This window comes from Pseudomonas citronellolis (assembly GCF_900112375.1).
Taxonomy (GTDB): domain Bacteria; phylum Pseudomonadota; class Gammaproteobacteria; order Pseudomonadales; family Pseudomonadaceae; genus Pseudomonas; species Pseudomonas citronellolis.
Window position 1 is genome coordinate 304043 of the sequence record NZ_FOLS01000002.1, and the last position, 55321, is coordinate 359363.

51 protein-coding genes and 1 pseudogene (2 of these 52 cut by a window edge) are annotated in these 55321 nt (G+C 68.6%); 24 read left to right on the plus strand and 28 right to left on the minus strand.

Annotation, left to right across the window (positions count from 1 at the left end):
• Nucleotides 1-41: the 5' end (the start) of a ribonuclease D gene (gene rnd, locus BM060_RS03190; RefSeq protein WP_074977230.1), read on the minus strand. 1099 nt of this gene lie to the left of the window's left edge; the window shows 41 of its 1140 coding nt (coding positions 1-41); it begins with the start codon at nucleotides 39-41; the stop codon falls past the left edge of the window.
• A gap of 135 nt (nucleotides 42-176) precedes the next feature.
• Between rnd and BM060_RS03195 the strand changes: the two genes are divergently transcribed.
• The gene (locus BM060_RS03195; protein WP_083426719.1) at nucleotides 177-1235 is read left to right on the plus strand and encodes an SMP-30/gluconolactonase/LRE family protein; all 1059 of its coding nucleotides are present in this window, start codon (nucleotides 177-179) and stop codon (nucleotides 1233-1235) included.
• Nucleotides 1236-1241: 6 nt separating this feature from the next.
• On the opposite strand, the gene BM060_RS03200 is transcribed toward BM060_RS03195, so the two are convergent.
• On the minus strand, nucleotides 1242-2039 hold the full coding sequence (locus BM060_RS03200; RefSeq protein WP_074977234.1) for a lysophospholipid acyltransferase family protein: 798 nt from the start codon (nucleotides 2037-2039) through the stop codon (nucleotides 1242-1244).
• 106 nt (nucleotides 2040-2145) lie between these two features.
• Here BM060_RS03200 and BM060_RS03205 point away from each other — a divergent pair, with 106 nt between their 5' ends.
• The 3 genes from BM060_RS03205 (at nucleotide 2146) to BM060_RS03215 (ending at nucleotide 5183) form a co-directional block, all read left to right on the plus strand.
• Nucleotides 2146-3000 (plus strand): sulfurtransferase, encoded by an 855-nt coding sequence (locus tag BM060_RS03205; protein WP_043270950.1) that lies wholly within the window; start codon nucleotides 2146-2148, stop codon nucleotides 2998-3000.
• Nucleotides 3001-3250: 250 nt separating this feature from the next.
• On the plus strand, nucleotides 3251-3730 hold the full coding sequence (locus BM060_RS03210) for a hypothetical protein (protein WP_074977236.1): 480 nt from the start codon (nucleotides 3251-3253) through the stop codon (nucleotides 3728-3730).
• A 175-nt stretch (nucleotides 3731-3905) separates the two neighbouring features.
• A complete protein-coding gene (locus BM060_RS03215; protein WP_074977238.1) occupies nucleotides 3906-5183 on the plus strand; it encodes an outer membrane protein transport protein in 1278 nt (425 codons plus the stop codon).
• A gap of 802 nt (nucleotides 5184-5985) precedes the next feature.
• Here the strand turns inward: BM060_RS03215 and BM060_RS03220 are convergent.
• The 4 genes from BM060_RS03220 to BM060_RS03230 all read right to left on the minus strand — a co-directional run bounded on the left by BM060_RS03220 (nucleotide 5986) and on the right by BM060_RS03230 (nucleotide 8406).
• A complete protein-coding gene (locus BM060_RS03220; RefSeq protein ID WP_009623611.1) occupies nucleotides 5986-6540 on the minus strand; it encodes a glutathione peroxidase in 555 nt (184 codons plus the stop codon).
• A gap of 58 nt (nucleotides 6541-6598) precedes the next feature.
• A complete protein-coding gene (locus BM060_RS33210) occupies nucleotides 6599-6721 on the minus strand; it encodes a hypothetical protein (protein WP_024128567.1) in 123 nt (40 codons plus the stop codon).
• Nucleotides 6718-7914 carry an MFS transporter gene (locus BM060_RS03225; protein WP_135499919.1) on the minus strand — a complete coding sequence of 399 codons (1197 nt, stop codon included), beginning with the start codon at nucleotides 7912-7914 and terminating at the stop codon, nucleotides 6718-6720. The genes BM060_RS33210 and BM060_RS03225 overlap by 4 nt, the downstream gene beginning before the upstream one ends.
• 75 nt (nucleotides 7915-7989) lie before the next feature.
• Nucleotides 7990-8406: a MarR family winged helix-turn-helix transcriptional regulator gene (locus tag BM060_RS03230; protein ID WP_074977243.1), complete on the minus strand. Its 417-nt coding sequence runs from the start codon at nucleotides 8404-8406 to the stop codon at nucleotides 7990-7992.
• A gap of 144 nt (nucleotides 8407-8550) precedes the next feature.
• Between BM060_RS03230 and BM060_RS03235 the strand changes: the two genes are divergently transcribed.
• Nucleotides 8551-10371, plus strand: a complete 1821-nt coding sequence (locus BM060_RS03235; RefSeq protein ID WP_074977245.1) for an acyl-CoA dehydrogenase C-terminal domain-containing protein — start codon at nucleotides 8551-8553, stop codon at nucleotides 10369-10371.
• Nucleotides 10372-10721: 350 nt separating this feature from the next.
• Here BM060_RS03235 and BM060_RS03240 read toward each other — a convergent pair whose 3' ends face one another.
• Nucleotides 10722-12086 carry a DEAD/DEAH box helicase gene (locus BM060_RS03240; protein ID WP_135499908.1) on the minus strand — a complete coding sequence of 455 codons (1365 nt, stop codon included), beginning with the start codon at nucleotides 12084-12086 and terminating at the stop codon, nucleotides 10722-10724.
• Nucleotides 12087-12220: 134 nt separating this feature from the next.
• Between BM060_RS03240 and BM060_RS03245 the strand changes: the two genes are divergently transcribed.
• From BM060_RS03245 to BM060_RS03265, 5 genes are all read left to right on the plus strand, one after another.
• Nucleotides 12221-13585, plus strand: a complete 1365-nt coding sequence (locus tag BM060_RS03245) for an MFS transporter (RefSeq protein ID WP_074977247.1) — start codon at nucleotides 12221-12223, stop codon at nucleotides 13583-13585.
• A 162-nt stretch (nucleotides 13586-13747) separates the two neighbouring features.
• Entirely contained in the window at nucleotides 13748-15058 is a 1311-nt protein-coding gene (locus tag BM060_RS03250; RefSeq protein ID WP_074977249.1) for a mechanosensitive ion channel family protein, read from the plus strand.
• Between the two features lie 117 nt (nucleotides 15059-15175).
• Nucleotides 15176-15706, plus strand: coding sequence for a dihydrofolate reductase family protein (locus BM060_RS03255; protein ID WP_074977251.1), 531 nt, complete (start codon nucleotides 15176-15178; stop codon nucleotides 15704-15706).
• Nucleotides 15707-15714: 8 nt separating this feature from the next.
• A complete protein-coding gene (locus BM060_RS03260) occupies nucleotides 15715-16122 on the plus strand; it encodes an NUDIX hydrolase (RefSeq protein ID WP_074977253.1) in 408 nt (135 codons plus the stop codon).
• Nucleotides 16123-16491: 369 nt separating this feature from the next.
• Complete coding sequence (locus BM060_RS03265) at nucleotides 16492-17094, plus strand: C40 family peptidase (protein WP_074977254.1); 603 nt, start codon at nucleotides 16492-16494, stop codon at nucleotides 17092-17094.
• A 198-nt stretch (nucleotides 17095-17292) separates the two neighbouring features.
• Here the strand turns inward: BM060_RS03265 and rarD are convergent, their stop codons facing one another.
• From rarD to BM060_RS03285, 4 genes are all read right to left on the minus strand, one after another.
• On the minus strand, nucleotides 17293-18204 hold the full coding sequence (gene rarD / locus BM060_RS03270; protein WP_074977256.1) for an EamA family transporter RarD: 912 nt from the start codon (nucleotides 18202-18204) through the stop codon (nucleotides 17293-17295).
• Entirely contained in the window at nucleotides 18201-19064 is an 864-nt protein-coding gene (locus BM060_RS03275; RefSeq protein ID WP_074977258.1) for a carboxylate/amino acid/amine transporter, read from the minus strand. Before BM060_RS03275 ends, rarD begins: the two co-directional genes overlap by 4 nt.
• 397 nt (nucleotides 19065-19461) lie before the next feature.
• On the minus strand, nucleotides 19462-20061 hold the full coding sequence (locus BM060_RS03280) for an FMN-dependent NADH-azoreductase (protein ID WP_074977260.1): 600 nt from the start codon (nucleotides 20059-20061) through the stop codon (nucleotides 19462-19464).
• A 149-nt stretch (nucleotides 20062-20210) separates the two neighbouring features.
• Nucleotides 20211-20525 carry a hypothetical protein gene (locus BM060_RS03285; protein WP_009623635.1) on the minus strand — a complete coding sequence of 105 codons (315 nt, stop codon included), beginning with the start codon at nucleotides 20523-20525 and terminating at the stop codon, nucleotides 20211-20213.
• 55 nt (nucleotides 20526-20580) lie between these two features.
• On the opposite strand from BM060_RS03285, the gene BM060_RS03290 reads away from it, so the two are divergent.
• The 6 genes from BM060_RS03290 (at nucleotide 20581) to BM060_RS03315 (ending at nucleotide 26205) form a co-directional block, all read left to right on the plus strand.
• Nucleotides 20581-21504, plus strand: a complete 924-nt coding sequence (locus BM060_RS03290) for a PA3225 family LysR-type transcriptional regulator (RefSeq protein WP_009623637.1) — start codon at nucleotides 20581-20583, stop codon at nucleotides 21502-21504.
• 15 nt (nucleotides 21505-21519) lie between these two features.
• The gene (locus BM060_RS03295) at nucleotides 21520-22311 is read left to right on the plus strand and encodes an alpha/beta fold hydrolase (protein WP_074977261.1); all 792 of its coding nucleotides are present in this window, start codon (nucleotides 21520-21522) and stop codon (nucleotides 22309-22311) included.
• A gap of 30 nt (nucleotides 22312-22341) precedes the next feature.
• Entirely contained in the window at nucleotides 22342-22902 is a 561-nt protein-coding gene (locus tag BM060_RS03300) for a peptidylprolyl isomerase (protein ID WP_024128564.1), read from the plus strand.
• 75 nt (nucleotides 22903-22977) lie between these two features.
• Complete coding sequence (locus tag BM060_RS03305; protein ID WP_074977264.1) at nucleotides 22978-24810, plus strand: ABC transporter ATP-binding protein; 1833 nt, start codon at nucleotides 22978-22980, stop codon at nucleotides 24808-24810.
• 149 nt (nucleotides 24811-24959) lie between these two features.
• The gene (locus tag BM060_RS03310) at nucleotides 24960-25424 is read left to right on the plus strand and encodes an REP-associated tyrosine transposase (RefSeq protein WP_074977265.1); all 465 of its coding nucleotides are present in this window, start codon (nucleotides 24960-24962) and stop codon (nucleotides 25422-25424) included.
• A 514-nt stretch (nucleotides 25425-25938) separates the two neighbouring features.
• A complete protein-coding gene (locus BM060_RS03315) occupies nucleotides 25939-26205 on the plus strand; it encodes a DUF2790 domain-containing protein (protein WP_043270980.1) in 267 nt (88 codons plus the stop codon).
• A gap of 89 nt (nucleotides 26206-26294) precedes the next feature.
• On the opposite strand, the gene BM060_RS03320 is transcribed toward BM060_RS03315, so the two are convergent.
• Entirely contained in the window at nucleotides 26295-27422 is a 1128-nt protein-coding gene (locus BM060_RS03320; RefSeq protein ID WP_074977267.1) for a GNAT family N-acetyltransferase, read from the minus strand.
• Between the two features lie 211 nt (nucleotides 27423-27633).
• Between BM060_RS03320 and BM060_RS03325 the strand changes: the two genes are divergently transcribed.
• On the plus strand, nucleotides 27634-27885 hold the full coding sequence (locus tag BM060_RS03325) for a hypothetical protein (protein WP_009620418.1): 252 nt from the start codon (nucleotides 27634-27636) through the stop codon (nucleotides 27883-27885).
• Nucleotides 27886-27888: 3 nt separating this feature from the next.
• Here BM060_RS03325 and BM060_RS03330 read toward each other — a convergent pair whose 3' ends face one another.
• Together BM060_RS03330 and BM060_RS03335 are read right to left on the minus strand one after the other, a co-directional pair.
• On the minus strand, nucleotides 27889-28917 hold the full coding sequence (locus tag BM060_RS03330) for a glycosyltransferase family 4 protein (RefSeq protein ID WP_074977269.1): 1029 nt from the start codon (nucleotides 28915-28917) through the stop codon (nucleotides 27889-27891).
• Nucleotides 28914-29726, minus strand: a pseudogene (locus tag BM060_RS03335) (UDP-2,3-diacylglucosamine diphosphatase). The gene BM060_RS03330 and the pseudogene BM060_RS03335 overlap by 4 nt, the downstream one beginning before the upstream one ends.
• A gap of 124 nt (nucleotides 29727-29850) precedes the next feature.
• Here BM060_RS03335 and BM060_RS03340 point away from each other — a divergent pair.
• From BM060_RS03340 to BM060_RS03350, 3 genes are all read left to right on the plus strand, one after another.
• Nucleotides 29851-30612 (plus strand): helix-turn-helix transcriptional regulator, encoded by a 762-nt coding sequence (locus BM060_RS03340; RefSeq protein WP_074977271.1) that lies wholly within the window; start codon nucleotides 29851-29853, stop codon nucleotides 30610-30612.
• A gap of 77 nt (nucleotides 30613-30689) precedes the next feature.
• Nucleotides 30690-31031: a tRNA-binding protein gene (locus tag BM060_RS03345; protein ID WP_009620426.1), complete on the plus strand. Its 342-nt coding sequence runs from the start codon at nucleotides 30690-30692 to the stop codon at nucleotides 31029-31031.
• A 64-nt stretch (nucleotides 31032-31095) separates the two neighbouring features.
• The gene (locus BM060_RS03350; RefSeq protein ID WP_083426718.1) at nucleotides 31096-31959 is read left to right on the plus strand and encodes a DMT family transporter; all 864 of its coding nucleotides are present in this window, start codon (nucleotides 31096-31098) and stop codon (nucleotides 31957-31959) included.
• Between the two features lie 478 nt (nucleotides 31960-32437).
• Here BM060_RS03350 and BM060_RS03355 read toward each other — a convergent pair whose 3' ends face one another.
• The 5 genes from BM060_RS03355 to araD1 form a co-directional block, all read right to left on the minus strand.
• The gene (locus tag BM060_RS03355) at nucleotides 32438-32923 is read right to left on the minus strand and encodes a hypothetical protein (protein ID WP_074977273.1); all 486 of its coding nucleotides are present in this window, start codon (nucleotides 32921-32923) and stop codon (nucleotides 32438-32440) included.
• A gap of 160 nt (nucleotides 32924-33083) precedes the next feature.
• Nucleotides 33084-34655, minus strand: a complete 1572-nt coding sequence (locus BM060_RS03360) for an aldehyde dehydrogenase (NADP(+)) (RefSeq protein ID WP_074977275.1) — start codon at nucleotides 34653-34655, stop codon at nucleotides 33084-33086.
• Between the two features lie 130 nt (nucleotides 34656-34785).
• Nucleotides 34786-36342: a UxaA family hydrolase gene (locus tag BM060_RS03365; RefSeq protein WP_074977277.1), complete on the minus strand. Its 1557-nt coding sequence runs from the start codon at nucleotides 36340-36342 to the stop codon at nucleotides 34786-34788.
• A 28-nt stretch (nucleotides 36343-36370) separates the two neighbouring features.
• The gene (locus tag BM060_RS03370) at nucleotides 36371-37690 is read right to left on the minus strand and encodes an MFS transporter (RefSeq protein WP_074977279.1); all 1320 of its coding nucleotides are present in this window, start codon (nucleotides 37688-37690) and stop codon (nucleotides 36371-36373) included.
• Nucleotides 37691-37791: 101 nt separating this feature from the next.
• Nucleotides 37792-38790: an AraD1 family protein gene (gene araD1 / locus BM060_RS03375; RefSeq protein ID WP_074977281.1), complete on the minus strand. Its 999-nt coding sequence runs from the start codon at nucleotides 38788-38790 to the stop codon at nucleotides 37792-37794.
• Nucleotides 38791-38916: 126 nt separating this feature from the next.
• Between araD1 and BM060_RS03380 the strand changes: the two genes are divergently transcribed.
• The gene (locus BM060_RS03380; RefSeq protein WP_074977283.1) at nucleotides 38917-39831 is read left to right on the plus strand and encodes a LysR family transcriptional regulator; all 915 of its coding nucleotides are present in this window, start codon (nucleotides 38917-38919) and stop codon (nucleotides 39829-39831) included.
• Nucleotide 39832: 1 nt separating this feature from the next.
• Here the strand turns inward: BM060_RS03380 and rfaD are convergent, their stop codons facing one another.
• Complete coding sequence (rfaD, locus tag BM060_RS03385; protein ID WP_074977285.1) at nucleotides 39833-40825, minus strand: ADP-glyceromanno-heptose 6-epimerase; 993 nt, start codon at nucleotides 40823-40825, stop codon at nucleotides 39833-39835.
• Nucleotides 40826-40934: 109 nt separating this feature from the next.
• Nucleotides 40935-41219 carry an Rdx family protein gene (locus tag BM060_RS03390; protein WP_074977287.1) on the minus strand — a complete coding sequence of 95 codons (285 nt, stop codon included), beginning with the start codon at nucleotides 41217-41219 and terminating at the stop codon, nucleotides 40935-40937.
• A gap of 66 nt (nucleotides 41220-41285) precedes the next feature.
• Here BM060_RS03390 and BM060_RS03395 point away from each other — a divergent pair, with 66 nt between their 5' ends.
• Complete coding sequence (locus BM060_RS03395; RefSeq protein ID WP_074977289.1) at nucleotides 41286-43472, plus strand: patatin-like phospholipase family protein; 2187 nt, start codon at nucleotides 41286-41288, stop codon at nucleotides 43470-43472.
• Between the two features lie 711 nt (nucleotides 43473-44183).
• Here the strand turns inward: BM060_RS03395 and BM060_RS03400 are convergent.
• The 5 genes from BM060_RS03400 to recQ all read right to left on the minus strand — a co-directional run bounded on the left by BM060_RS03400 (nucleotide 44184) and on the right by recQ (nucleotide 51598).
• A complete protein-coding gene (locus BM060_RS03400; RefSeq protein WP_074977291.1) occupies nucleotides 44184-46250 on the minus strand; it encodes a motility hub landmark protein FimV in 2067 nt (688 codons plus the stop codon).
• A gap of 281 nt (nucleotides 46251-46531) precedes the next feature.
• Nucleotides 46532-46966 carry a transcriptional regulator SlyA gene (slyA, locus tag BM060_RS03405; RefSeq protein ID WP_009620445.1) on the minus strand — a complete coding sequence of 145 codons (435 nt, stop codon included), beginning with the start codon at nucleotides 46964-46966 and terminating at the stop codon, nucleotides 46532-46534.
• 94 nt (nucleotides 46967-47060) lie between these two features.
• Nucleotides 47061-48077: a DUF2804 domain-containing protein gene (locus BM060_RS03410; protein WP_074977293.1), complete on the minus strand. Its 1017-nt coding sequence runs from the start codon at nucleotides 48075-48077 to the stop codon at nucleotides 47061-47063.
• Between the two features lie 93 nt (nucleotides 48078-48170).
• Nucleotides 48171-49328, minus strand: coding sequence for a GGDEF domain-containing protein (locus tag BM060_RS03415; protein ID WP_074977294.1), 1158 nt, complete (start codon nucleotides 49326-49328; stop codon nucleotides 48171-48173).
• A gap of 125 nt (nucleotides 49329-49453) precedes the next feature.
• The gene (recQ, locus tag BM060_RS03420; RefSeq protein ID WP_074977296.1) at nucleotides 49454-51598 is read right to left on the minus strand and encodes a DNA helicase RecQ; all 2145 of its coding nucleotides are present in this window, start codon (nucleotides 51596-51598) and stop codon (nucleotides 49454-49456) included.
• Between the two features lie 889 nt (nucleotides 51599-52487).
• On the opposite strand from recQ, the gene BM060_RS03425 reads away from it, so the two are divergent.
• Together BM060_RS03425 and BM060_RS03430 are read left to right on the plus strand one after the other, a co-directional pair.
• Entirely contained in the window at nucleotides 52488-53075 is a 588-nt protein-coding gene (locus tag BM060_RS03425; protein ID WP_043271008.1) for a UPF0149 family protein, read from the plus strand.
• Nucleotides 53076-53085: 10 nt separating this feature from the next.
• Entirely contained in the window at nucleotides 53086-53487 is a 402-nt protein-coding gene (locus BM060_RS03430) for a YbaN family protein (RefSeq protein WP_074977298.1), read from the plus strand.
• 3 nt (nucleotides 53488-53490) lie between these two features.
• On the opposite strand, the gene BM060_RS03435 is transcribed toward BM060_RS03430, so the two are convergent.
• On the minus strand, nucleotides 53491-54909 hold the full coding sequence (locus tag BM060_RS03435; RefSeq protein ID WP_074977300.1) for a heavy metal sensor histidine kinase: 1419 nt from the start codon (nucleotides 54907-54909) through the stop codon (nucleotides 53491-53493).
• A protein-coding gene (locus tag BM060_RS03440) for a heavy metal response regulator transcription factor (protein WP_074977303.1) crosses the window boundary here: on the minus strand, nucleotides 54906-55321 show its 3' portion. It continues 277 nt past the right edge of the window; the window shows 416 of its 693 coding nt (coding positions 278-693); the start codon falls outside the window, past its right edge; the stop codon is at nucleotides 54906-54908. The genes BM060_RS03435 and BM060_RS03440 overlap by 4 nt, the downstream gene beginning before the upstream one ends.

Here is a 55321-nt window from a genome sequence, read left to right on the forward strand (position 1 = left end):
TCGTCGCGGATCCACCGGATATCGAGGGCGCTCACGAACATCTCCTTGCTTCACGTGGAGCGCAGTATATCGGGCTGGATGATGTCCGAGCATTCCGCTTTTGCTTGCAAGGCTGTACAGATGCGAACGAAGGCTTATCTTTCCTGCCCCAGGAACCCCGACAAGAAGCCTTCATGATGAAGAAACTCGCAAGCCTGCTGGTACTGCTGATCGCCGCCGCCGCGGTCTACCTCGCCATCACCCCCAGCCCCATCGACCCCGTGGCCTGGAACCCGCCGCCGGCGCCGCCGATGACCGGCGTGCTGGAACCCAACGACACCCTGATGAAGGCCGAACTGCTCGGCCTGGGCCAGGTGAAGGGCCCGGAAGACACCGCGGTGGACGCCCAGGGCCGCGTCTACGCCGGCCTGGACGACGGCCGCGTGGTGCGCCTGGACAACGGCCAGGTCAGCACCTTCGCCGAGACCGGCGGCCGCCCGCTGGGCATGGACTTCGACGCCCAGGGCAACCTGATCGTCGCCGACGCCTGGAAGGGCCTGCTGAAGATCGACGCGCAGGGCAAGATCACGGTGCTCAGCACCGAGGCCGACGGCCTGCCCTTCGCCTTCGCCGACGACCTGGACATCGCCAGCGACGGGCGCATCTACTTCAGCGACGCCTCCAGCCGCTTCCACCAGCCCGACTACATCCTCGACTACCTGGAGACCCGCCCCCACGGCCGCCTGCTGCGCTACGACCCGGCGAGCGGCAAGACCGAGGTGCTGCTCAAGGACCTGTACTTCGCCAACGGCGTGACGCTGTCGGCCAACGAGGACTTCGTGCTGGTCAACGAGACCTACCGCTACCGTATCGCCCGCTACTGGCTGAAAGGCCCGAAGGCCGGGCAGCAGGACATCTTCATCGACAACCTGCCGGGGCTGCCGGACAACCTCCAGGGCGACCGCAAGGGCACCTTCTGGGTGGCCCTGCCGACGCCGCGCAAGGCCGACGCCGACTTCATCCTCGGCCAGCCCTGGCTCAAGCGCCAGTTGACCAAGCTGCCGCGCGCGCTGCTGCCCAAGCCGGTGCCCTACGGCCTGGTCATCGCCGTGGACGAGAACGGCCAGATCGTGCGCAGCCTGCACGACACCAGCGGCCAGCACCTGCGCATGATCACCTCGGCCAAGCCGGTGGGCGACTACCTCTACTTCGGCAGCCTGGAAAACGACCGCATCGGCCGCCTGAAGATTCGCTGAAGCGCCTCAACCCAGCGCCAGCGGCTCCTCGCGGGCCGCTTCGGCGCATTTCGCGGCGCCCGGCTCCAGCAGTTCCTGCATGCGCCCGCGCACCTCGCCCATCAGGGCATCCAGGCTCTGCCCGTGGAAGGCCGCGGCGTCCACCGGGCGGCCCACCAGCAGGTCCACCGGCTGGCCCAGGTTGAGGTCGAAGGTGCGCGCCGGCAGCACCCGGTGGATGCCGCGGATGGCCACCGGGATGATCACCGCATCGGTGTCCAGCGCCAGGCGGAAGCAGCCCTTCTTGAACGGCAGCAGGCGCCCGTCGTCCGAGCGGGTGCCTTCCGGCGCCGCCCACAGCACTATGCCGCTCTCCATCATTTGCCGCGCGCGCTGCAGGTCGGCGCGGGCGCGCTGGCTGTTGTGCCGGTCGATGGAGGGGAACTCGGCGGCGCGCATGGCCCGGCCGAGCACCGGGATGCGGTACAGCTCACTCTTGGCCAGCATGCGGATCGAGCCGGGCAGCGCGGCGAAGCTGGCCGGGATGTCGTAGTGGCTGGAGTGGTTGCAGAGGATCATGTAGCGCCGCCCGTCGCCGAAGTCCGGCAGGGCCCCGTGCACGCTCAGGCGCATGCGCACCAGGCGCAGCAGCAGGCCCGACCACTGGCGGGTGTAGCGGTCCACGCGCTCGCGGCGCAGGCGGCCGATGGTGGCCAGGGACAGCACCAGTAGGCTGTAGTAGAGGGTGATCAGGCCGGTCGCCAGGGCGATGGCGCAGACGCGCGCCCGCGAGGCCGCCTGGGTCGCCGGTTGCAGACTGAACATGGGCGAAAACTCCATCGGATCGAAGAAAGCCGCCGCGAACCGGCGTTTTCCATTGCACAAGCCTTATGATGCGCGAGGAAACCGTCACGACACAGGAACCCGAACGATGTCACTCGCCCGCCTGCTCAGCCCGCAACAACTGGCAGCCCGCCTGGACGAACCCGGCCTGCTGATCCTCGACTGCCGCTTCGCCCTGGACGACCCGGGCTACGGCGCCCGCGTGTTCGCCGAGAACCACATTCCCGGCGCCCAGTACGCCGACCTCGAACGCGACCTCTCGGCCCCGGTGGTCAAGGGCGTGACCGGCCGCCACCCGCTGCCCGACGCCGACGCGCTGATCCAGCGCCTGCGCGCCTGGGGCCTGGACAACAGCGACGAGGTGGTGCTCTACGACGACGGCCCCGGCGCCTTCGCCGCCCGCGCCTGGTGGCTGCTGCTGTGGCTGGGCAAGCGCGACGGCGTGTACCTGCTCGACGGCGGCATGAACGCCTGGCGCGCCGCCGGCCTGCCGCTGACCACCGCCGAGCCGGCGGTGCCGACGGGCGCCTTCCACGGCGAGCCGGACAACGGCCTGCTGATCGACGCCGGCGAACTCTCGGCGCTGCTGGCCGACCCGCAGCTGCCGCTGATCGACGCCCGCGCCGAGCCGCGCTTCCGCGGCGAGGTGGAGCCCATCGACCCGGTCGCCGGGCACATCCCCGGCGCGCAGTGCGCGGCCTTCACCGACAACCTCGGCAGCGACGGCCGCTTCCTGCCGCCGGCGCAGTTGCACCAGCGCTTCGCCCACCTGCTGCGCGGCCGTCCGGCCCAGGAGCTGGTGGCCTACTGCGGTTCCGGCGTCACCGCTTGCCACAACCTGTTCGCCCTGAGCCTGGCCGGCTATCCCCTGGGCCGCCTCTATGCCGGCTCCTGGAGCGAGTGGATCACCGACCCGCGGCACCCGGTGGCCACCGGCGCCTGACGCCCCCGCCCAGGCCGCGGCTGACGCGGCCTGGGGTTCCTTCCCCGGCACAGTAACCCGCTATCGATTAATCACATCGAGGAATATGCCTGGGCCACAGAAAGTCAAAACAATTTAAAAACAGTCCTTTACAGCGGGTTTATCGCACTACACTTCAAATCGAGCGGCTAAGTCCGCTTACGGCGGGGCCCAGGAGAACATCAGAAGCTGCCAAGACGCCCAGCCCCGCCGTTCATTGAGGGACAAGACCATGGGAATCGCCGCCTGCGACCTGCGACAGCACGTCATCCGGCCCACCCTGCTGTACCTGGAACGTCACAGCGGGGAGGCCGAGGCGCTGTTGCTGGGAGCGGCGGCCTGTCAATCGGCGCTTGGCAGCAGCCTGGACAATGGCCGCGGACACGGCCTGTTCCGCATCGACGAATACCGCCACCAGCAGCTCTGGGACCGCTACCTGGCCCTGGACCCGAACCTCGCCAGCCGCGTACGCGGCCTGGCCAGCCAGCACGCCTTCCTCGACGCCCCGCACCTGGAACTGACCGTGAACCTGCGCTACAGCACCGCCATCGCCTGGATGCTGGTGGAGGCCGAACGCCTGCCACTGCCCGCCCCCACCGATCACCTCGGCCAGGCCAGGGTCTGGCGGCGGGTGTTCCAGCCCCACGGCCACCTGCGTGATTTCCTCGACGCCTGGCAGGCGTACATAGGCGATCCACTGCTCGCCGCCTGATCGCGATCAATGACCGATCAGTCAACTTTCATTTACATACATTAACGAAGGGAAAACCTCGCACAAGGACGGCACTTTACGCGCAAATGCCCGATATAGAGCCCCCAGAGGTACTACCAAAGGCCTGGGAATCTTGGTAGCTTGCGCGCCGTTGACCACAGGAGTTGCTCTTACAATGAAAACAACATGGCTCAAAACCACTCTCGCACTGACGATTAGCGCTGCCTCTGCCCAGGCCCTGGCCAACGGCATCGCCATCAACGAACAAAGCGCCAGCGGCGCCGGCACCGCCTACGCGGGCCGTGCCTCCTCCGCGCTCGACGCCAGCACCATCTACGGCAACCCGGCCGGCCTGTCCAAGCTCAAGCGCACCGAAGTCAGCGGCGGTCTGGCCGTCGTCGACGCCAAGGACGACATCAGCCAGGCCCACGGTGGCGGCACCGGCACCAACAAGGGCGACTCCGTGCCCCTGGCCGCCGTTCCGTTCGGCTACTTCTCCACGCCGATCAACGAAGACTTCACCTTCGGCCTGGGCATCTACGTGCCCTACGGCATCATCAACGACTACGAAAGCAGCTTCCAGGGCCGCGCCCACGGCTCCTACAGCAAGGTCCAGGTGATCACCGTCCAGCCGACCATCGCCTACAAGTTCAACGATGTCGTGTCGGTCGGCTTCGGCCCCACCTTCAACCGCATCGACGGCAAGCTGGAGAACTACCTGGCCACCGCCGGCCTGGCCGGCGCCGCCAACGACACCAAGATCAGCATCAAGGGCGACGACACCGCCATCGGCTACAACGTCGGCGTGCTGGTCACCCCGACCGACAGCACCAGCCTGGGCCTGACCTACCACTCCAAGGTCGACTACCACCTGGGCGGCCACACCACCGTGTCCGGCTCGCCGCTGGGCCTGTTCGACTCGCGCATGGACGCCAAGCTGGACATCACCCTGCCGGAATCGGTGGACATGTCCATCACCCAGAAGCTGGACGACAAGTGGACCGTGTACGGCGGCACCACCTGGACGCGCTGGAGCCGCCTGAAGGAAATCAGCGTGCGCAACCAGGGCGCCCCGGTCGCCCAGTTCAACACCATCGGCGAAGAGCTGAACTGGCAGGACACCTGGTCGGTGGCCGTCGGCACCTCCTACCAGCTGACCCCGGAATGGGTGCTGCGTACCGGCTTCGCCTACGATCCGTCGCCGACCAGCAACGCGGACCGCAACGTGCGTATCCCGGTGGGCGATCGCAAGATCTTCACCCTGGGCGCCGGCTGGTCGCCGAACGCCGACCTGACCGTCGACGTGGCCTACGCCTACCTGTGGGAAAACACCGCGAGCGTGAACCAGCCTGACGGCCCGAGCGTCCTCGGCCTGAACGTGCAGCCGGCCTACAGTGCCAAGTACGACAACAGCGCCCACGGCCTGACTGCGCAGGTGACCTATCGCTTCTGACAGTTAGTCGCCAGCGCATGGGGAAAGCCGGGTAGATGTCCTGATGCTGTTCCCTTAAAAAGAATGCCGTTTCTCTCCATGGGGGAAACGGCATTTTTTCATTTGGGATGGGGCTGTGGCTTCGCTTGCGAATCCTGATCCCTCGCTCCGATCCTCACCCCCCTCATTCCCGCGAACGCGGGAACCCAGAGACGTCTTGTTTGGGTGTGTTTGCGCCGCTTCGGCGTGCTCGGATGTTTTTTGTTTCGCCCCCTCGGGCGAGTCCCTTTTGTCAAACGGTGGAAGGCCACCCCCGCAAAAAGGAACCAAAAAGGCTTGCCCCGCATACGGGCCCGACGGAGTCGGGCTACCCTCACGAACTCCCCCGCCACGGAGGCCCGCCCCGAGGGTACGTCCCTGTAGCCCGCGAGGCTCTCGCGACATCCATGTCGCATGACCTCCTGAGCGCCGGTTTCGCTCGGCCTTCTGAAGGGGCACTCCGGTGCGCTCGGATGTTTCTCTGGAAATCCGTAGGGCGCATAACGCCTACGGCGTTATCCGCCGAATCGCGGACGGAGTCCGCTCCTACGGTTCCAGGAAGCACGGGCGTAGGAGCAACTGTCTTGCCGGCTGCGCCAAGGCGCTTTTCGTAGGATGGGTTGAGCCTTGGCGAAACCCATGCGGCCGGGGTGATGGGTATCGCTTCGCTCAACGCCATCCTACGGGTCTGGTGTTTGCCGGAGGGCGTAGGAGCGGACTTTGTCCGCGATTGGATTCACCGAGCGCGCCAGACGCCCCGGTGGCACGAACGGCCTTTCCATCTTCACGGCTGGCTAGCGATCGCCTTCTCGATAGCCGCCTGCAAGGCCGGATCATCCGGCTTGGTCAGGCTGGGAAACTGCGCCACCACCTTGCCCTGGCGGTCCACCACGTACTTGTAGAAGTTCCAGCGCGGCGCCTGGTCGGCCTGGCGCGCCAGCTCGCGGAACAGCGGGATGGCGTCGTCGCCGCGCACCGGCTGCACCTGGGTCATGTTGAAGGTCACGCCGTAGTTGCCGTAGCAGACCTGGGCGGTCTCGGCGGCGTCATCGGCCTCCTGCTTGAAGTCGTCCGAGGGCACGCCCAGCACTTCCAGGCCCTGGCCCTTGTAGCGCTGGTAGATCGCCTCCAGGCCCTTGAACTGTGGGGTGAAGCCGCAGTGGCTGGCGGTGTTGACCACCAGCAGCGGCTTGCCGGCGTAGAGCCCGCAGAGGTCGAGGTCGACCTTCGAGCGCAGCTTCTGCAGGTGCCCCTGCTGCGCCAGCAGCGGCGGGCAGTCGGCAGCCTGGGCGGCCAGGGGCAGGCAGCACAGCAGGCCGAGGAACAGGTAGCGGGACATGGCGATTCTCCTTCTTCGATCGAAGGACGCTACTCCCCTGCCCCGCCCGCGGCAATCCTCAGAAGCAATGGCCCAGGCCGGCCTGCAACAACGCCAGGCCACCATGCCGCCAGCCCCACCAGGCCAGGCCCAGCAGCGCCGCGGCCAGCACGGCCGCGCCCAGGCGCAATAGCGGCCTCACGCTACCTCCGCGACGCCCAGGCGCGCCACCGGGCGCTCGCGCACCGGCCAGTTGAGCAGGCCGGCGAGCAGCGAGAGGAGAATGGCGATCCGCCAGACCAGGTCGTAGTTGCCGGTGTGGTCATAGACGTAGCCGCCCAGCCAGCCGCCAAGGAAGGCGCCGATCTGGTGGAACAGGAAGGTGATGCCGCCGAGCATCGACAGGTTGCGCACGCCGAACAGGGTGGCCACGGTGCCATTGGTGAGCGGCACCGTGGACAGCCACAGCAGGCCCATGGCAATGCCAAAGGCGTAGGCCGTCCACACCGTCAGCGGCGCCCAGAGGAAGGCCAGGATCACCAGGCCGCGGATCAGGTACAGCCCGGTCAGCAGCTTCGGCTTGCTGAAGCGCCCGCCGAGCCAGCCGGCGATGTAGGTGCCGAACACATTGAACAGCCCCACCAGCGCCAGCACCGTGGTGCCGACGGTGGCCGGCAGGTGGCGGTCCACCAGGTAGGCCGGCAGGTGCACGCCGATGAACACCACCTGGAAGCCGCAGACGAAGAAGCCCAGCGACAGCAGCCAGAAACCGGAATGTCCGCAGGCCTCGCGCAGCGCTTCGCCCAGGGATTGTTCATGGGATTGCACCGGCAGCGGCTTGTCGCGCATCAGCCCGGCCAGCGGCACGATCAACGCCACCAGCAGCCCGAGCGCGAGCAGCGCCGCCGACCAGCCGAGCCAACCGATCAGGCCGAGGGTGCCGGGCAGCATGGCGAACTGGCCGAAGGAGCCGGCGGCGGCGGAAATGCCCATGGCCATGCTCCGCCGCTCCAGCGGCACGGCGCGGCCGACGGCGCCGAGGATGACCGAGAAGGAGGTACCGGACAGGCCGATGCCGATCAGCAACCCGGCGGACAGCGACAGACTGGCCGCCGAGTCCGAATAGCCCATCATGACCAGGCCCAGGGCGTACAGCAGGCCGCCCACCAATACCGCGCGCGCCGCGCCGAAGCGGTCGGCCAGGGCGCCGGTGAAGGGCTGGGCGATGCCCCAGATGAGGTTCTGCAGGGCGATGGCGAAGGCGAACACCTCGCGGCCCCAGCCGAACTCGGCGCTCATGGGAGCGAGGAACAGGCCGAAGCCGTGGCGGACGCCCAGGGACAGGGCCAGGATCAGGGCGCCGGACAGCAGTATCCAGAAACCCGCACGCGACAGCTTGGACATTGTTCTTCTCGCTCCAACAGGGGTATATACCCGCATTCATCCATACGAACGCCCTTGGCAAGGCGTTCAATCGAGGGCTTCCAGCTCCCCCAGCAACGCCATCAGTTGCTCGCGGCGCTCCACCCCGAGGCGTTCGTACATCCGCCGCTGCGCCGCTTCCCAGGGCTGCGTGCCCTGCTCCAGGCGCTCGTGCCCGGCGGCGGTGAGCAGCACCAGGCGGTTGCGCTGGTCGCCGGCGTCGCCCTGCAGCTCCACCAGGCCCTCGGCCTGCAGCGGGCGCAGGTTGCGCCCCAGGGTGCTGCGGTCCAGGCCCATGGCCTCGGCCAGTTCGGAAATGCTCGGGCGCTCCAGGCGCGCCAGGTGGCGCAGCAGGGAAAACTGCGCGACCGTCAGCCCGATGCCCTGCAGGGCATCGTCATAGACGCGGGTGACACCTCGGGCGGCGCGGCGCAACTGGGTGCAGAGGCATTGGGTGGTCAGCATGATACGTGTATATACCCGCGATACCCGTGAAGGTCAATCGCGGTCGATTGTCCGATCTGCCAGGCGCCAGCTGTTGCCGCTGCCAAGGCCAGGCCGGGTGCGCGGCCGTATAACTGCGCCCACAGTCCCTGCGAGATCACCGCGATGCCCGTCTACAAAGCCCCGCTGCGCGACACCCGCTTCCTGCTCAACGAGGTCTTCGACTTCCCCGAACACTACCGCAACCTGATCAACGGCGCCGAGGCCACGCCGGACATGGTCGACGCCATCCTCGGCGAATGCGCGAAGCTCTGCGAGGAAGTGATCGCCCCGCTCTACCACTCCGGCGACGAGGAAGGCTGCCACCTGGAGAACGGCGAGGTACGCACGCCCAAGGGCTTCAAGGAAGCCTACGACGCCTACGTGGCCGGCGGCTGGCAAGGCCTGTCGCACCCGGTGGAATACGGCGGCCAGGGCCTGCCGATGAGCCTGGGCGCGCTCAAGCAGGAAATGCTCGGCACCGCCAACTGGCCGTTCTCGATGTACCCGGGGCTGTCCCTGGGCGCCATGAACACCCTGATGCAGCACGGCACCGAAGAGCAGAAGCGCACCTACCTGACGCCCCTCACCGAAGGCCGCTGGGGCGGTACCATGTGCCTCACCGAACCGCAGTGCGGCACCGACCTCGGCCAGGTGAAGACCCGCGCCGAGCCCAACGCCGACGGCAGCTACGCCATCACCGGCACCAAGATCTTCATCTCCTCCGGCGAGCACGACCTCACCGAGAACATCGTGCACATCGTCCTCGCCCGCCTGCCCGACGCGCCCAGGGGCACCCGCGGCATCTCGCTGTTCATCGTGCCCAAGTTCCTGCCCGGCGAAGGCGGCGGCCTCGGCCCGCGCAACGGCGTGAGTTGCGGCGCGCTGGAGAAGAAGATGGGCATCAAGGCCTCGGCCACCTGCGTGATGAACTTCGACAGCGCCACGGGCTTTCTCATCGGCCCGGCGAACAAGGGCCTGGAATGCATGTTCACCTTCATGAACAGCGCGCGCATCGGCACCGCCATCCAGGGCGTGGCCACCGCCGAACTGGCCTACCAGGGCGCCCTGGCCTACGCCCGCGAGCGCCGCTCGATGCGCGCGCTGTCCGGCGCCAAGGAACCGGAACAGGTGGCCGACAGCCTGATGCACCACGGCGACGTGCGGCGCATGCTGCTGACGCAGAAGGCCGTGGCCGAGGGCGGCCGCACGCTGGTCTACCTGGCCACGCAGTACGCCGACAAGATGATCCAGGGCCTGCTGACCAGCGACAACGCCGAGTACGAACGCTGGGACGACAAGCTCGGCTTCCTCACCCCGATCCTCAAGGGCTGCCTCACCGAGCTGGGCCTGGAGAGCGCCAACCTGGGCATGCAGGTGTTCGGCGGCCACGGCTACATCCGCGAGCACGGCATGGAACAGATCGTCCGCGACGCGCGCATCGCCACGCTCTACGAAGGCACCACCGGCATCCAGGCCCTCGACCTGCTCGGGCGCAAGGTGCTGCTGATGACCCAGGGCAAGGCGGTGCGCGACTTCACCAGGGTGGTGGCGAAATTCGCCACGGGGTTGCTCAAGGAAGAACCGGCCATGCGCGGCCGCGCGCTGACGCTGCTGAAACTGTGCGCGCAGTGGAACCTGCTGACTCTGCGCATCGCCCTGAGCGCCCGCAAGCAGCGCGACCTGGTGGGCACCGCCAGCCACGACTACCTGATGTTCTCCGGCTACGTCGCCCTGGCCTACGCCTGGGCCCTGCAGGAAGCCACGGCCCGCAAGCGCCTGCGCCAGGGCGGCAGCGAGTCGAGCGACTTCTACAAGGCCAAGATCGCCACCAGCGACTTCTACTTCGCCCGCCTGCTGCCCCGCGCCAAGGGCCACGCGGCGGCCATGGCCAAGCCGGTGCGTTCGGTGATGGGGCTCAAGGCGGAGCATTTCGCCTTCGAGTGAACCGGGACGCCCGCCAGGTCCCGGCAGTTGTTGTAGGAGCGAGCTTGCTCGCGAACAAGCCCCGCTGCGGAATCCGTTCGCGAGCAAGCTCGCTCCTACGAAAAGCCCTGGCGCAAACTACGCCGAGGCGCTCTTCGTAGGATGGGTTGAGCTTGCGAAACCCATGCGGTCATGGCGATGGGTATCGCTTCGCTCAACCCATCCTACGGGGCTGAGAGCGCCCTCTCCCCAGCCCTCTCCCGCAAGCGGGAGAGGGAGCCGTCCGGAGCAAGCACAAGGGTCGGCGCAATCCTGTAGGAGCGGATTCATCCGCGAATCGCGGACAGGGTCCGCATCACAGGAGCGGAGGCTTACTCGGCAGCCGGCTTCTTGCGCTTGAGCGGCGCCATGCCGTCGTTGCTGACCACCGACGAGGGCGCCGCCTTCGGCTTGTTCGCCGGCTTGCGCTTGGCGGCGGGCTTGGCCCCGGCCTTCTTGCCGGAATCGGTCTTTTTCTTCTTGGTGCCGGCGGCCTTGCCCGAGGCCTTGACCTTCTTCGGCCCCTTGTAGCTGCCCTTGAGCTCCTTGATGGTGCGCTGTTCGAAACGCACCTTGAGGTAGCGCTCGATGCTCGACATCAGGTTCCAGTCGCTGTGCGACACCAGCGAGATGGCCAGGCCGGCCTCGCCCGCGCGGCCGGTGCGGCCGATACGGTGCACGTACTCGTCGCCGCGGCGCGGCATGTCGAAGTTCAGCACCAGGTCCAGGCCCTCGACATCCAGGCCGCGGGCGGCCACGTCGGTGGCGACGAGGATCTTCACCGCGCCCTGCTTCAGGCGCTCGATGGCCAGCTTGCGGTCCTTCTGGTCCTTCTCGCCGTGCAGGACGAAGACCTTGTGCCCGGCGGCGATCAGCCGGCCGGTCAGGCGGTCGGCCTGCACGCGGGTGTTGGTGAAGACGATGGCCTTTTCGAAGGTCTCGTTCTCCAGCAGCCAGTGCAGGATGGCTTCCTTGTGGGCGTTGTCGTCGACCAGGATGACCTGCTGCGCGATGTCCTCGTTCAGCTCGCTGACGCGGTTCAGCTGCAGGCTTTCCGGCTCGCGCAGGACCTGCTCGACCATCGCGTGCAGGCCGCTGCCGGCGGTGGCGGAGAACAACAGGGTCTGGCGCTGCGCCGGGCAGGCGCCGGCAAGCTTGAGCACGTCCTCGGCGAAGCCCATGTCGAGCATGCGGTCGGCCTCGTCCAGCACCAGCACCTCGACGTCGCCCAGCGGCAGGTTGCCGGCGTTGAACTGCTCGTTCAGCCGGCCGGGGGTGCCGATGATGATCTCCGGGTTCTTGCGCAGGCGCGCGCCCTGCACCTTGAAGTCCTCGCCACCGGTGATCAGGCAGGCCTTGATGAAGGTGAACTGGGCGAAGCGCTCGACTTCCTTGAGGGTCTGCTGGGCCAGCTCGCGGGTCGGCAGCAGGATCAGCGCGCGGGCGCCGGTCTTGGGCTTCTCCTCGCTGAGCAGGCGGTGCAGCAGCGGCAGCACGAAGGCGGCGGTCTTGCCGCTGCCGGTCTGCGCGGTCACGCGCAGGTCGCGGCCCTCCAGCGCCTTCGGGATGGCCGCGGCCTGGACGGCGGTCGGCTCGGTGAAGGACAGGGTTTCCAGCGCCTTGAGCAGGCGTTCGTGGAGGGCGAATTGGGCGAACAAGGCAAACCTCGGGAAGACGAAAAGACCAAATAGCTGCATAGCCTAACGGTTGCCGCGCCCGAAAGCAGGTTTTATTCGCCGGTCGCGATCCGCACGCCCCGTGTCGCCCTCGGGCAAGTCCACCGCGCAGGCCCGTCCCAGACTGGCCGCAGGACAGCCCGAGGAGTGTCGAGATGCCGCATCGCCCCACCGCCGCCGAGCGCCTCGAGCGCCTGCCGCTGAGCCCCTACCACCGGCTGATCTTCGTGATCATCGCCCTGGCGTTCTTCTTCGACTCCATGGACCTGGCGATGATGACCTTCCTGCTCGGCTCGATCAAAGCCGAGTTCGGCCTGTCCAGCGCCCAGGCCGGGCTGCTGGCCAGCTCCAGCTTCTTCGGCATGGTCCTGGGCGCGGCGCTGTCGGGCATGCTCGCCGACCGCTTCGGGCGCAAGCCGGTGTTCCAGTGGAGCATCGTGCTCTGGGGCCTGGCCAGCTACCTGTGCTCCACCGCCGGCGACGTGCAGAGCCTGACGCTGTACCGCGTGCTGCTGGGCATCGGCATGGGCATGGAATTCCCCATCGCCCAGTCGCTGCTCTCGGAGATGATCCCGGCCAGGGCCCGCGGCCGCTACATCGCCCTCATGGACGGCTTCTGGCCGCTGGGCTTCATCGCCGCCGGCTGCCTGTCCTACTTCGTGCTGCCGGCGGCCGGCTGGCGCAGCCTGTTCCTGCTGCTGGCCTTCCCGGCGCTGTTCGTCCTGGCCATCCGCTTCATGGTCCCGGAATCGCCACGCTGGCTGGAACAGGCCGGACTGGCGGACAAGGCCGAGCGCTCGCTGCAACGCATCGAGGCGCGGGTGATGGCCTCGCTGAAGCTCGCCAGCCTGCCCGAACCGCAGGCCCTGGCGCGCCCCGAGCCGAACCGCCCGGGCTTCTTCAGCGCCTTCGCCGAACTCTGGTCGCCGGCCTACCGCAGCCGCACCCTGACGGTCTGGAGCCTGTGGTTCTTCGCCCTGCTCGGCTTCTACGGGCTGACCTCCTGGCTCAGCGCGCTGCTGCAGCAATCCGGCTTCGCCGTGACGCAGTCGGTGTACTACACGGTGCTGATCTCCCTGGCCGGCATCCCCGGCTTCCTCTGCGCCGCCTGGCTGGTGGAGCGCTGGGGCCGCAAGCCCAGCTGCGTGCTGATGCTCCTGGGCGGCGGCGCCATGGCCTATGCCTACGGCCAGACCGCGGTGTTCGGCGGCAGCCTGGCGCTGCTGATCGGCTTCGGCCTGGCCATGCAGTTCTTCCTGTTCGGCATGTGGGCGGTGCTCTACACCTATACCCCGGAGCTGTACCCCACCTCGGCGCGCGCCACCGGCTCGGGCTTCGCCTCGGCGGTGGGGCGCGTCGGCTCGCTGCTCGGGCCCACCGTCAGCGGCCTGGTCCTGCCGGTGGCCGGCCAGGGCGGCGTGTTCACCCTCGGCGCGCTGTGCTTCCTGGTCGCCGCGGCGGTGGTCTGGGGCTTCGGCATCGAGACCCGCGGGCGCACCCTGGAGGAGCTGGCGGGCTGAGGTTACATTTCGGAAATATCCTGCTCGGCCCTGCCGCTAGCCTGCCGTTACAATGCCGCGCTCATCCCGGCCACCGCGGCCGGGCCTTCGCGGCTACCCCGTAGCCTCCGCACCACGCGCCACCCCGCACTGGCGCCCCGATCCAAAGGATGTTTCCGGCCTATGGACCTTTCCTCTCCCCTCGCCACCCTCCAGGGCTACTGGGCCCTGCTCGACCAACACCCGCTGACCAGCGCCGCCCTCGGCCTCGTCATCCTCCTCGCAGTGGCCTGGATCGTCGGCCGCCTGGCCCGCTTCCTGGTCCGCCGCGCGGCCGACCTGCTGGCGCGCCAGCCGGCTCTGAGCTGGCTCGCCGACCTGCGCGACAACCGCGTGTTCCAGCGCCTGGCGCAGACCGTGCCGTCGCTGGTGGTGCAGTTCGGCCTGGTGCTGATCCCCAACCTGGCCGGCAGGCCCGAGGCCTTCCTGCGCAACCTGGCCATGGCGGTCACCGCGCTGTTCCTGCTGCTGGCCCTGAGCGCCCTGCTCGACGCCCTGCTGGACATCTACGCGCGCACCGAACATGCCCGCACCCGCTCGATCAAGGGCTACGTGCAACTGGCCAAGCTGTTCCTCTTCGTCTTCGGCGGCATCGTGGTGGTGTCGATCCTCATCGACCGCTCGCCGATGCTGCTGCTCTCGGGCCTGGGCGCCATGTCCGCGGTCCTGCTGCTGGTCTACAAGGACACCCTGCTGAGCTTCGTCGCCAGCGTGCAGCTGACCAGCAACGACATGCTGCGCGTGGGCGACTGGATCGAGATGCCCCAGGTCGGCGCCGACGGCGACGTGGTGGACATCACCCTGCACACGGTGAAGGTGCAGAACTGGGACAAGACCATCGTCTCGGTGCCCACCTGGCGCCTGATGTCCGAGTCGTTCAAGAACTGGCGCGGCATGCAGCAGTCCGGCGGGCGGCGCATCAAGCGCAGCCTGTACCTCGACGCCAGCCAGGTGCGCTTCCTCGACGAGGCCGAGGCGCAGAAACTGTCCGGCGTGCGCCTGCTGACCGACTACCTGCGGCGCAAGCAGGACGAGCTGAGCGAGTGGAACCAGGCCAACGCCGGCAACGTGCCGCTGTCGGCCAACCGCCGGCGGCTGACCAACATCGGCACCTTCCGCGCCTACGCCGAGGCCTACCTCAAGGCCCACCCGGACATCCACCCGCACATGACCTGCATGGTCCGCCAGCTGCAGCCCGGCGCCGAAGGCGTGCCCCTGGAGATCTACTGCTTCACCCGCACCACCGCGTGGCTGGACTACGAGCGCATCCAGGGCGACATCTTCGACTACCTGATGGCGGTGCTGCCGGAGTTCGGCCTGGGCGTCTACCAGCAACCCAGCGGCCAGGACCTGCGTGGCGGGCTGCAGGGCCTGTTGCCGACGCCGGCGGCTCGTAGCGAACGCCACCCGGCGCTGGACATGGAACAGGCCTGAGAACCCGCGCCAGGCTCCGATCGGACGGGCGACAGCCCCCGGCCTGGCTGCCTCGCCAGGCCGGTGCCATGCTCAAGGCAGGCGCGCGCTTCCGCGCGCCTTTCCCGGAGAAACGCCGTGTCCGCCACCCTCATCTATTACGTGGCCAGCAGCCTGGACGGCTACATCGCCCGCCCCGACGGCAGCGTCGACTGGCTGGACGCATTCGACGGCCATGACGACGACCATGGCTATTCAGCCTTCTACGCCAGCATCGACGGCCTGCTGATGGGCCGCGGCACCTACCTGCAATGCCTGGACTTCGGCGACTGGCCCTACCCGGACAAGCCGGCCATCGTCCTCACCCGCGCCAACCGCCTGCCGCTGGCCTCGCCCCGGGTGGAGCTGCAGCACTGCCCGCCCAGCGAGGCCCTGGCCAACCTGGAGGCCCGCGGCTGCCAGCGCATCTGGCTGGTGGGCGGCGGCAGCCTGGCCGGCAACTGCCTGGCGGCGGACTTGCTCGACGAGGTGATCGTCAGCATCATTCCGCACCTGCTCGGCGCCGGCATCCCGCTGTTCGGCATCGGGCTCGAACGGCGCCTGCAGTTGCTGGAACAGCGCAGCTTCCCCAGCGGCATCGTGCAGGTGCGCTACCAGGTCCTCAAGTGAGCCCCCGCATGCCCCAGACCACCCTCGACATCGCCGCCGCCTGCCTGCTCGACGACGCCGGCCGCCTGCTGCTGGTGCGCAAGCGCGGCACCCGCGCCTTCATGCTCCCCGGCGGCAAGCGCGAGCCCGGCGAAAGCCCGTTGCAGGCGCTGCTGCGCGAACTGCAGGAAGAACTCGGCCTGAACCTGCCGGCCAGCGCCCTGCAGCCGCTGGGCAACTTCCAGGCCGCCGCGGCCAACGAGGCCGACACCCGCGTCGACGCCCACGTCTTCGTCGCCAGCCTGCCGCACCCGGTGAGCGCCGCCGCCGAACTGGAGGAACTGGCCTGGCTGGAGGACGGCCGCCACCCCGAGCCGCTGGCGCCGCTGCTGCGCGAAAAAGTCCTGCCGGCGCTGCGCGAACACCTCGCCAACTGACGAAAATCGTCAGAGGGCCTGCATTTCGTCGGTTTTTTCCCTGCGACATCAGGTCCCACTCCACGCCCTTCCCGCCCCCTTCCGGCCACCCTCGCGCGAACCTGGGCCATCTCCCGGCAACCCGCCTGGCATAGGGCTTTCGGCTATAAGGTCGGCGCCCGACCGGGCAGTCCGAACACATGTCACCGAATGCCCGCCGAGTCACACGGCGCTCCCCGGAAGCGACGGACGGTCAAAACACTGTCACGAAAAGTCGGTCAGAATGCGCGGAATTTTTTCGCGGACCAAAGGAAACCATCGCCCGCCGAAGAGCAACGGCGATCCAGCGGAGTCTGGGTTACATCCACAACCAGAAAGAAGACATGCCGAATGCGCAGTACCCTTTTGACATGCCTTTCCATAGGCTTGGCAGCCAGTTTGGCCGCCGTTGTAACCGGGGTGGAAGCTTCTCCACGGGCCACGCGTTCCTACGCGCCCGCTCCCCTCGAACTCCGTGTCCCGGTACAGGGCAAGGAGCTGCTGAGCATCGCCCCGCCGGCGAAGCAGCAGCCCAGTGACGCCCACCAGGTCACCCAGCGCGCCTTCAGCATGATCGGCACGCCCTACCGCTGGGGCGGCACCTCGCCCAAGGGTTTCGACTGCAGCGGCCTGGTCAAGTACGTGTTCCGCGACGTCGACGACGTCGAGTTGCCGCGTACCGCCCGGGCCATCTACCAGAGCAGCAACCCCAAGGTGGCGCGCCGCGACCTGCAGCCCGGCGACCTGGTGTTCTTCCGCATCCGCAGCCGCAACGTCGACCACGTGGGCATCTACGTCGGCAACGACCGCTTCGTCCACGCCCCGCGCCGCGGGCAGAAGGTGAAGGTGGCCAACCTCAACGACAAGTACTGGCAGCGCCATTACCTGGCGGCCAAGCGCGTGCTGCCGGAGACGCTGGCCAAGGCCGACCTGCCGGGCAATCGCTTCGAGTAAGGGCCCGCGCTGCAAGAAAAGACGCCGTTTTCCCGGGCAGGGAAAACGGCGTTTTTCATGGACGCGGGGCCAACGGCGGATAACCGCGAACGGTTATTCGCCCCACGGTTGGGCAGGGCTGTAGGAGCGGGCCCTGCCCGCGAATCGCGCGCAGGGCGCGCTCCTACATTGAAATGGCGTGGCTGAAAGCGTGCCTCATCACGCCCCACCACCCCGCCGCTCCCGCCGCGCCTGCTTGCGCAGCAGCCGCGCGCTGTCCCAGCCGGTAAGCAGGATCGCCAGCCAGATCGGCCCATAGGTCCACAGCTGCTGAGGCTGGAACGCCTCGCCGAGGAACAGCACCGCCAGCAGGAACAGCAGCATCGGCTCGACATAGCTGAGGATGCCGAACAACCCCATGGGCAGCAGCCGGCTGGAGGCCATCATGGCGGCGAAGGCCAGGGCGCTGATCAACCCCAGCATCGGCAGCAGCGCCCACAGCCGCGGCGTCTCGGCGAACACGTGGAGGTCGCCGAAGTGCCAGATGGTCCACAGGGCGAAGGGCAGCAGCACCAGCATCTCGAAGACGAAGCCGGACAGCGCGTCCACGCCCATGCGCCGGCGCAGCATGAAATACGGTGGATAACCCAGGGCGGTGATCAGGCTGAACCAGGAGAAGGCGCGGGTCAGCCACAGCTCGTGGAGCACGCCGACCAGCGCGCAGGCCACGGCGATGCCCTGCAACGGCGTCAAGCGCTCGCCGTAGAACAGCCGGCCGCAGAGCACCATGGTCAGCGGCAGCAGGAAGTAGCCCAGGGACAGCTGCAGGGTCTGGCCGACCATGGGCGCGTAGATGAACACGCCCCACTGCACCAGCATCATCGCCGCGCTCAGCGGGAAGCACAGCAGCAGCCAGCGCTCGCGCAGCAGGCGCCGTCCGGCATCGCGCAGCACGCCGCCCTGGCCGGTGAAGGCCACCAGCAGCAGGACCATGGGGATCGACCAGACCACCCGGTGCGCCACGATCTGGATGCTGTCCAGCGGCGCCAGCCAGCGCAGGTAGCCCGGCAGCGTGACGAAGAGCACCGAGGCGGCCAGGGAGAGGACGACGCCGCGACCGGAAATGTTCATGCCACGGCCCTCCGCGCCAGCCCCAGGCGGTTCACCCAGAGCGACGCCACTATCACCCCGCCGCCCAGGGCCAGGCGGGCCAGGTCGGCATGTTCGTTCCAGATCAGCAGGTTGATCAGCAACCCCACCGGCACGTGCAGGTTGTTCATCACCGCCAGGGTGCCGCCATCCACCAGCGTAGCCCCCTTGTTCCACCAGAACTGCCCCAGGGCGGTGGCCAGCAGGCCCATGAACAGCAGCACCAGCCACTGCACGTCGGTGGTCGGCAGCTTGGCCGGGTTGCCCAGCAGCGCCCAGCCGGGCAACGCGACCAGCAGCGCGCCGACGAAGAAGTAGCCGAAGCGGCGGTACTGCGGGATGTCCGAGGGGTAGCGCGCCACCAGGTGCTTGTACAGCACCTGGCCGGCGGCGAAGGTGGCGTTGGCCAGCTGCAGCAGCAGGAAGCCCTCGATGAAGTCGCCGCTGACGCCGTCGTAGCGGATGATCGCCGCGCCCAGCACGGCCACCGCCGCGGCCAGCAGCGCCCAGGGGTTGAAGCGGCGGTTCAGGGCGTCGTCGATCAGCGCCACGTGCAGCGGCGTGAGCACGGTGAACAGCAGCACCTCGGGCACCGTCAGCACACGGAAGCTCTGGTACAGGCAGACGTAGGTGATGCCGAACTGCAGCGCGCCGACCAGCATCACCCCACCGATGAAGCGCGGCGCCACCCCACGCCAGCGCGTCAGCGGCAGGAACACCGCGCCGGCCAGCAGCACCCGGGTGAGCACGGCGAAATAGCTGTCGACCTGGCCGGCGAGGTATTCACCGATCAGGCTGAAGGAAAACGCCCAGAGGACGGTTACGAAAAGCAGGTAAGGCATGACCGGACAGGCGCACCGAAAAGGGGCGTGGAAAATAGCGGTTTTGCCGGGGCGAAGAAAGGGCCTGGGTGCTCTCCGGCATGAACGGGAGGTTCAGCGTCAACCTGTAGGAGCGGGCCCTGCCCGCGATTCGCGCGCAAGGCGCGCTCCTACATGGGAACGACGTGGATAGGATTCATCCACGATCCCGCCGCAGGGCCGGCGCCCCATGTCATCGCGGAGAACCTCGTTCGCGAGCAAGCTCGCTCCTACGAAAAGCGTTGGGCTCCTGTAGGAGCGAGCTTGCTCGCGAACCCCGCCAAAGAAAAAGCCCGGTCGACATTCGCGGGGGAAGTGCGTCGACCGGGCGTCGCGCCCAGGAGCGACGGGCGCGCAAGTGGTAAGCCGGAATCTATGGTCAGGCCACCGCGGCCAGTTGCTCGCGGGCCTTGGCCAGGCCCTTCTCGGCGAACTCGGCGCCCATGTTCAGGCCCTCGGCGTGGACGAAGGTGACGTCGTGGATGCCGATGAAGGCCAGGGCCTGGCGCAGGTAGGGTTCCTGGTGGTCCAGCGGGCCGCCGGCGTACACGCCGCCGCGGCTGGTCAGGATGTAGGCGCGCTTGCCGCCGAGCAGGCCCTGGGGGCCGGTCTCGGTGTACTTGAAGGTGACGCCGGCGCGCAGCACGTGGTCCAGCCAGGACTTCAGGGTGCTGGGGATGGCGAAGTTGTACATGGGCGCGGCCAGCACCAGCACGTCGGCGGCCAGCAGTTCCTCGGTGAGCAGGTTGGAACGCTGCAGCGCGGCCTGCTCGGCGGCGCTGTGCTGCTCGGCCGGCTTCATCCAGCCGCCCAGCAGGTCGGCGTCCAGGTGCGGAACCTGTTCCAGCGCCAGGTCGCGGACCTGGATTTCGTCGGCGGGGTGGGCGGCGCGCCAGTTGGCGATGAATTCGGCGGTCAGCTGGCGGGAGACCGAACCTTGTTGGCGGGCGCTGCTTTCGATTACCAGAACACGGGACATGGGCTTGACCTCCAGCGGTCGTTTGCGTCGATGGAGGCCAGCTTATGGAATGACTTATCGATAAAAAAGCAGAAATAATTGCTTCAAAATATCGATTTAGTTGATTTGTACCGCATCTGCTCCTAGTCTGGAGAACATGCGCTGCCGGCTCAGGCCGGGTTGCAGGTCAGCTTGATGCGCAGCTTGATGATGGCGCGGCCGAAGCTGGCGGTGAGGTTGCTGGACTTGCCGGCGGCGAGCACCGTCTTGCGCACCTTGGGCGACTCCGGGCCGTTCTGGAACACCGCGGTGCAGGCCACGTCCTGCTTGCCGTAGTTCTGCAACAGCACGGCGCCCATGCTGTCGCCGATGTCCTGGGTCTGGACGTCGATCTCCGTGCCGTTGAGGGACTTCTCCACCTCGATCGGGTAGGCCAGGGCGGTCAACGGCAGCGACAGCAGCAACGCACAGCAGATTCTTTTCATGTGGCGGTCTCGCTCGGTTCAGGCAGAGCGCCAGATTAGACAAGAGGAGGCGAGGATGAAAGCGCCCCGCGTTACCCTGGATCAATGGCGCACGCTGCAGGCGGTGGTCGACCACGGCGGCTTCGCCCAGGCCGCCGAGGCCCTGCACCGCTCGCAGTCTTCCATCAGCTACACGGTGGCGCGCATGCAGGAGCAGCTCGGCGTGCCGCTGCTGCGCATCGACGGCCGCAAGGCGGTGCTCACCGAGGCCGGCGAGGTGCTGCTGCGGCGCTCGCGGCAACTGGTGAAGAGCGCCGGCCAACTGGAGGAACTGGCCCACCACATGGAGCAGGGCTGGGAGCCGGAAGTGCGCCTGGTGGTGGATGCCGCCTACCCCACCCTGCGCCTGGTCCGCGCGCTGTCCGCGTTCGTGCCGCAGAGTCGCGGCTGCCGCGTGCTGCTGCGCGAGGAAGTGCTGTCCGGCGTCGAGGAGGCACTGCAGCAGGGCCATGCGGACCTGGCCATCAGCGGCCTGAACATCGCCGGCTACCTGGGCGCCGACCTGTGCACCGTGGAATTCGTCGCCGTGGCCAACCCGGACCATCCGCTGCACCGCCTGCAGCGCGAACTGACACACCAGGACCTGGAAAGCCAGATGCAAGTGGTCATCCGCGACTCCGGCCGCCTGCAGCCGCGCGACGTCGGCTGGCTGGGCGCCGAGCAGCGCTGGACGGTAGGCAGCCTGGCCACCGCCGCCACCTTCGTCGGCAACGGCCTGGGCTTCGCCTGGCTGCCGCGGCACATGATCGAGCGCGAACTGCGCGACGGCTCGCTCAAGCCGCTGCCGCTGACCCAGGGCGTCACCCGCGAGAGCCGCTTCTATCTTTACCCGAACAAGGAAAAACCCCTGGGCCCGGCCACGCAGATCCTCGTCGAACTGCTGAAGACCTTCGCCAACGTGCCCCTGGACGCCCCTTTCGCCGCGCCGCCGAGCGCCTGACCCGGAGAACCGCCGATGCCCTACCTGCACCACGACGGCCAGCGCCTGTACTTCGAGGACAGCGGCCAGGGCACGCCCGTGCTGCTGGTGCACGGCCTGGGCTCGAGCAGCCGCGACTGGGAGTACCAGGTGCCGGAACTGCTCCGGCGCCACCGGGTGATCGCCCTCGACGTGCGCGGCCACGGCCAGTCCGACAAGCCCCGCGAGCGCTACAGCATTACCGGCTTCGCCGAGGACGTGGCGGCGCTGATCGAGGAACTGCGCCTGGCCCCGGTGCACCTGGTGGGCATCAGCATGGGCGGGATGATCGGCTTCGAGCTGGCCACCCGCCGGCCGGAACTGCTCAAGAGCCTGACCATCGTCAACAGCGCACCGGAAGTGAAGCCGCGCACCCTGCGCGAATACCTGGAAGTGGCGCGCCGGCTGTTCCTCGCCCACGTGCTGGGCCTGGACACCGTGGGCAAGGCCCTCGGCAAGCTGCTGTTCCCCAAGCCGGAGCAGGCCGACCTGCGGCGCAAGATCGAGCAGCGCTGGCCGCAGAACGACAAACGCGCTTACCTTTCCAGCCTGCACGCCATCATCGGCTGGGGTGTGCAGGAGCGCCTGGGGCGCATAACCTGTCCGACACTGGTGGTCAGCGCCGACCGCGACTACACCCCGGTGACGCTCAAGCAGGCCTACGTGGAGCGCCTGCCCAACGCGCGCCTGGTGGTGATCGAGGATTCGCGCCACGCCACCCCGCTGGACCAGCCGCAAGCCTTCAACAGCACCCTGCTCGACTTCCTCGAGCAGGTAGACCATTCCTAAAACATCTCAGGAAACATCCGCAAAATGACCCTGTTCAAACGCTTCCTGCTCGCCGCCTGTTCCCTCGTCCTGGCCACCTCGGCGCTCGCCGCCGACCCGGCGAAACCCCACGTGCTGCTGTCCACCACCCTGGGCGAGATCGAGGTGGAACTCGACAGCGCCAAGGCGCCGATCAGCGTGAAGAACTTCCTCGGCTACGTCGACAGCGGCTTCTACAACGGCACCATCTTCCACCGGGTGATCCCCGGCTTCATGGTGCAGACCGGCGGCTTCACCGAGAAGATGCAGGAGAAGGACACCGGCGAGCCGATCAAGAACGAGGCCGACAACGGCCTGCTCAACGCCCGCGGCACCCTGGCCATGGCCCGCACCAGCGACGTGAACTCGGCCACCAGCCAGTTCTTCGTCAACCTGACCGACAACGACTTCCTCGACCACGGCCAGCGCGACTTCGGCTACGCCGTGTTCGGCAAGGTCGTGCGCGGCATGGGCGTGGTCGACATGATCGCCAAGGTGCCCACCACCAACCGCGGCATGTACCAGAACGTGCCCGCCGAGCCGGTGGTCATACTCTCCGCCAAGCGTCTCTGAGAATCCCCGATTCCCACGCTGACGGAGGCCTGAAACGGCGGGCCCGGGACGGGCCCGCGACAACCGAGAGACATCATGCTCTACCGCCGCTTCGAAAAGCTCATCGACCCCTTCCGCGACGCCCCCGAGCACATGCCGCCGGCCGACGTCTGGCGCTTCTACACCTACTACCTGCGCCAGGTCTGGCCGGTGTTCTCGATCCTGCTGGTGGTCGGCCTGATCGTCGCCCTGATCGAGGTGGCGCTGTTCAGCTACCTGGGGCGCATCGTCGACCTCGCGCAGAACACCGCGCCCGCCGACTTCTTCCGCCTGCACGGCAACGAACTGGCCTGGATGGCCGCGGTGGCGCTGGTGCTGCGCCCACTGTTCAACGCCCTGCACGACATGCTAGTGCACCAGAGCATCAACCCCAGCATGACCAACCTGATCCGCTGGCAGAACCACCGCTACGTGCTCAAGCAGAGCCTGGGCTTCTTCCAGAACGACTTCGCCGGGCGCATCGCCCAGCGCATCATGCAGACCGGCAACTCGCTGCGCGACTCGGCGGTGCAGGTGGTGGACGCGCTCTGGCACGTGGCGATCTACACCCTCAGCGCCCTGGTGCTGTTCGCCGAGGCCGACTGGCGGCTGATGATCCCGCTGGTGCTCTGGGTGATCGCCTACGTCGGCGCCCTCGCCTACTTCGTGCCGCAGGTGAAGCGCCGCTCGGTGGCCGCCTCGGACTCGCGCTCCAAGCTGATGGGGCGCATCGTCGACGGCTACACCAACATCACCACCCTCAAGCTGTTCGCCCACACCCGCCAGGAAGAGGACTACGCCCGCGAAGCCATCGCCGAGCAGACGCACAAGGCCCAGCGCGCCGGGCGCGTGGTGACCTCCATGGACGTCAGCATCACCATCATGAACGGCATCCTCATCGCCGGCACCACGGGCCTGGCCCTGTGGCTGTGGAGCCAGGAACTGATCTCGGTGGGCGCCATCGCCCTGGCCACCAGCCTGGTGATCCGTATCAACAACATGTCCGGCTGGATCATGTGGGTGGTCGGCGGCATCTTCGAGAACATCGGCCAGGTGCAGGACGGCATGCAGACCATCGCCATCCCCCGCCAGGTGGTCGACGCGCCCGACGCCAAGCCGCTGGTGGTGGCGCGTGGCGAGGTGCGCTTCGACGAGGTGGACTTCAGCTACGGCAAGGGCAGCGGCCTGATCCAGGGCCTGGACCTGGTAGTGCGCCCGGGCGAGAAGATCGGCCTGGTCGGGCCCTCCGGCGCCGGCAAGTCGACCCTGGTCAACCTGCTGCTGCGCCTGTACGACATCGAGGGCGGGCGCATCCTGATCGACGACCAGGACATCGCCCACGTGACCCAGGAGAGCCTGCGCGCGCAGATCGGCATGGTCACCCAGGACACCTCGCTGCTGCACCGCTCGATCCGCGACAACCTGCTCTACGGCCGCCCCGGCGCCAGCGAGGAAGAACTGCAGGAGGCGGTGCGCAAGGCCCGCGCCAGCGAGTTCATCCCGCAGCTGTACGACGCCCAGGGCCGCACCGGCCTCGACGCCCACGTCGGCGAGCGCGGCGTGAAGCTCTCCGGCGGCCAGCGCCAGCGCATCGCCATCGCCCGCGTACTGCTCAAGGACGCGCCCATCCTGATCCTCGACGAGGCCACCTCGGCGCTGGATTCGGAAGTGGAATCGGCCATCCAGGAAAGCCTGGAAACGCTGATGCAAGGCAAGACGGTGATCGCCATCGCCCACCGCCTCTCCACCATCGCCCGCATGGACCGCCTGGTGGTGCTGGAACACGGCCGCATCGTCGAAAGCGGCAGCCACGCCGAACTGATCGAACACGGCGGCCTCTACGCCCGCCTGTGGCGCCACCAGACCGGCGGGTTCGTGGGGGTGGATTAACCCGCAATCCCCCCTGTAGGAGCGCGCCCTGCGCACGATTTCGCGGGCAGGGCCCGCTCCTACAGGGCGGGCAGCGCATTCGGTAGCGGCCAGCGCTCTTTCCTCAGGGATTGGAAGCGATATTCAGTCCTTTCCCCTGAGGACTGAATATGGACGAGCAATCCCCGGGCAATTCGGCGCTGCGCAAAGGTCGGTTTTCCCAGCCTTATACGACCTACCTGGTTACGACCACCACATACGACCGCACACCCATTTTTCGCTGCTTTCCTGCCGCCTGTGCGGCAGCGCGCTGCTTCGGCGACCCGAGGCTCCTCGACGACTGCCATATGCTGGCTTGGGTACTGATGCCCGACCATGCCCACTGGCTGCTCCAGATCGGTTCTGGGGCGAGCTTGAACAGTCTTGTGAACCGTCTGAAATCATGCAGTGCCCGGCACGTGAACCAGTGCCTGGGCAGGTCCGGAACACTATGGGCACGGGCGTATCATGATCGCGCACTGCGCCGAGACGAGGACCTGCGTGCCGCCGCACGCTACGTCGTCGCCAATCCCCTACGTGCCGGCCTGGTGGCCAAGGTTGGCGACTACCCCTTCTGGAACGCGGTCTGGCTGTAGGAGCGCGCCCTGCGCGCGAAATCGCGGGCAGGGCCCGCTCCTACAGGTTGACGCCGAATCTCCCGCCCAGCCGCTTCGCGAAGCACCGCACCTTGTAGGAGCGCGCCCTGCGCGCGAATCGCGGGCAGGGCCCGCTCCTACGGGTTGACGCCGAATCTCCTGCCCAGCCCATTCGCGAAGCACCGCACCTTGTAGGAGCGCGCCCTGCGCGCGATTTCGCGGGCAGGGCCCGCTCCTACAGGATTCCTGCGGCATATCGCCCTGTCCGTTAATGAAGCCTTAAGCCTCCATCCCGAACCCTGCGACAAGTCGCCGCATCACCCCGGTCGATGATCATTAGCAAGCACATCAATTTCTCGCGTGGGGTGGTTCGGTGGTCATATCTGTTCCACGCCCCGCCATGCGGTGGACGCCTGAAGCATCGCCCCCTGCCCGCCCCCGGACCCGCGGCCAGACATCGGATGCCAGTGCTCCAGGGCGGGGCTTCATCCCCTTCGCTATGAGGACCACCAGAATGAAGATTGCTTCTGTCGTATCGGCGGTGCTTTCCAGCCTCGCTCCCATGGTCTTCGCCCAGGACGCGATCAAGGAGCCGGGCGCCGACCTTCCGACGGTCGAATACCACTACGGCATGCCGCTGGACATCGACAAGGTGCTGCACCGTACCGACAACTCGCACAAGGTGGGCATGGTCCCCGCCTACCTCGTGTACCAGGACCACGAGGGCACCACGCACCGCGTGCGCTTCCTCGAATGGGGCGGCCAGGCGAGCCACGTCTGAGCCCCGGCCCGGTCTCGGTCCCTGGCCGACTTGGCCACCCCGCGAGCCTGTCGTAGCGGCCGGGGGCCGACCTTCTACCCGACTTCCTCCTACTCGGCCTGCCGGTAAGGCAGCGCCGCCCGCGCCTCCTCGGCGTAGGCGCGGATGCCGGCGCGTTCCTGGGCGAGGAAGTCATCCACCGCGGCGCGCAGGCCCGGGTGCCCCAGTTGGTGCCAGGAGCGCGTGAGCACCGGCTCGAAGCCGCGGATCAGCTTGTGCTCGCCCTGGGCACCAGCATCGAAGCGGCGCAGCCCGGCGGCCAGGGCGTAGTCCAGGCCCTGGTAGAAGCAGGTTTCGAAGTGCAGGCGGTCGTACTCCGCCAGGCAACCCCAGTAGCGCCCGTAGAGGGTGTCGCCGTCCACCAGACTGAAGGCCATGGCCACCGGCCGTCCGTTGCGGCGGGCGAAGACCACGCGGATCGCCTCGCCCATGCGCTCGGCCAGCAGGCTGAAGAACTCCCGCGTCAGATACGGCGCCTGGCCGCGCACCTCGTAAGTGCTGGCATAGCAGGCATAGACGAAGTCCCAGTCGGCCTCGGCCAGCTCGGGCCCCTCCATCCAGCGGAACTCCATGCCCTGCCCCGCCACCTGCTCGCGCTCCTTGCGCAGTTGCTTGCGCTTGCGCGAGGCCAGAGCATCGAGGAAGTCCTGGAAATCCCGGTAATCGCGGTTGAACCAGTGGTACTGGCAGCCCAGGCGTTCCAGCCAGCCGTCCTGCGCGGCGATCAACCCATCGGCGCGCGGATCGGTGAAGTTCACGTGCACGCCGGACCACACGCCTTCCGCAGTGCCCTCGGCCAGCACGCCCAGCAACTCGGCGATGCCCTCGTCCGTGCCCAGCAGGCGCGCACCGCTCACCGGCGAGAAGGGCACGCCCACCAGCAGCTTGGGGTAGTAGCGGATGCCGGCGCGCTGGCAGGCGTCCGCCCAGCCCCAGTCGAACACGTATTCGCCGTAGGAATGCGCCTTCACATAGGCCGGCAGCGCCGCGCGCAACCGCCCGGCGTCGTCGAGCAGCACATGGTGCGCCGGGCGCCAGCCGGTGCGCGCGGTGACGCTGCCGCTGTCCTCCAGGCTGGCGAGGAAGGCATGGCGAAGGAACGGCTGGGCGTCCGGCAGCAGGGCGTCCCACTGGCCGGGCGCGAGGTCGCCGAGGCGGGAAAGTCTGTGGATAGGCATGCCGACAGTCTGGCGCCGGGCGCGGCGGAAGAAAAGTGCCGCGGCGCCCTTCGTCGCCCCGTCCTTGCACGGCCGGCCCGCTGTTCTAAGGTGGGGATACGCGAAAGCACAGGCCCCGTCCCCGGCGGGACAGCCACGCCAGAGCGGCGCGGCGCCTGGCGCCGGCAATGGCGCAGGCGGCGCCCCCTGGCCCGACAGCGAGGTCCATGCCATGCAAACCCTGCAATGCACCCATCGCGACTACACCATCATCGCCCGTGTCTTCGAACACCCGGGGCTGCCCACGCCCTATGCCGGCGGCTGCCAGATCATCGCCCCGGACGGACGCAGCACGCGGCGCCAGCCGCTGCCGACGAAGATGGCCTTCCTCGCCGATCTGGACGCCGCGCAGCACGCCTCCATCGCCCACGGCAAGTGGCTGGTGGACCAGAGCCTGGACAGCGACCGCGACCTGTTCCACTAGGCCTCAGTCGGCCAGGACCTCGGCCTCGACCACCCCGCCCGGCTCGCCGAGCGGCCGCTGCAGGGCCAGGAACTGTTGCGCCGAGAGCCGCCAGGACTGCCCGGCGGCCCACTCGGCGCAGGCCTGGCGGTCCAGCGCCAGGGCGCGCAGGCAGGCCTTGCCCAGGTCGGGATCGATGGCCCCGGTGACGCCCTCCTCCAGCACGTCCAGCGGGCCCGGCACCGGGAAGGCAGCCACCGGCGTGCCGCAGGCCAGGGCCTCGTACATCACCAGGCCGAGGGTGTCGGTGCGCGAAGGGAACACCAGCACACTGGCCCCGCGATAGGCCTCGGCCAGGGCCTCGCCATGGCGGTAGCCGAGGAATTCCACCTGGGGATAACGCGCCTGCAGCTCGCCGCGTGACGGGCCGTCGCCCACCACCCGCTTGAGCCCGGGCAGGTCCAGGTCGAGGAAGGCTTCCAGATTCTTCTCCGGCGCCAGGCGCCCGACATAGAGGAACACCGGGCCCTCGGCGGGTCCCGTTCCCGCCTGGAATTGCGTGGTATCCACACCCTTGCGCCACAGTTCCAAGGCCTGCACGCCCCAGTCGGTGAAGGCGCCGCGCATGCGCTCGCTGCTCACCAGCACTGCTGCGCTGGGCGCGTGAAAGCGGCGCAGCATGGCATAGCCGAAGGACAGCGGCAGCCAGGGCCAGCGGTTGTTCAGGTATTCCGGGAAGCGCGTGTGGATCGCCGTAGTGAAGGCCAGGCCGCGGCGCAACAGCCAGCGCCGCGCGGCCCAGCCCAACGGGCCCTCGGTGGCCAGGTGCACGCAGTCCGGGGCGAAGGCCTCGATGGCCGGGCCGACCTTCCACAGGTCCCAGGCCAGGGGGATTTCCGGGTAGCTAGGGCAGGGCCGGCTGCGGAACTCGGCCGGCGACAGCAGGCGTACCTGGTGCCCCATCGCTTCCAGTTCGGCGACCAGCGCGCGCAGGCTGGTCACCACGCCGTTCACCTGCGGCGCCCAGGCGTCGCTGACGATCAGCAGCCTCATACCGCCGGCTCGGCGACGATGGCCTCGCTGGCGCCCTGGAGCTGCTCCTCGGCCAGGCGGTAGAGCTGGATGCTACCGTCCTAGTGCTCGATCAGCGCCGTGCAGGACTCCACCCAGTCGCCGCAGTTGAGGTACTCCACCTCGCCGATCCGGCGGATCTCCGCGTGGTGGATATGCCCGCAAACCACGCCGTTCAGCCCACGCTTGTGGACTTCGTGGGCGATCGCCTCCTCGAAGTCGCTGATGAAGTTCACCGCGGTCTTCACCTTGTGCTTCAGGTACGCCGAAAGCGACCAGTAGCCATAGCCGTAGCGGCTGCGCCAGTGGTTCAGCCAGCGGTTGAGGGTCAGGGTGAACTCGTAGGCCGAGTCGCCGAGGAACGCCAGCCAGCGGTGGTAGCGGGTGATGACGTCGAACTGGTCGCCGTGGATCACCAGCAGGCGGCGGCCGTCGGCGGTGGTGTGCTCGATCTCGTCGACCAGGCGGATGTTGCCCAGCAGCAGCGTGGAATAGCGGCGCAGGAACTCGTCGTGGTTGCCGGTGACGTAGATCACCTCGGTGCCGCGCTTGCTCATGGTCAGCAGGCGGCGGATCACGTTGGTGTGCGCCTGCGGCCAGTAGATGCCGCCGCGCAGCTTCCAGCCGTCGATGATGTCGCCCACCAGGTAGATGCGCTCGGCGTGGTAGCGCTTGAGGAAGCCCGCCAGGTGCTCGGCCTGGCAGTCGCGCGTGCCTAGGTGGACGTCGGATATCCACAGGGTGCGCACCCGTTGTTTCTTGGTCGGCATCAGGCGTTGGGCGCTGGTCATGGGCGGCCTCCGGCGGGGTTTAGTCGATTTTCCGGCCCGGCGGTGACCCGCGCGTGACAGCCGCGCGACAGTCCCGTGACAGCCTGCGCCGCGCTAGACTGTGGGCCTGCCCCCGGAGCCCGCCATGAGTCAGATCCTCTCCCTGCGCCGCTACAGCCACGAGCACCTCGCCCACAGCCACGACCACGCGCAACTGGTCCTGGGGCTGTCCGGCGACCTGGAATTCGAGGTCGGCGGCCTGGGCAGCCGCGTCACCCGCCAGCACTTCGCGGTGGTGCCGCGCGGCACGCACCACGCCTGCGCCGCCCCCGGCGGCAGCCAGTGCCTGGTGTTCGACCTGGAAGACGAGGACCTGCTGCTGCGCGGCCTGGGCGAGCACGCGCAGAGCATCCGCCGCCTGCTGGAACGCCCCGCCGCCCTGGCCCTGAACCCGGCCCAGGGGCAACTGGTGCACTGGCTGGCCGCCAGCCCCCTGCAGGACCCGGTGATCGCCCGCCAGGGCGCCCTGCTGCTGCTCGCCAGCCTGGCCGGCATGCACGCCGCCGAGGAGCCGTCGCGCCTGCCGCTGGCCAGCCTGGACGCCTACGTCGAGCGCCACGCCGGGCACCCGCTGCAGGTCGCCGACCTGGCGCGTCTGGCCGGGCTGTCGGCGGCGCGCTTCCACGCCCGCTTCCTCGCCGAGACCGGACAGACGCCCATGGACTACGTGCGCCAGCGCCGCCTGCAACTGGGCCGCGAACTGCTCTGCGCCACGCACCTGGCGGTGGGAGAGATCGCCGCGCGGGTCGGCTATGCCTCGCAGAGCGCCTTCACCGCCGCCCTGGTCCGCCAGTTCGGCAGCACGCCGCGGCAGATCCGCCGCGAGGCGCGCGACAATTCCCGCTAGCCGCGCGACAGACAAACGCCCTGCCACGCCCTAGACTGCCGCTCCATCATTGAGAAGATGAACTGAGGAGATCGGCGATGTCGGCAGAGACCATCGAGTGGCAGGATTTCGAGCGCGTCGAACTGCGCGTGGGCACCATCGTCCACGCCGAACCCAACAGCAAGGCGCGCAAGCCGGCGTACATCCTGCAGGTCGACCTCGGCCCGCTGGGGCTGAAGACCTCCAGCGCGCAGATCACCGCGCACTATTCCCTCGACGAACTGCTCGGCCGCCAGGTCCTGTGCGTCTGCAACTTCGCCCCCAAGTCCATCGCCGGGGTGCGCTCGGAAGTGCTGGTCACCGGCGTCTACGACAGCGACGACAAAGTGGTGCTGGCCGGCTTCGACAAGCCGCTGCCCAACGGCGCGCGCCTGGCCTGAGGCCTTTCACCGCCGGGCGACTGGCCCATCGAGCACCTGCGATCCTGCGATAGATAGAGAAGCAATGCGCGTTCCCCGACTGACACCCCGCTCGGCCCTGATCGGCCTGCACGTAGGCGCCCTGATGTTCGGCCTGAGCGGCATCTTCGGCAAACTCATCCTCGCCGCCCCGCTGGTGATCGTCTTCGGCCGCGCGCTGTTCGGCCTGGCGGCGCTGGGCGGCGCCTTCGCCGGGCACCTGGCGGCGCAACCGCGGCCAAGCCTGCGCCAGGCCGCCGCGCTGGCCGGCAGCGGGCTGCTGCTGTGCGCGCACTGGCTGACCTTCTTCCTCGCGGTGAAGGTGGGCAACGTCGCCGTGGCCACCCTGGGTTTCGCCAGCTTCCCGGCCTTCACCGTGCTGCTGGAAGGGCTGCTGTTCCGCGAACGCATCCGCCGCGCCGAGTACCTGGTGGTGGGGCTGGTGTGCCTGGGCCTGGTGCTGGTGACGCCGAACCTGGACTTCAGCCAGGGCGCCACCGCCGGGCTGTTCTGGGGCATAGTCTCGGGCCTGCTGTTCGCCCTGCTGTCGCTGGCCAACCGCGCCAGCGTTCGCGGGCTGGACCCGATCCTCTCGGCCTTCGCGCAGAACCTCACCATCGTCCTCTGCCTGGCGCCGCTGGCGCTGTTCGAACTGCCCGCGGTGCGGGCGCTGGACTGGTTGTGGCTGGTGCTGCTGGGGGTACTGTGCACGGGCGTGGCGCACAGCCTGTTCGTCGCCAGCCTGCAGCTGATCAAGGCGCGCACCGCGGCGGTGATCTTCGCCCTGGAGCCGGTCTACGGCATTGCCTTCGCCGCCGTACTGTTCGGCGAGCAGCCGAGCCTGCGGATGCTGGCCGGTGGCGCGCTGATCATCTTCGCCACCTTTCTCAGTGCGCGGAGTGCGGCTTAGCCTGTGTTGCCGGGACGTCCGGCGTGGCCGGTGAATCCAATCGCGGACGGAGTCCGCTCCTACGCCCGTGCTTCCCTGGAGCTGTAGGAGCAACTGTCTTGCCCAGCGCACCGGGGCGCTTTTCGTAGGATGGGTTGAGCCTGCGATACCCATCGGACCATGGCGATGGGTATCGCTTCGCTCAACGCCATCCTGCGGGGCACTGCCGGAAGGTGCAGGACTCTGTCCGCGATTCGGCGAATACGCCGTAGACGTTTCAGGATGGCTCCGGACTCAGCCCCGCTCCGAACGGCCCCCTCTCCCTCCGGGAGAGGGCTGGGGTGAGGGCATGATTCCGCTCCAATAGCGTCGGGAAAAATAAGAAGGCCGCCCCGCAGCATGCGTAACCCGACTCCTTGCCCTGGGGAGGGATTGCCAAGGACTCACCGCACGATTGCCTGCGAAGCGGCCTGTTCGGTCCGGCCCGGGGCCGGTTGTTTCAGTTGATGCTGTAGCCTCGCCCATTCAGGCAGGCACCCAGCGCCCGCCGGTAGGTATCCGCCACGCCCGGCACCGGCGCCTGGCTGGCCGCGGCCGGGTCGAAGCCGCTCTGGCCCACGGCCCAGGTGTGGCACTCGTAGCGGTCACGGCTCTGCTGGTCGGGCGTCTGCCCGCGCGCCGGGTAGGCGATCACGTCGTAGCTCACCCCCGCCGGAGCCTGCTGCACCGCCGGCGGCGGCTCCACCACCACGTATTCGCGGCGGTCGGCGTTCCACAGGTAGTAGGTGCCCGCGGCGACGAAATAGAGCGCGCTACCGATCCACAGCGACCGTGCGTAATCCGGCAGGCCGTGGCCATGCCCGGGGCCCGGCCCCCAGCCATGCCCCGGGCCGGGACCATAACCGGGCGGCCCGGCCACGGCGGCGGCCGACAGGCTCAGGGCCAGGACAGCGGCGATCGACTTGAGCACAGCTTGCGACGACATCTTGATTGCACCTCCGGACACGGGCGCCCAAGCGCCCGCCTTTCATGGTGCCTATCATCGCTCGTCCGGGGCCTGTCGGTTGTCAGCGCTTGGTAAAGACTGGGTAAAACAACCGATACATCGCCCGCCGGCGCGGGCGATGCAGCCGATGGCGGGGCGGCTAGAGGGGCTCGCGGCTGGCGACACCATCCACCAGGCGGGTGATGCCCAGCGGGTTGGCGTCCTTGAGGGCGGGGGGTAGCAGTGCGTCGGGGTAGTTCTGGTAGCACACCGGGCGCAGGAAGCGGTCGATGGCCAGGGTGCCCACCGAGGTGCCGCGGGCGTCCGAGGTGGCCGGATAGGGGCCGCCGTGGACCATGGCGTCGCAGACTTCCACGCCGGTCGGGTAGCCGTTGAGCAGCAGGCGCCCGGCCTTGCGTTCGAGCAGGGGCACCAGGGCGGCGAAGCGCGAGAGGTCCTCCGGCTCGGCTATCAGGGTTGCGGTGAGCTGGCCGCGCAGCCCCTGCAGAGCACGCTGCAGTTCGGCGGCATCGGCCACTTCGACGACCACGGTGACCGGGCCGAAGACCTCCTCCTGCAGCAGTTCATCCCCCTCTATCAGCAGGCGCGCGTCGGCCTGGAACAGCTGTGGCAATGCCTGGCGGCCCTGCTGCGGCTGGCCGGCCAGGTGGCGGATGCCGGGGTGCGCGTGCAGGGCGGCGATGCCGCGTTCGTAGCTCTTCAGGGTGCCGGCGTTGAGCATGGTCTGCGCCGGCTGGTCGGCCATGCGCCCGGCGAGGCTGGCGACGAAGGCGGAGAACTCGGCCGAGGCGATGCCGATCACCAGGCCGGGGTTGGTGCAGAACTGCCCGCAGCCCAGCACCACCGAAGCGGCCAGGTCCGCTGCCACCTGCTCGCCGCGCGCCGCCAACGCCGCCGGCAGCGCCAGCACCGGGTTGATGCTGCTCATCTCGGCGAACACCGGGATCGGCTGCGGCCGGGCCGCGGCCAGGTCGCACAGCGCGCGGCCGCCCTTGAGCGAGCCGGTGAAGCCGACGGCCTGGATCGCCGGGTGCTTGACCAACTGTTCGCCGACGCCGCCGCCGTAGATCATGTTGAACACTCCGGCCGGCATGCCGGTGGCCTGCGCTGCGCGGACGATGGCCGAAGCGACGTGCTCGGCGGTCGCCATGTGTCCGCTGTGGGCCTTGAACACCACCGGGCAACCGGCGGCCAGCGCCGCTGCGGTGTCGCCGCCGGCGGTGGAGAACGCCAGCGGGAAGTTGCTGGCGCCGAACACCGCCACCGGGCCGACGCCGATGCGGCACTGGCGCAGGTCCGGACGCGGCAGCGGCTGGCGTTCCGGCAGCGCGCGGTCGATGCGCGCGCCGTGGTAGTCGCCGCGGCGCAGCACCTGGGCGAACAGGCGCAGCTGGTTGCTGGTGCGAGCGCGCTCGCCCTGGATACGCGCCGCCGGCAAGGCGGTCTCGCGGCAGACGATGGCGATGAAGTCCTCGCCCAGGGCATCCAGATCGGCGGCGATGGCGTCGAGGAATTCGGCGCGGCGCGCGTCGGGCAGCGCGCGGTAGGCCGGGAAGGCCGCTTCGGCGGCGAGCGCGGCGGCGTCCACCTCTTCCGGGGTGGCCTGGTGGAAGCTGTAGGGCAGCGCCTCGCCGGTGCCGGCGTCGAGGCTTTGCAGGGTCAGGTTGCCCTGGGCGGTGCGTGCGCCGCCGATGAAGTTGTGTCCGAACATGCTGGTCTCCTGCAAAAGATTGCCAGGCCTCGTGAGCCTGGCGCGGCCCCGGAGGGCGTGAGAAGTGGGGCGTGATGCCCGCTGGGAAGAGGCCGGCGGGCGCGGGTGGGCGCCCGTCGGTGACGGCGGATCAGGTGATGGCGCCGATCTGCCAGGGCACGAATTCGTTCTGGCCGTATCCGTGCAGTTCGCTCTTGCTGCGTTCGCCGGAAGCGATGCGCAGCATCAGGCGGAAGATGTGCTCGCCGCGTTCCTCGATGCTGGTGGAGCCGTCGGCGATGCCGCCGCAGTTGACGTCCATGTCCTCCTCCTGGCGCTCCCACAGGCGCGAGTTGGTGGCCAGCTTGATCGACGGCGAGGGCGCGCAACCGTAGGCCGAGCCACGCCCGGTGGTGAAGGCGATCAGGTTGGCGCCGCCGGCGACCTGGCCGGTGGCGGAGATCGGGTCGTAGCCGGGGGTGTCCATGAACACCAGGCCGTGGGCGCGCACCTGCTCGGCGTATTCGTAGACGTCCACCAGGTTGCTGGAGCCGGCCTTGGCCACCGCGCCCAGGGACTTCTCCAGGATGGTGGTCAGGCCGCCGGCCTTGTTGCCGGCCGAGGGGTTGTTGTTCAGCTCCGCGCCCATGCGTTCGCAGTAGGCTTCCCACCAGCGGATGCGGGCGATCAGCTTCTCGCCCACTTCGCGGCTCACCGCGCGGCGCGTCAGCAGGTGTTCGGCGCCGTAGATCTCCGGGGTTTCCGAGAGGATGGCGGTGCCGCCGGCACTCACCAGGCGGTCCACCGCGTTGCCCAGCGCCGGGTTGGCGGTGATGCCCGAGTAGCCGTCGGAGCCGCCGCACTGCAGGCCCACGGTCAGGTAGCGCGCGCTGACCGGCTCGCGTTGCACGCGGTTGGCCATGGGCAGCAGGCTCTTCACCTGCTCGATGCCGCTGGCCACGGTCTTCGCCGTGCCGCCGCTGTCCTGGATGGTGAAGGTGCGCAGCTGCTCGCCGCTGCTCAGCCCCTGGGCCGCCAGCAGGTCGGGAATCTGGTTGGTCTCGCAGCCCAGGCCGATCATCAGCACCGCGGCGAAGTTCGGGTGTATCGCATAGCCGCCGAGGGTCCGGCGCAGCATGGCCAGGGCCTCGCCGCCCGGGTCGACGGCGCAGCCCACGCCGTGGGTCAGGGCCACCACGCCGTCGACGTTGGGGTAGTCGGCCAGCGCGGCGGGGTTGATGTCGCGGCGGAAGTGGTCGGCGATGGCCCGCGCCACCGTGGCCGAGCAGTTCACCGAGGTGAGGATGCCGATGTAGTTGCGCGTGGCGACGCGGCCATCGGCGCGACGGATGCCGAGGAAGCTCTCTTCACGCAACGGCGCTGCGGCCACGGCATCGACGCCGAAGGCGTAGTCGCGGGCGAAGTCGCCCATGGCCAGGTTGTGCACGTGGACGTGTTCGCCGGCCTCGATCGTCCGGCTGGCGAAGCCGATGATCTGGCCGTAGCGGCGCAGCGGCTGGCCCGCCTCGATGCGCCGGGTGGCGACCTTGTGCCCGGCGGGGATCGCCTCGCGCAGCTTCAGCCCCTCCCCTGCCAGCTCAAGGCCGGCGGGCAGGGCCAGGCGGGCGATCAGCACGTCGTCCAGCGGGTTCAGGCGGATCACGGCGTTGGCGGTGCTTGGCCCGCCGGTTCTGCTTATCAGTTCCATTACAGCAACCTCACATCGACGGGCCGGCTCAGGCCAGCCCGCGCTCACGGTAGTCGATCAGGCTGGAGAACAGCACCAGGCCGAGGGCCATCACGACGAAGAAGATCAGGGCCAGGAAGTAGGAGCCGGTGAACTGCACGATCAGGCCGATGAGGATCGGCACTATCACCCCGACCATGTTGCCGCCGAAGTTCATGCTGCCGCCCAGCACGCCGGCGCGCGACTTGCCGCCGAGGATCGCCGGCAGGCACCAGTACATGCCGCACCAGCGGATGAAGAAGAGCGCGACGCAGAGCAGCGCGATGACCCCGGCGGCATCGGCGGTGTAGGCCACCAGCAGGATGCACAGCGAGGCGATCATGGCCGAGCCGGCGAACATGCTGCGCATCACCCGGTTCGGCGCGCCGCCGGCGGCCTTCCACTTGTCGGCCAGCCAGCCGCCGACCAGTTCGCCGACGAAGCCGCACATGAAGATCAGGAAGGTCGCCCCGCCCATGGCCTTGATGTCGAGGCCGTGGGCCTGGTGCAGGTAGCTCGGCATCCAGGTCATCAGGCCGTAGAACACGCTGTTGTAGCACATGTACCCGCAGATCATGGCCAGCACCGAGCGGTCGCGGAGCATCTCGCGCAGCACCGCCTTGCGGCCCTGGCCATGCTCGCGGGCAGCGGCCTCGTTGGCCTCGCGGATGTGCCGCAGTTCTTCCTCGTTCACCCCGGGATGTTCGGCGGGGTTGTTGCGGATGTACCACCAGGCCCAGAGGCCGACCACCACGGTGCCGATGCCGGCGATGACGAAGGCGGTGCGCCAGGAGCCGAACCAGGAAATCAGCCCGGCGATGATGATCGCGCCCAGGGCGGTGCCCAGCGGTGCGCCGCCGTCCACCAGGGTGGCGCCGCGGCCGCGCTCGTTGGGCGTCAGCCAGGCGCCGTTGAGCTTGGCCCCGGCGGGCATGATCGGCGACTCGGCGACGCCCAGGCCGATGCGCGTGGCCAGCAGCAGTATCCAGTTGTGCGAGGCCGCGCCCAGGGCCTGGAAGCTGCCCCAGGCGACGGTGGCGATGCCGACGATGTTGCGCGCCTGGAAGCGGTCCAGGAGCATGCCGGCGGGAATCTGCATCAGCGCGTAGGACCAGAAGAACGAGCTGAGCAGCAGGCCTTCCAGGGCCGGGGTCAGGTTGAATTCCTGGGAGATCAGCGGCAGCGCCACCGACAGCGAGGCGCGGTCGATGTAGTTGATCGCCGCGAGCAGCAGCAGGAGCAGGAAGATCCGCCAGCGCACCGTGGTGGCCTGGGCCACGCGGGCGGGAGCGACATCGGCGTACAACGTCTGGGCGTTGGTGGTTTTCATGGCCGTCTCTTTCTTATGTTTGTTATGGGCACCCGCGCGGCCATGGCCGTGCGGGTGGACGTAGCGCGGCGGCGGAGCCCGGCCGGGGCTCCGCGCGTCGCTCAGAGCGGGACGACGCCGCCGGCGGCGAACACCGGCTCGACCTGCTCGATGGCATTGACCAGCGGCTCGCCGAACTCGGCCAGGCTGATCTCGAAGCGGTCGCCCGCCCGGGTGCGAACCCCGTCGGCGAAGGACAGCGTGGCAGTACCGAAGAAGTGCACGTGCACATCGCCGGGGCGGAGGAACTGGGCGTACTTGAAGTGGTGGTACTCCAGGTTCTCCAGGCTGTGGCACATGTTGTCCTCGCCGGAGAGGAAGGCCTTTTCCCAGACGACCTGGCCGTCGCGCAGGATACGGCTGCGGCCTTCGAGATGGCGCGGCAACTCGCCGACCCGCAGCTCGGGCCCGTAGGAGCAGCTGCGCAGCTTGGAGTGCGCCAGGTACAGGTAGTTGCGGCGCTCCATCACGTGGTCGGAGAACTCGTTGCCCAGGGCGAAGCCCAGGCGGTACGGCCGGCCATCGTCGCCGATCACGTAGAGGCCGGTGAGTTCGGGCTCCTCGCCGGCATCCTCGGCGAATTCGGGGACGCGGAAGGCGCCGCCGGGCGGCACCACGATGCTGCCGTCGCCCTTGTAGAACCATTCCGGCTGCACGCCCACCGAGCCGGGTGCCGGACGGCCACCCTCGATGCCCCAGCGGAAGATGCGCATGGTGTCGGTGAGGGCGCTGTCGTCCTCGTCCTTCTGCTGGTGCATCTTGTCGCGGGTGGAAGCGCTGCCCAGGTGGGTCAGCCCGGTGCCGCTGATCAGGCAGTGGGCGGGGTCCTCGTGGTCCAGCGGCGGCAGTACACGGCCGGCCTCCAGCAGTTGGGCGTAGGTCTCGGCGCAAGGCTCGCTGCCGCGCGCCAGCACTTCGTCGACCAGGCTGCGGTCGGCGCGGATCGCCGCCAGGGCCAGTTCGCGGGTGCTGGAGCAGTCGCGCAGGGTCTCGACCTGCTGGCCTTCGACGACGCCGACCCGGCGGCAGCCCTGGTCGGTGAGGAATTGGATCAGTCTCATGATTCGGCTCGCATTGTTATCGTCCAACGGCCCTGCGCAGGAACCTCGTGGGAGCCACTGTAAATTCGCGGGCAAATGCTGCCTAATGAGAGCTGCTGATTGAGCGATAACTTTTCCTTATCCCCCATGCTGCCCTCGCTGACCACCATCGCCTCGCGCCTGCGCCTGAAGCAGCTGCGCCTGCTGATCGCCCTCGACGAACACGGCTCGCTGCACAAGGCCGCCGAAGCGGTGGCCATCACCCAGCCCGGCGCCACCAAGGCGCTGCACGAAATCGAGTCGACCCTCGGCGCGACGCTTTTCGAGCGCACGCCCAAGGGCCTGCAGCCGAACGACCTGGGACGCTGCGTGATCCGCTACGCGCGGCTGATCCACACCGACCTGGCGCACCTGCGCGAGGAAATGCTGGGCATCCTCCAGGGCCACGGCGGGCGGCTCTCGGTGGGGGTGATCATGGGCGCCGTGCCCATGCTGGTGGAGGGCCTGGCGCGGCTGCGGCACAAACAGCCGGAGCTGTCGGTGGAAATAGTCGAGGACACCAGCGCGCGCCTGCTCAGCCTGCTCGACCAGGGCCGCCTGGACCTGGCCATCTGCCGCACCAGCGTCAGCCGGCGGCCGGACAACTACGAATGCCGGGCCCTGGAACAGGAAGGCCTGGCCCTGGTGGCCAACCCGCGCCACCCGCTGGCCGGGGCGGATTCGCTGGAGCTGGCCGACGTGGCCGCCTACCGCTGGGTGGTGTTCCCGGTGAACATGCCGATGCGCCTGCTGCTGGAGCGGGAATTCCGCGAAGCCGGGCTGCCTTTCCCGCCCTACCCCGTCGAGACCTCGTCCACTTTCACCACCCTGAGCCTGCTGCTGGAGGACGAGGCGCTGGTGGCGCTGATGCCGGTGGACGTGGCGCGCGTGGGCCTGGATGCAGGGCTCATCACCCGCCTGGCGCTGAACGTGAAGACGCGCAGCGAACCCTACGAAGTGGTCACTCGCAAGGGCGCCAGCCTGTCGGTGCCGGCGCAGTTGCTGATCGACGAATTCGCCTGAATCAGGCCTGGTCCAGCAACCACCGGCAATAACGCTCCACCCCCTCCTCCACGCCCAGCATCGGCGCGCGGTAGCCGGCCTCGCGGAGGAAGGCGATGTCGGCGCAGGTGTAGCACTGGTACTTGCCGCGCAGGCTGTCGGGGAATTCGACGTATTCCAGTAGTCCCTGGGCGATGGCCTGCTGCAGGTCCAGCGGCTGTTGGTCCTGCTGCGCGCGCAGGCTGTTGATCACTGCCAGGGCCACGTCGTTGAACGGCTGGGCGCGGCCGCTGCCGAGATTGAAGATGCCGCTGCGCCCGGGGTTGTCGAGGAAGTGCAGGTTGACCCGCGCCACGTCCTCCACCGAGACGAAGTCGCGCAGGTGGCCGCCGGCCGGGTAGTCGCCGTATTCGCCGAACAGTTGCACCTTGCCGCTGGCGCGGAACTGCTCGAAGCAGTGGAAGGCCACCGAGGCCATGCGTCCCTTGTGCTGTTCGCGCGGGCCGTAGACGTTGAAGTAGCGCAGCCCGACGACCTGGCTGTGCGCCTGCGGCAAGGCGCGGCGCACGCGCTGGTCGAAGAGGAACTTGGAGTAGCCGTAGGCGTTCAGCGGCCGCTCGTACTCGCGCAGCTCGCGGAAGTCGCGCCCGCCGCCGTAGACCGCCGCCGAGGAGGCATAGAGGAAGGGCACGCCCAGTTTCAGGCTGGCCTCCAGCAGGTCGCAGCTGTAGCGGTAGTTGTTGTCCATCAGGTAGCGGCCGTCGCCTTCCAGGGTGCTGGAGCAGGCGCCCTGGTGGAACAGCGCGCGGACCACGCCGAAACCGCCGCGGGCGTAGCGTTCGACGAAGTCGCGCTTGTCCAGGTAGTCGGCGATGTCGCAGTCGGCGAGGTTGCGGACCTTGTCGCCCTCGGTCAGGTCGTCGACCGCGATGATTTCGGTTTCACCACGCCGGTTCAGTGCCTTGACGAGATTGCTGCCGATGAAGCCGGCCGCCCCGGTGACGATGATGCTCATGTGGGAACACTCCCCTGGGGAGAATGGATTGCCCACAGGCTATTGCGCGCATCGCCGGCGGCCTTTGATATAAGGCAGGAAAAGATAGCTCGCTAACGAAATACCCGACTCACGGCCGGTCGTTGTGCCCCAGGTCGCGCTGCGGGTCGATGCGGTCGCGCACCCGCTGCTTGAGCACCTTGGCCTCGGGGAAGCCGCCGTCGACCTTGCGCTCCCAGATCTGCTCGCCGTCGCAGGTGATGCGGAACACCCCGCCGGTGCCGGGCTCCAGGCTCACCCGGGCGAGGTCGTCGGCGAAGGTGCTGAGCAGTTCCTGGGCCAGCCAGGCGGCGCGCAGCAGCCACTGGCACTGGGTGCAATAGGTGATGACGATTTCCGCTCTGGGCTGGCTCATGGCGACCGGGCTCCTGCTCTGGGATGCCTATAATAGCCGCCTGGAAGCCCGATCGGACCCCGCCCCATGCGCCGCCTGCTGTTCGCCCTGCTGCTGCTCCTTCCGCTGTCCACCCTCGCCGCCGGGCACCCGCCGAAGATCGGCCTGGTGCTGTCCGGCGGCGCCGCCCGCGGCCTGGCCCACATCGGCGTGCTCAAGGCCCTGGACGAACAGGGCATTCACATCGACGCCATCGCCGGGACCAGCATGGGCGCGGTGGTCGGCGGGCTCTATGCCGCCGGCTACACGCCCAAGGAACTGGAGCGCATCGCCCTCGGCCTGGACTGGCAGCAGGCGCTGTCCGACTCGCCGCCGCGGGTGGACGTGCCCTTCCGGCGCAAGCAGGACGACCGCGACTTCCTGGTCAAGCAGAAGCTCAGCTTCCGCGACGACGGCTCTCTCGGCCTGCCCCTGGGCGCCATCCAGGGGCAGAACCTGACCATGCTCCTGGAGAGCCTGCTGGTGCACACCAGCGGCACCCGCGACTTCGACAAGCTGGCCATCCCCTTCCGCGCCGTGGCCACCGACATCGCCACCGGCGAGAAGGTGGTGTTCGACCGTGGCCACCTGCCCCAGGCGATCCGCGCCAGCATGTCGATCCCGGCGGTGTTCGCCCCGGTGGAGGTCGACGGCAAGCTGCTGGTGGACGGCGGCATGGTCGACAACATCCCGGTGGACGTGGCGCGCAGGATGGGCGTCGACGTGGTCATCGTGGTCGACATCGGCAACCCGCTGCTCGAACGCAAGCAACTGACCACCGTGGTCGACATGCTCAACCAGTCGGTCACCCTGATGACGCGCAAGAACTCCGAGGCGCAGCTGGCCACCCTGAAGCCCGACGACGTGCTCATCCAGCCGCCGCTCAGCGGCTACAGCTCCACCGACTTCGGCCGCGTGCCGCAGCTGATCGACGCCGGCTACCGCGCCACCAGCATCCTCGCCACGCGCCTGGCGGCCCTGCGCAAACCCCGCGACCAGGAGGCCGTGGCCCTGGCCGAGGCGCGCACGCCGGACGAGCGCACCCCGGTGATCGGCAGTATCCGCGTGGAGAACGACTCCAAAGTCGGCGACGAGGTGATCCGCCACTACATCCGCCAGCCGCTGGGCCAGCCGCTGGACCTGGAGCGCCTGCAGAGCGACATGAGCACCCTCTACGGCCTGGACTACTTCGACCAGGTGCAGTACCGCGTGGTCCGCGAGAAGGACGGCAACGCTCTGGTCATCCATGCCCTGGGCAAGCGCAGCGGCACCGACTACCTGCGCCTGGGCCTGAACCTGTCGGACGACTTGCGCGGCGACAGCACCTTCAACGTCGGCGCCAGCTACCGCGTCAACGGCATCAACCGCCTCGGCGCGGAATGGCTGACGCGCCTGCAGATCGGTGACCAGCAGGAGCTCTACAGCGAGTTCTACCAGCCGCTGGACGCCGGCTCGCGCTACTTCGTGGCGCCCTACCTGTTCAACGAGGCGCGCAACGTCGAGGCCACCGACAACGACGACCCCATCGCCGAATACCGCCTGGAGCGCTACGGCTACGGCCTCAACCTCGGCCGGCAGATCGCCAACAACGGCGAGATCCGCCTGGGCGTGGCCCAGGCCTTCGGCAAGGCCGACGTGCGCGTGGGCCAGCGGGACCTGCCGGACTTCCATTTCAACGAAGGCTACGCCGAGCTGAAGTACTCCTTCGACACCATGGACAACGTCGACTTCCCCCGCGAGGGCGAGGACATCCAGGCCGGCTACCGCGAGCACACGCCGTCGCTGGGCGACGACGACCGCTACCGCCAGTGGGAACTGCGCCTGGACAAGGCGCTGAGCAGCGGGCCGAACACCTGGGTGCTCGGCGGCGGCTACGGGCGCACCCTGGACGACGCCGACGTGGTGGTGTCGAGCTTCCTGCTCGGCGGCGCGCGCGAACTCTCTGGCTTCCGCCAGGACGCCCTGGCCGGGCAGAACTACAGCCTCGGCCGGGTGATCTACTACCGGCGCATGACCGAACGCTCGTTCCTGCCCCTGGACTTCCCCTTCTACCTCGGCGGCAGCCTGGAGCGCGGGCGGGTGTGGAACAACGACAACAGCTACGACACCGGCTACATCAACGCCATGAGCATCATGCTCGGCTTCGAGACGCCGCTGGGGCCGCTGTCGTTCAGCTACGGGTTGAACGATGCCGACGAGCATGCGGTGTACCTGAACCTGGGGCGGAATTTCTGAGGAAGCCCTGCTCCGGCTGGCGGCGGATAACCGCGAACGGTTATTCGCCCTACGGTCGGGCGCGGGTGTAGAAGCAACGGTCTTGCCGACTGCGCCAGCGCGCTCTTCGTAGGATGGGTTGAGCCTGCGAAACCCATGCGGCCACGGTGATGGGTATCGCTTCGCTCACCCCATCCTACGGGGTGTGCGGTGGTGTAGGAGCGCGCCCTGCGCGCGATATCGCGGGCAGGGCCCGCTCCTACAGGTCGCCGGGAGGCACGGTATTCCTTCCCCTGTAGGAGCGGACCTTGTCCGCGATAGCCGGACATCCCGGCGCGATTCGCGGATGAGATCCGCTCCTACCGTACGGGCGGGCACGGCTTCTCGTAGGAGCGAGCTTGCTCGCGAATGAGCCCCGCAGCGGAGTCTGTTCGCGAGCAAGCTCGCTCCTACGAAGAGCCCTCCGGCGTGACCTGCAAGACAGTTGCGCCTACCGCAGCCCCCTAACCCTCTCCCGGAGGGAGAGGGGACCGTTCGGCGTGCTCGGGGAGATTGGAGTTAGCCGGAGAGTAAGGATTCTCCGGCTGAAACCTCACTCCCAGCCGGCACGTACTGCCCCCTCTCCCTCCGGGAGAGGGCTGGGGTGAGGGGAAAGCCCAACACCAAGTCTCCCCGGCTTCAGGCAACAAAAAGCCCGGCACAAGGCCGGGCTCCGGGTAAACCGGGGATGCTTCAGGCAATCCGCGCCAACAGCTCGCGGGCCTCTTCCTGTTCCTGCTTGTCGCCCTTCTGCAGCACTTGTTCGAGGATCCGGTAGGCCTCGTCGAGGTCGCCGCGGTCGATGCAGGCGCGGGCCTGGTCGAGGCTGGCCAGCAGCTTGTCCTGTTCGCCGCCGGAACGGCTCGGCAGGCCGAAGGCGCCGGCCTGCTCGTCGTCCAGGTCGAACTCGGTGACCTCGGGCAGTTCGCGCAGGTTGCTGCGGAAGTCCTTCAGCAGATCGTCGGTGTCGTCCTTGCCGCCCTTGGCCGGCGAGCCCTTGGGCGAATCGAAGGCGTCCAGGCTGTTCCAGTCCAGGTCCAGGGACAGCTCGCCCAGATTCAGGTCGCCGGCGTCGCTCAGCGGCGGCTGTGCCGGCGCGGGGTGCTCGCCGACGTCGCCGAGCTCCAGGCCTTCCCATTCGCCGAGGCCGTCGCCGATGGCCTGCTCGTCTTCGCGTTCGAGCATGGCGGGGTAGCGGGCCTTGAGCTGGTCGATCTGCTTCTGGTCGCCGCCCATCGCCTGCAACGCCCGCTCCTGCTCGTGGAAGGCGGCCAGGTCGCCGAGCTCGGCGAGCACCAGCAACAGTTTCAGACGCAGGTCGCGGCGCTGCGGTTCGGCGGCGACGGACTTGACCAGCATGTCGCGGGCCTGGCCGAAGCGGCCGTAGGCGATGTAGATGTTCGCCCCCTCCAGGCTGTCGCTGCTGGCTGCCGGCAGCCGTGCCAGGGAGGCTTCGTTGGCGCTGGCCAGGGGCGCGACGGCGGAAGCCACCACCGGCTTGGCCGGCGCTGCCGGGCCGGCCGGCGCCAGCGGCGGCAGGCTGGCGGCCTCGGACTGCGCCTGGGGCGGCTCGTCGCCGCTGGGCTTGCGCCGGCGGTTGTAGACCAGGCCCAGGGCCAGCACCAGGGCTGCCAGGGCGGCCCACGGCCAGTAGCGGCTCAGGGAAACTCTTTCTTCGTCCTGCGCGACAGGCGCCTGAGGCGCCGGCTTGGCGGCTTCCGCCGTCGGCGCGGGCGCGGCAGCCGGTGCAGCCACGGGTGCCGCAGGCGCGGCTTCAGGCAGCGGAGCGCTGGCCGGCGCGGCCGCTTGCTCGGCCTGGCGGCGGGCCAGCTCGGCCTGCAGGCTCTGCACCTGCTGGTCGCGGCTTTCCAGGGCCTTCTGCAGGGTGTCGAGCTGCTGTTGCAGGGTGTCCATGCGCTGGTTCAGACGCTCGCGCTCGGCGGTCATGTCGGCCAGTTGCCCCTGGGCCTGCGCCACCGTCGCCTCGCTCGGCGCCGGCACGGCAGGCGCGGCGGCGGCAGCGGTGTTCGTGGCAGCCGCAGGCGTTGCCTGGCCGGCGGGCAGCACCAGTTGGTAGCCGAGGCGCAGGCGGTGCGGGTTGCCGCCGATGAACGCCTGCGGGTTCAGTTGCTGCAGCTGGGTCATCAGTTCCTGGCGGGCGGCGCCCTTGGCGCCCAGGCGCCCGGAGATGCTCCACAGGGTGTCGCCCGCGGCGGTGGTGTAGCGCCCCTCGCCCGCAGCGATGGGCGCGCTCGGAACGGGTGCCGGGCGCGCCGCCGCACTGCGCTTGGCCGGGCGGCTGGCCGCCGGGCCGCTGTCGGCGCCGCGCGTGGGAGCGCTCTGGGCATAGCTGCCGCCGGCGTAGCCCGGCGGGTCGATCAGCAGCGTGTACTCGCGCAGCAGGCGGCCGTTGGGGCGCTCCAGTTCGAGGAGGAAATTCAGGTAGGGCTCGTGCACCGGCTGGGTGGAAACCACACGGATGTAGCCGCGGCCGTTACGGATCACCGGAGTGAAGCGCAGGTTCTGCAGGAAGGTCGTGCGGTCCACGCCCATGCGCTCGAAGGTCGCCATGTCGGCCAGGCGGGCGATGAGCTCGTCACTGCTCAGGTCACCGGGCTGCAGCAGCTCGATCTCCGCATCCAGCGGCTGGTTCAGCGCCGAATGCACGGTGATGTCCCCGAGCCCCAGCGCGTGGGCCTGGGAAGTCATGAGAGCCGAGAGTACGGCCATTGCCAGCGGCAAGCGAGTGAGTCGAGCCATAGGTCCCATCCCAGTTGTGTCCAGGTCTGCAGGCCATCCTTGACCTCGCTGTGCGATCGGTCGTGCTGTCCATGCAATATAGACGCCCATCCGGGACGTGGGTTGGCCCGGCAACGCCATAAAGGCTCATTGCCATCACGATTAGGCGCAGGCCCCGTCTAGGTCAAGACAATTCGTCGGAAACCCGGCGAAAGGTCTGGGTACCACTCCGAACGGATGACGGCCCCCGTAGGAGCCGTCAGAAGTTTGGCAATTCTACTCGAAAAAGTGTGAAGAATCGCTCAGTTCTTTTCCAGATTGGAGAGGATGCGAGAGAGGATTTTCTGACAGATTGCTATGTCCGACTCATCGATGCCGGCCAATACGTCATTGCGTACGCTGGCGGCGATGTTCTCGATGTCGGCGATCAGCACGTCGGCCTTGGGCGTCAGGCAGATGCGCTTGGCGCGGCGGTCCTCGGCCACCGCCTGGCGGCGCACCAGGCCCTGGGATTCGAGGCCGTCGAGCAGGCGCGCGAGGGTCGGGCCCTCGACGCCGACCGATTGCGCGAGCTCGCGCTGGGTGGGGATGCCGGAATTGCGCGCCAGGTGCAAGAGCACCAGCCAACGGGCCTGGGAAAGCCCCAGGTGGCTGAGGCGGCGGTCGAGTTCGGCGCGCCATGCACGCGAGGCCTGGGCCAGTTGGGTGCCGAAGTAGTGCTTGTCTTTATCTGTCATTGTGCTGCAGCAGTTTCAGGCTAATTGATTTGGCTAATTATTAGTCGGCTAATCAAGCCCGTACAATGACATTTTGTCGCAGGGCTTTACCCGTTCACCATTTGGCGTACTGGTCCTCGACGAAGCCCCAGAGGTCGTCGATGACCAGCGACGCGCGGCCATGGGGGCGCAGCTCGCCGCGGAAGCGCCCGAAGATCTGCTTGAAGTTGCTCGCCAGCAGGCCCAGGTTCAGGCGTTCGCGATGCAGGCCGTGGGCCTCGAAGGTGAGGTCCACCTGGCCATCGAAGGAGCGGATGCGCCAGGGGCCCAGCTCCCGGTCGCGGTCGAACTCGAAACGCACGCTGTCGACCTTGCACAGCTCGCCGTCGAGCCAGAAGCAGTTCTCGGTGAAGCTGGTCTCGTTGACGCCGCACGACAGGTTCAACCCCACCCGCCTCCCCTGCGCCTCGCCGGACAGGCAGGCCCAGTTCCAGAAGGTCTCGCGGCGCATGTAGCCGGCCGACCAGTCGTGGTGGGCGAAGGCGTCGATGGCGCGCAGGTCGAAGTCGCCCAGGGTGCTGCGCACCTGGCCCGCGCAGCGCACCCCGGCGACCTTGCGTGCGTATACCCAGCCGTTCACCGCCGCGGGCGTGCACAGGCTCATGGGCTGGAAGGCCGGCTCAGTCTCGTCGAAACAGGCGTCGATGCGCGTGCCGTCGTCCAGTTCCACCAGCAGGCGCTTGCGCAGCGGCCCGGCAGAGTTCTCCAGGCGCAGCCGGTTGCGCCCCTGGCGCAGTTCGCAGGCGCCGTCGTCCGGGCGCTGCGAGAAGCGCGTGCCCAGGCCCAGCGGGCATTTGAAGCGACGTTCGAGCATGCGCCCGCTGCGCGGCTCGTAGAGGTAGACGAAGCCGACGGCCACCAGGCTCAGTTCGGCCAGGGCGCAGCCGCCGATCAGTTGCGGGCTGATCAGGCCGAAGTACTGGAACTGGTGGAAGTTGCGCCACTTGCTCAGCGCGCCCAGCTTGCGTCCCATGGGCGAGCGGTAGTCGAAGTCGCGGTGGTTGACGTCCTGCGGGGTATCGGCGAACACCCCGTAGTGGGGCTGGCCGTTGGCCTGGATCAGTCGCTGCATGGCGGGCGCTCGGCTGCGGGGTCGGCGGCATCCTAGCACCGGCGTGCCAGCGGGCGCAGTCACCGGCGGCGCCAGGACGGGGGACCGAATGGGTCAGGCCACCACCTGGTTGCGGCCGAACGCCTTGGCCTCGTAGAGGGCGCGGTCGGCATGGGCGTAGATCGCCTGCAGGGCCAAAGGCATGTCGGGCTTCAGGCAGGAAACGCCGATGGACAGCGTCACCTCCGCGGCGGTGCTCGAACCCTCGTGGCTGATGCCCAGGCCCTGCACCGCCTGGCGCAACACCTCGGCGCGGTGCCGGGCCTCGTCCAGGTCGGTGCCATAGAGCAGCACGGCGAACTCCTCGCCGCCCAGGCGCACGGCCATGTCCAGCGGCCGCCGCGCGCTGGCCGCCAGGGCCTTGCCTATGCGGCGCAGCACCTCGTCGCCGGCCTGGTGGCCGTAGCGGTCGTTGTAGGCCTTGAAGTGGTCGACGTCGCAGAGCAGCAGCGACAGCGGCGTGCCATCGCGCTGGGCCTGGCGCCACAGGCGCTCCAGCTGGCGGTCGAAGCTGCGCCGGTTGTGCAGGCCGGTGAGGGCGTCGTGGTCGGCCATCTGGCGCATCAGCCGGCTGACCAGGAAGTGCTCGCGGGACTTGTACTCCAGCAGGTAGCAGCCCACCGCGCCGACCAGGTTGCCCAGCAGCAGGAACACCAGGTTGTTCAGCAGCTTGGCCGGCGCCAGGCCGGCGTAGAGCTCGCAGCCCAGGTAGGCGAGGAGGATCAGCGAGGCCGAGCCCAGCGCCTCGGAGAAGCGCAGGCCGACCAGGAAGTAGGCGGCCATGCTGACCAGCAGCAGGCCTTCGTAGGGGTAGCCGGGGTCGACGCGGTGGGCGATGCCCACCACCACGGCGGCGCCGATGCCCACGGCGAGGATGCAGGCGAGGCTCAGCGGCACCACCAGGCGCACGAAGCGCCGCTGCAGGATCAGCCCGCCGCAGACAACCAGCAGCACCAGCACCGCGGCGCGCACGGCGAGCATGCTCCAGTGCTCCGGCCCCGGGATCAGCAGCAGGTCGATGGCCGCCAGCGCCAGCCAGGCCAGCACGGCGAAGCCGAGGGCGCTGCACTTGAGGGCGAAGTTGTCTTCCAGCAGGTAGGCGCGGTACTCGCCTTCCACGGGCGCGTCGAAGCGCAGGCGGCGGAAACCGCGGGCGAGCTGTTCGGCATAGGGGTTGGCGCGCACGTCGTCGAGCCAGGCATGTTGTGGCACGTCCGCCTCTTCTGGTGGAGGTCTTGGGCACACCTTAGCCCGTTGCGAAGCGCGTCACAAGTTTGTCGCCTCGAAACGCCACTTTTCTGTCAGCCATCAAAGCGCCAGCATGGCCGGCGCCGGTCTCAGACTTCCAGCTCGGCCTGCAGCGCGGCGCGCACGCAATGCAGCACGCCCTGCGGCACGCGGCCCTCGAAGCGCTCGGCCAGGGCCGCTACCGGCGGCAGCTCGCCGTCCTCTTCGAGGAAGGCGTCCTGCACTTCGGCCAGCAGCTCCTCGGGCAGGTCCAGGGCCTGTTCCAGGCTCAGTTGCTGCGCGGCGATGGCCTCGGCCAGCAGGCTGTAGACGTTTTTCTCGCTGCAGTCGAGCTGGCGGGCGATCTGCGCCGGGGTCATGCCGGCGCGGGCCAGGCTGACCAGTTCGTGGCGCAGGTCGACCACCGGCGCCGGCGTGGCGGGCGCCGCCTCGGATTCGGTGAGCACGTCGAGGAAGGCCTGGCCGTAGCGCTCCAGCTTGCGCGCGCCGACGCCGCTGACCTGGGCCATGGCGGTGAGCGTGGTCGGCTGGCTGCGCAGCATTTCCAGCAGGGTGGCGTCGGGGAAGATGACGTAGGGCGGCACCGAATGCTCCTGCGCCAGCTTGCGCCGCAGGGTGCGCAGCGCTTCCCACATCTCGCGCTCTTCCTGGCGCACCAGCTGGCTGGCCGGGCTGGCGCCGCCGGAGGACGGGGACTTGCTGCGCTGCGGCTTGGGATCGCGGCGCAGGGCCAGGGTCTCCTCGCCACGCAGCAGCGGGCGGCAGGCTTCGGTCAGGCGCAGGCCGTTGAAGCCGTCGACGTCCACGTCGGCGAAGCCACGGGCGACCAGTTGGCGGAACAGCGTGCGCCATTCCTCCTCGCCGCGCGCCTTGCCGATGCCGAACACCGCCAGGTGCTGGTGCCCGACGCTGCGTACCTTCTCGGTCTCCTTGCCGAGGAGGATGTCCACCAGATGGCCGACGCCATAGCGCTGGCCGCTGCGGTAGATCGCCGACAGGGCTTGGCGCGCGGGTTCGGTGGCGTCCCAGGTTTCCACCCCATCGACGCAGATGTCGCAATGCCCGCAAGGGTTGGGCATCACCTCGTCGAAGTAGGCCAGCAGCGCCTGGCGCCGGCAGCGGGTCTCCTCGCACAGCGCCAGCATGGCTTCGAGCTTGTGCCGTTCGACGCGCTTGTGGCGCTCGTCGCCCTCGGAGTTCTGCATCATCTGCCGCAGTAGCAATACGTCCTGCAGGCCGTAGGCCATCCAGGCGTCCGCCGGCAGGCCGTCGCGGCCGGCGCGGCCGGTTTCCTGGTAGTAGGCCTCCAGGCTCTTGGGCAGGTCGAGGTGGGCGACGAAGCGCACGTTGGGCTTGTCGATGCCCATGCCGAAAGCGATGGTCGCCACCATGATCAGGCCTTCCTCGTTGAGGAAGCGCTTCTGGTGGAAGGCGCGCAGTTCGTTGGACAGCCCGGCGTGGTACGGCAGCGCCGGGAAGCCCTGGTTGGAGAGGAACTCGGCGACCTCCTCGACCTTCTTGCGCGACAGGCAGTAGACGATGCCGGCGTCGCCGCGGCGTTCGGCGAGGAAGCCCAGCAGCTGCTTGCGCGGCTGTTCCTTGGGCACGATGCGGTAGAAGATGTTCGGCCGGTCGAAGCTGGAGAGGAACTGCTCGGCGTTCTGCAGGTGCAGGCGCTGGATCATTTCCTCGCGGGTGCGCATGTCCGCGGTGGCGGTCAGGGCGATGCGCGGCACGTCCGGGAACAGCTCGGCGAGCTGGCCCAGCTGCAGGTATTCCGGGCGGAAGTCATGGCCCCACTGCGACACGCAGTGCGCCTCGTCGATGGCGAACAGGCCGACGTTCAGGCGCTGCAGGAAGTCCAGCATGCGCGGCTGCACCAGGCGCTCGGGGGCGAGGTAGAGCAGCTTGATCTCGCCGCGCTGCAGGCGCGCGGCGATGTCCCGCTGCGCCTCGGGGCTGAGCGAGGAATTCAGCGCCGCGACCGGCACGCCCAGCTCGTCGAGGGTGGCGACCTGGTCCTCCATCAGCGCGATCAGCGGCGAGACCACCACGGTCAGGCCCTCGCGCAGCAGCGCCGGGACCTGGAAGCACAGCGACTTGCCGCCGCCGGTGGGCATCAGCACCAGGGCGTCGCCGCCGCTGGCCACGCGTTCGATGATGCGCGCCTGGTTGCCACGGAAGGCGTCGTAGCCGAATACGTCTTTGAGGATGCGCTGGGCCTGGTCGAGCATGGGGGACTCCGTTTCGAGCCGGGCATTATACGCAAGCGGGGCGATGGGGGTGGGTCAGCCGTCGCAATGGATTGAAGGCGCTTGCTCTATTAGCGCGCCACCGGGGCGTCCGGCGAGGCCGGAGAATCCAATCGCGGACAAAGTCCGCTCCTACCGCATGAGCGAGCATGGCTTTTCGTAGGATGGCGTTGAGCGGAGCCATACCCATCAGCGCAACCGCATGGGTTTCGCAAGCTCAACCCATCCTACGAAAAACGCCTCGGCGCAGACAGTTGCTCCTACGCCCGTGCTTCCCTGTAACCGTAGGAGCGGACTCCGTCCGCGATTCGGCGGATAACGCCGTAAGGATTTCCAGAGAAACATCCGCGCACTCCGGAACGCCCCTTCAGAAGGCCGAGCGAAGCCCCGCTCAGGAGGTCATGCGACATGGATGTCGCGAGAGCCCCGCGGGCTACAGGGACGTACCCTCGGGGCGGGCCTCCGTGGCGGGGGAATTCGCGAGGGTAGCCCGACTCTGTCGGGCCCGTATGTCGGGGCAAGCCTTTTTGGTTCCTTTTTGCGGGGGTGGCCTTCCACCGTTTGACAAAAGGGACTCGCCCGAGGGGGCGAAACCAGAGACATCCGAACACTCGGTGCGGCGCGCTACACCGAGCCCCCAAGTCACTGGGTTATTCCCCTTCGGGCCAGCGCAAGCGCTGTTCGCGATGGAGCCGCGTCCCGCGTTCGCGGGAATGACGGGGGTGGGGATAGGAGCACAGGACCAAGGTTCGCGAGCAAGCTCGCTCCTACGAAAAGCAGAACCCCACGCCGGCCACCAAGCCCCGTGGCTGGCCCGCGGGCCGCGGAAAGACTACAATTCAGGCCCGCATCCCCGCCGAGGTAGTAACCGATGTCCTTCGCCGACCAACTGGCCCGCCTGCAAGCCTTTCTCGATGCCGACGACCTGCACGAGGAAGCCTTGGACTATGTCGCGGCCCACGGCTACCTGACCGCCTTGGCGATCTGCCCGGACCAGGTGCCCGACCGCGAGTGGATCGATGCGCTCTTCGCCGAGCCGCCGCACTACCGCAGCGACGCCGAGCGCGAGGAAATCGAAGGCTCCCTGCTGCTGCTCAAGGCGCACATCACCCGCCAGCTGGCCGGCGACGAGGAACTGGAGCTGCCCTGCGAGCCCTACCTGGGCGACGAACCGGACGATTCCGACATCCGCGGCTGGTGCATCGGCTTCATGGAAGGCGTGTTCCTGCGCGAGGCCGTGTGGTTCGAGCAGGCCGAGGAAGAAGTCAGCGAGCTGCTGCTGCCGATCATGGTCGGTTCCGGGCTGTTCGACGAGCAGCCGGAGTTCGACGAGATCGCCCGCGACCGCCACCTGGTGGACGACATGGTCGCGCAGATCCCCGAGCTGCTGACCAACCTGTTCCTGCTCTGCCAGGCCCCGGAAGAGAAGCCGGCGCTGCTCAAGCCCCGCCAACACTGATCCGGCGCCTATGGCACCGCGGGAAATCCGCCGTAGCCGTCACGCCTGGGTGCGCTACCTGCTGCTGGCCGTCGGCTGGCTCAGCGTGGCGCTCGGCGTGGCCGGAATCTTCCTGCCGCTGCTGCCCACCACGCCCTTCCTGCTGCTCGCCGCGGCCTGCTTCATGCGCAGTTCGCAGCGCTTCTACGACTGGCTGGTGAGCCACCCCAGGCTGGGCCCCTGGATCAGCGACTACCTGGAAGGCAACGGCATCCCGCTCAAGGGCAAGCTCTACACCGTGGGGCTGATGTGGATCAGCATCGGCTTCTCCTGCTACCTGGTCCCGCACCTCTGGGCCCGGGTGTTCATGCTCAGCAGCGCAGTGCTGGTCAGCCTGTACATCCTGCTGAAGGTGAAGACCCGCCGCATCTGAGGCTCAGGCCGGCAGCGGCTCGCCTCCGCCCTCCCCGTCCGGCCCCGCTGGCGCCGGCACGGCGGCCACGCTGAAACCGAAGGTATTCACCCCCGCCTCGCTGCGCACGAAAACGCTGCCGCCGTGCATGCTCGCCACCGCCTTGACGATGGACAGGCCCAGGCCGTGGCTGCTCTGGCTGTTGGCCCGCGCCGCATCGACGCGGTAGAAGCGCTCGAACAGCCGGGCGCGCTCCTCGTCGCCGATGGGCGTGCCGGGGTTGCTCACCTCCACCCGCGCGGCGCCACCCTCGCCGCTCAGGCGCACCTCGATACGCCCGCCCGGCGCGGTGTGCTGGGCGGCGTTGTACAGCAGGTTGGTCACCGCGCGCTGGAACAGGGCGCGCTCAACGCTGGCGCGGGCCTCGCCATGCAGCGCCACGCTGACGCCCTGCTCGTCGAAGATCACTTCGAGGAAGTCCAGGGTGTTGCCCACCTCGGCGCGCAGCGAGGTTTCCACCCGCTCGGCGGCCAGGCTGCCCTGGTCGACGCGGGCGAGGAACAGCATGTCGTTGACGATGGCGCGCAGGCGTTCCAGTTCTTCCAGGTTGGATTGCAACACCTCTTCGTAGTCCCGCGCGTCGCGCTCGCGGGACAGCGCCACCTGGCTCTGGCCGATCAGGTTGGCCAGGGGCGTGCGCAGTTCGTGGGCCACGTCGGCGTTGAACGACTCCAGGCGCAGGTAGGCCTGTTCCAGGCGGTCCAGCGCTTCGTTGAAGGCCTGGGCCAGGGCCGACAGCTCGGCCGGCAGGCGCTCCAGGCGCAGGCGCTGGGACAACTGCCGCGGGCTGATCTGCCGGGCCTCGTCGCTGAGCCGGTGCAAGGGCCGCAGGCCGACGCGGGCGATCCAGTGGCCGCACAGCGAGGCCAGGGCGATGCCCAGCGCCGACAGGCCGAACAGCGCCACCAGCGTGGCCTGGCGCGCCTGCTGGAAGGCCACGCTGTCGATGGCGGTGAGCAGCACCAGCGCCGGGCGCTCGCCGCTGGCCGGCAGGCGGCCGACGCGGGTGGACAGCGGCGAGCCGTGGTCCGGCAGCTCCAGCTCGCCGTAGCCGCTGCCGGCGGCCAGCAGGCGGCGCACCGGCTCGCTGGCCTGGCCGTAGCGCAGGCGCGCGTCGTCGCTGTCGATCCAGAAGCGGATCAGCTCGTACTCCTGGCTCAGGGTGTTCAGCTTGCCCTGCAGGTGCGGCCAGCGCTGCACCAGGTCGGGCTTGTCGAGCATGCGCGCGACCATGTTGAAGCGGGTGTCCAGCTCCGAGCGCTGCAGGCGTTCGATCTGCTGGTCGAGCACCCAGTACAGCGCCGAGCCGATGAGCAGGAACGCGCCCAGCGCGGCGACGGCGAACATGCCGGCCAGGCGGGTAGACAGCGACAGGCCTTTCATCCGCCGCCCCCTTGCCCACTGCGGCTCTCCAGCACGTAGCCCATGCCGCGGATGGTGTGCAGCAGCTTGGTCTCGAAGGGCCCGTCGAGCTTGGCGCGCAGGCGCTTGATGGCGACCTCGACGACGTTGGTGTCGGTGTCGAAGTTGATGTCCCAGACCAGCTCGGCGATGGCGGTCTTGGAGAGGATCTCGCCGCTGCGCTGGGCCAGCACGCAGAGCAGCGCGTATTCCTTGGCGGTCAGCTCCAGGCGCGTGGCGCCGCGGAACACGCGGCGGCTGACCAGGTCGATGGACAGGTCGGCGATGCGCATCTGCGTCGCGCTCTCCAGGTGCGCGCCGCGGCGCGTCAGGGCCTGCAGGCGGGCCACCAGTTCGAGGAAGGAGAACGGCTTGATCAGGTAGTCGTCGGCGC

What these genes read in the sequence shown, in the direction of transcription:
- BM060_RS03195 (WP_083426719.1), top strand. Translation starts at nt 177, where the DNA reads ATGAAGAAACTCGCAAGCCTGCTGGTACTGCTGATCGCCGCCGCCGCG.
- BM060_RS03200 (WP_074977234.1), bottom strand. Translation starts at nt 2,039, where the DNA reads ATGTTCAGTCTGCAACCGGCGACCCAGGCGGCCTCGCGGGCGCGCGTC.
- BM060_RS03205 (WP_043270950.1), top strand. Translation starts at nt 2,146, where the DNA reads ATGTCACTCGCCCGCCTGCTCAGCCCGCAACAACTGGCAGCCCGCCTG.
- BM060_RS03210 (WP_074977236.1), top strand. Translation starts at nt 3,251, where the DNA reads ATGGGAATCGCCGCCTGCGACCTGCGACAGCACGTCATCCGGCCCACC.
- BM060_RS03215 (WP_074977238.1), top strand. Translation starts at nt 3,906, where the DNA reads ATGAAAACAACATGGCTCAAAACCACTCTCGCACTGACGATTAGCGCT.
- BM060_RS03220 (WP_009623611.1), bottom strand. Translation starts at nt 6,540, where the DNA reads ATGTCCCGCTACCTGTTCCTCGGCCTGCTGTGCTGCCTGCCCCTGGCC.
- BM060_RS03230 (WP_074977243.1), bottom strand. Translation starts at nt 8,406, where the DNA reads ATGCTGACCACCCAATGCCTCTGCACCCAGTTGCGCCGCGCCGCCCGA.
- BM060_RS03235 (WP_074977245.1), top strand. Translation starts at nt 8,551, where the DNA reads ATGCCCGTCTACAAAGCCCCGCTGCGCGACACCCGCTTCCTGCTCAAC.
- BM060_RS03240 (WP_135499908.1), bottom strand. Translation starts at nt 12,086, where the DNA reads ATGCAGCTATTTGGTCTTTTCGTCTTCCCGAGGTTTGCCTTGTTCGCC.
- BM060_RS03245 (WP_074977247.1), top strand. Translation starts at nt 12,221, where the DNA reads ATGCCGCATCGCCCCACCGCCGCCGAGCGCCTCGAGCGCCTGCCGCTG.
- BM060_RS03250 (WP_074977249.1), top strand. Translation starts at nt 13,748, where the DNA reads ATGGACCTTTCCTCTCCCCTCGCCACCCTCCAGGGCTACTGGGCCCTG.
- BM060_RS03260 (WP_074977253.1), top strand. Translation starts at nt 15,715, where the DNA reads ATGCCCCAGACCACCCTCGACATCGCCGCCGCCTGCCTGCTCGACGAC.
- BM060_RS03265 (WP_074977254.1), top strand. Translation starts at nt 16,492, where the DNA reads ATGCGCAGTACCCTTTTGACATGCCTTTCCATAGGCTTGGCAGCCAGT.
- rarD (WP_074977256.1), bottom strand. Translation starts at nt 18,204, where the DNA reads ATGAACATTTCCGGTCGCGGCGTCGTCCTCTCCCTGGCCGCCTCGGTG.
- BM060_RS03275 (WP_074977258.1), bottom strand. Translation starts at nt 19,064, where the DNA reads ATGCCTTACCTGCTTTTCGTAACCGTCCTCTGGGCGTTTTCCTTCAGC.
- BM060_RS03280 (WP_074977260.1), bottom strand. Translation starts at nt 20,061, where the DNA reads ATGTCCCGTGTTCTGGTAATCGAAAGCAGCGCCCGCCAACAAGGTTCG.
- BM060_RS03285 (WP_009623635.1), bottom strand. Translation starts at nt 20,525, where the DNA reads ATGAAAAGAATCTGCTGTGCGTTGCTGCTGTCGCTGCCGTTGACCGCC.
- BM060_RS03290 (WP_009623637.1), top strand. Translation starts at nt 20,581, where the DNA reads ATGAAAGCGCCCCGCGTTACCCTGGATCAATGGCGCACGCTGCAGGCG.
- BM060_RS03295 (WP_074977261.1), top strand. Translation starts at nt 21,520, where the DNA reads ATGCCCTACCTGCACCACGACGGCCAGCGCCTGTACTTCGAGGACAGC.
- BM060_RS03305 (WP_074977264.1), top strand. Translation starts at nt 22,978, where the DNA reads ATGCTCTACCGCCGCTTCGAAAAGCTCATCGACCCCTTCCGCGACGCC.
- BM060_RS03310 (WP_074977265.1), top strand. Translation starts at nt 24,960, where the DNA reads ATGGACGAGCAATCCCCGGGCAATTCGGCGCTGCGCAAAGGTCGGTTT.
- BM060_RS03315 (WP_043270980.1), top strand. Translation starts at nt 25,939, where the DNA reads ATGAAGATTGCTTCTGTCGTATCGGCGGTGCTTTCCAGCCTCGCTCCC.
- BM060_RS03320 (WP_074977267.1), bottom strand. Translation starts at nt 27,422, where the DNA reads ATGCCTATCCACAGACTTTCCCGCCTCGGCGACCTCGCGCCCGGCCAG.
- BM060_RS03325 (WP_009620418.1), top strand. Translation starts at nt 27,634, where the DNA reads ATGCAAACCCTGCAATGCACCCATCGCGACTACACCATCATCGCCCGT.
- BM060_RS03330 (WP_074977269.1), bottom strand. Translation starts at nt 28,917, where the DNA reads ATGAGGCTGCTGATCGTCAGCGACGCCTGGGCGCCGCAGGTGAACGGC.
- BM060_RS03340 (WP_074977271.1), top strand. Translation starts at nt 29,851, where the DNA reads ATGAGTCAGATCCTCTCCCTGCGCCGCTACAGCCACGAGCACCTCGCC.
- BM060_RS03345 (WP_009620426.1), top strand. Translation starts at nt 30,690, where the DNA reads ATGTCGGCAGAGACCATCGAGTGGCAGGATTTCGAGCGCGTCGAACTG.
- BM060_RS03350 (WP_083426718.1), top strand. Translation starts at nt 31,096, where the DNA reads ATGCGCGTTCCCCGACTGACACCCCGCTCGGCCCTGATCGGCCTGCAC.
- BM060_RS03355 (WP_074977273.1), bottom strand. Translation starts at nt 32,923, where the DNA reads ATGTCGTCGCAAGCTGTGCTCAAGTCGATCGCCGCTGTCCTGGCCCTG.
- BM060_RS03360 (WP_074977275.1), bottom strand. Translation starts at nt 34,655, where the DNA reads ATGTTCGGACACAACTTCATCGGCGGCGCACGCACCGCCCAGGGCAAC.
- BM060_RS03365 (WP_074977277.1), bottom strand. Translation starts at nt 36,342, where the DNA reads ATGGAACTGATAAGCAGAACCGGCGGGCCAAGCACCGCCAACGCCGTG.
- BM060_RS03370 (WP_074977279.1), bottom strand. Translation starts at nt 37,690, where the DNA reads ATGAAAACCACCAACGCCCAGACGTTGTACGCCGATGTCGCTCCCGCC.
- araD1 (WP_074977281.1), bottom strand. Translation starts at nt 38,790, where the DNA reads ATGAGACTGATCCAATTCCTCACCGACCAGGGCTGCCGCCGGGTCGGC.
- BM060_RS03380 (WP_074977283.1), top strand. Translation starts at nt 38,917, where the DNA reads ATGCTGCCCTCGCTGACCACCATCGCCTCGCGCCTGCGCCTGAAGCAG.
- rfaD (WP_074977285.1), bottom strand. Translation starts at nt 40,825, where the DNA reads ATGAGCATCATCGTCACCGGGGCGGCCGGCTTCATCGGCAGCAATCTC.
- BM060_RS03390 (WP_074977287.1), bottom strand. Translation starts at nt 41,219, where the DNA reads ATGAGCCAGCCCAGAGCGGAAATCGTCATCACCTATTGCACCCAGTGC.
- BM060_RS03395 (WP_074977289.1), top strand. Translation starts at nt 41,286, where the DNA reads ATGCGCCGCCTGCTGTTCGCCCTGCTGCTGCTCCTTCCGCTGTCCACC.
- BM060_RS03400 (WP_074977291.1), bottom strand. Translation starts at nt 46,250, where the DNA reads ATGGCTCGACTCACTCGCTTGCCGCTGGCAATGGCCGTACTCTCGGCT.
- slyA (WP_009620445.1), bottom strand. Translation starts at nt 46,966, where the DNA reads ATGACAGATAAAGACAAGCACTACTTCGGCACCCAACTGGCCCAGGCC.
- BM060_RS03410 (WP_074977293.1), bottom strand. Translation starts at nt 48,077, where the DNA reads ATGCAGCGACTGATCCAGGCCAACGGCCAGCCCCACTACGGGGTGTTC.
- recQ (WP_074977296.1), bottom strand. Translation starts at nt 51,598, where the DNA reads ATGCTCGACCAGGCCCAGCGCATCCTCAAAGACGTATTCGGCTACGAC.
- BM060_RS03425 (WP_043271008.1), top strand. Translation starts at nt 52,488, where the DNA reads ATGTCCTTCGCCGACCAACTGGCCCGCCTGCAAGCCTTTCTCGATGCC.
- BM060_RS03430 (WP_074977298.1), top strand. Translation starts at nt 53,086, where the DNA reads ATGGCACCGCGGGAAATCCGCCGTAGCCGTCACGCCTGGGTGCGCTAC.
- BM060_RS03435 (WP_074977300.1), bottom strand. Translation starts at nt 54,909, where the DNA reads ATGAAAGGCCTGTCGCTGTCTACCCGCCTGGCCGGCATGTTCGCCGTC.